The 55,992-nt window shown below is 69.9% G+C and carries 49 protein-coding genes and 6 pseudogenes (2 of these 55 running past the window's edge); 28 read left to right on the forward strand and 27 right to left on the reverse strand.

Features of this window, described 5'->3' with window-relative positions:
- On the reverse strand, window positions 1-624 hold the 5' portion of the coding sequence (locus ACH4ZA_RS24795) for a superoxide dismutase (protein WP_057617076.1). 18 nt of this gene lie to the left of the window's left edge; 624 of the gene's 642 nt are visible here — the first part of the coding sequence; it begins with the start codon at window positions 622-624; the stop codon falls past the left edge of the window.
- 179 nt (window positions 625-803) lie between these two features.
- Between ACH4ZA_RS24795 and ACH4ZA_RS24800 the strand changes: the two are divergent.
- Window positions 804-1,139, forward strand: a pseudogene (locus ACH4ZA_RS24800) (Fur family transcriptional regulator); the annotation flags it as partial.
- 174 nt (window positions 1,140-1,313) lie between these two features.
- Here the strand turns inward: ACH4ZA_RS24800 and urtE are convergent.
- From urtE to urtA, 5 genes are all read right to left on the reverse strand, one after another.
- Complete coding sequence (gene urtE, locus ACH4ZA_RS24805; RefSeq protein ID WP_398431670.1) at window positions 1,314-2,006, reverse strand: urea ABC transporter ATP-binding subunit UrtE; 693 nt, start codon at window positions 2,004-2,006, stop codon at window positions 1,314-1,316.
- A 5-nt stretch (window positions 2,007-2,011) separates the two neighbouring features.
- On the reverse strand, window positions 2,012-2,809 hold the full coding sequence (gene urtD, locus ACH4ZA_RS24810) for an urea ABC transporter ATP-binding protein UrtD (protein WP_398431671.1): 798 nt from the start codon (window positions 2,807-2,809) through the stop codon (window positions 2,012-2,014).
- Window positions 2,806-3,933 carry an urea ABC transporter permease subunit UrtC gene (urtC, locus tag ACH4ZA_RS24815; RefSeq protein WP_398431672.1) on the reverse strand — a complete coding sequence of 376 codons (1,128 nt, stop codon included), beginning with the start codon at window positions 3,931-3,933 and terminating at the stop codon, window positions 2,806-2,808. Before urtC ends, urtD begins: the two co-directional genes overlap by 4 nt.
- Window positions 3,930-4,817, reverse strand: coding sequence for an urea ABC transporter permease subunit UrtB (urtB, locus tag ACH4ZA_RS24820; RefSeq protein ID WP_398431673.1), 888 nt, complete (start codon window positions 4,815-4,817; stop codon window positions 3,930-3,932). Before urtB ends, urtC begins: the two co-directional genes overlap by 4 nt.
- Before the next feature lie 92 nt (window positions 4,818-4,909).
- The gene (gene urtA, locus ACH4ZA_RS24825; RefSeq protein ID WP_319277276.1) at window positions 4,910-6,163 is read right to left on the reverse strand and encodes an urea ABC transporter substrate-binding protein; all 1,254 of its coding nucleotides are present in this window, start codon (window positions 6,161-6,163) and stop codon (window positions 4,910-4,912) included.
- 403 nt (window positions 6,164-6,566) lie between these two features.
- Here urtA and ACH4ZA_RS24830 point away from each other — a divergent pair, with 403 nt between their 5' ends.
- Window positions 6,567-7,049: a MarR family winged helix-turn-helix transcriptional regulator gene (locus tag ACH4ZA_RS24830; protein WP_398431674.1), complete on the forward strand. Its 483-nt coding sequence runs from the start codon at window positions 6,567-6,569 to the stop codon at window positions 7,047-7,049.
- Here ACH4ZA_RS24830 and ACH4ZA_RS24835 read toward each other — a convergent pair.
- Both ACH4ZA_RS24835 and ACH4ZA_RS24840 read right to left on the reverse strand, forming a co-directional pair.
- Window positions 7,006-8,124 (reverse strand): substrate-binding domain-containing protein, encoded by a 1,119-nt coding sequence (locus ACH4ZA_RS24835; RefSeq protein ID WP_319277278.1) that lies wholly within the window; start codon window positions 8,122-8,124, stop codon window positions 7,006-7,008. The two genes, ACH4ZA_RS24830 and ACH4ZA_RS24835, sit on opposite strands and share 44 nt — an antisense overlap.
- A gap of 234 nt (window positions 8,125-8,358) precedes the next feature.
- Window positions 8,359-9,754, reverse strand: a pseudogene (locus ACH4ZA_RS24840) (cobaltochelatase subunit CobN); the annotation flags it as partial.
- Between ACH4ZA_RS24840 and cobJ the strand changes: the two are divergent.
- Window positions 9,754-10,433, forward strand: a pseudogene (gene cobJ / locus ACH4ZA_RS24845) (precorrin-3B C(17)-methyltransferase); the annotation flags it as partial. The pseudogenes ACH4ZA_RS24840 and cobJ sit on opposite strands and share 1 nt — an antisense overlap.
- A 6-nt stretch (window positions 10,434-10,439) precedes the next feature.
- Here cobJ and ACH4ZA_RS24850 read toward each other — a convergent pair.
- The 5 genes and pseudogenes from ACH4ZA_RS24850 to ACH4ZA_RS24870 all read right to left on the reverse strand — a co-directional run bounded on the left by ACH4ZA_RS24850 (window position 10,440) and on the right by ACH4ZA_RS24870 (window position 16,810).
- Window positions 10,440-11,602, reverse strand: a pseudogene (locus ACH4ZA_RS24850) (HoxN/HupN/NixA family nickel/cobalt transporter).
- Between the two features lie 28 nt (window positions 11,603-11,630).
- The gene (locus tag ACH4ZA_RS24855; RefSeq protein ID WP_398431747.1) at window positions 11,631-12,212 is read right to left on the reverse strand and encodes a precorrin-6A/cobalt-precorrin-6A reductase; all 582 of its coding nucleotides are present in this window, start codon (window positions 12,210-12,212) and stop codon (window positions 11,631-11,633) included.
- Window positions 12,192-12,452: pseudogene (locus ACH4ZA_RS24860) on the reverse strand (cobalamin biosynthesis bifunctional protein CbiET); the annotation flags it as partial. The gene ACH4ZA_RS24855 and the pseudogene ACH4ZA_RS24860, both read right to left, overlap by 21 nt.
- A 219-nt stretch (window positions 12,453-12,671) precedes the next feature.
- Window positions 12,672-15,764, reverse strand: a complete 3,093-nt coding sequence (locus ACH4ZA_RS24865; protein ID WP_398431675.1) for a DUF1349 domain-containing protein — start codon at window positions 15,762-15,764, stop codon at window positions 12,672-12,674.
- A 278-nt stretch (window positions 15,765-16,042) separates the two neighbouring features.
- The gene (locus ACH4ZA_RS24870) at window positions 16,043-16,810 is read right to left on the reverse strand and encodes a FadR/GntR family transcriptional regulator (RefSeq protein ID WP_398431676.1); all 768 of its coding nucleotides are present in this window, start codon (window positions 16,808-16,810) and stop codon (window positions 16,043-16,045) included.
- 128 nt (window positions 16,811-16,938) lie between these two features.
- On the opposite strand from ACH4ZA_RS24870, the gene ACH4ZA_RS24875 reads away from it, so the two are divergent.
- From ACH4ZA_RS24875 to ACH4ZA_RS24930, 12 genes are all read left to right on the forward strand, one after another.
- On the forward strand, window positions 16,939-18,054 hold the full coding sequence (locus ACH4ZA_RS24875) for an enolase C-terminal domain-like protein (protein WP_398431677.1): 1,116 nt from the start codon (window positions 16,939-16,941) through the stop codon (window positions 18,052-18,054).
- A 91-nt stretch (window positions 18,055-18,145) separates the two neighbouring features.
- Window positions 18,146-19,510, forward strand: coding sequence for an ABC transporter substrate-binding protein (locus tag ACH4ZA_RS24880; RefSeq protein WP_398431678.1), 1,365 nt, complete (start codon window positions 18,146-18,148; stop codon window positions 19,508-19,510).
- A gap of 12 nt (window positions 19,511-19,522) precedes the next feature.
- The gene (locus tag ACH4ZA_RS24885; protein WP_398431679.1) at window positions 19,523-20,443 is read left to right on the forward strand and encodes a carbohydrate ABC transporter permease; all 921 of its coding nucleotides are present in this window, start codon (window positions 19,523-19,525) and stop codon (window positions 20,441-20,443) included.
- A 77-nt stretch (window positions 20,444-20,520) separates the two neighbouring features.
- Window positions 20,521-21,405, forward strand: a complete 885-nt coding sequence (locus ACH4ZA_RS24890; protein WP_398431748.1) for a carbohydrate ABC transporter permease — start codon at window positions 20,521-20,523, stop codon at window positions 21,403-21,405.
- 95 nt (window positions 21,406-21,500) lie between these two features.
- On the forward strand, window positions 21,501-21,839 hold the full coding sequence (locus ACH4ZA_RS24895; protein ID WP_398431680.1) for an L-rhamnose mutarotase: 339 nt from the start codon (window positions 21,501-21,503) through the stop codon (window positions 21,837-21,839).
- 69 nt (window positions 21,840-21,908) lie between these two features.
- Entirely contained in the window at window positions 21,909-22,760 is an 852-nt protein-coding gene (locus tag ACH4ZA_RS24900) for a fumarylacetoacetate hydrolase family protein (RefSeq protein WP_398431681.1), read from the forward strand.
- Between the two features lie 47 nt (window positions 22,761-22,807).
- A complete protein-coding gene (locus tag ACH4ZA_RS24905; RefSeq protein ID WP_398431682.1) occupies window positions 22,808-23,566 on the forward strand; it encodes an SDR family NAD(P)-dependent oxidoreductase in 759 nt (252 codons plus the stop codon).
- Window positions 23,563-24,630 (forward strand): aldo/keto reductase, encoded by a 1,068-nt coding sequence (locus tag ACH4ZA_RS24910; RefSeq protein WP_398431683.1) that lies wholly within the window; start codon window positions 23,563-23,565, stop codon window positions 24,628-24,630. Before ACH4ZA_RS24905 ends, ACH4ZA_RS24910 begins: the two co-directional genes overlap by 4 nt.
- Complete coding sequence (locus ACH4ZA_RS24915) at window positions 24,602-25,513, forward strand: amidohydrolase family protein (RefSeq protein ID WP_398431749.1); 912 nt, start codon at window positions 24,602-24,604, stop codon at window positions 25,511-25,513. Before ACH4ZA_RS24910 ends, ACH4ZA_RS24915 begins: the two co-directional genes overlap by 29 nt.
- Window positions 25,504-26,244, forward strand: coding sequence for a (Fe-S)-binding protein (locus ACH4ZA_RS24920; RefSeq protein ID WP_398431684.1), 741 nt, complete (start codon window positions 25,504-25,506; stop codon window positions 26,242-26,244). The genes ACH4ZA_RS24915 and ACH4ZA_RS24920 overlap by 10 nt, the downstream gene beginning before the upstream one ends.
- The gene (locus ACH4ZA_RS24925) at window positions 26,241-27,725 is read left to right on the forward strand and encodes a LutB/LldF family L-lactate oxidation iron-sulfur protein (protein WP_398431685.1); all 1,485 of its coding nucleotides are present in this window, start codon (window positions 26,241-26,243) and stop codon (window positions 27,723-27,725) included. The genes ACH4ZA_RS24920 and ACH4ZA_RS24925 overlap by 4 nt, the downstream gene beginning before the upstream one ends.
- A complete protein-coding gene (locus ACH4ZA_RS24930; RefSeq protein WP_398431686.1) occupies window positions 27,722-28,357 on the forward strand; it encodes a lactate utilization protein C in 636 nt (211 codons plus the stop codon). Before ACH4ZA_RS24925 ends, ACH4ZA_RS24930 begins: the two co-directional genes overlap by 4 nt.
- 1,187 nt (window positions 28,358-29,544) lie before the next feature.
- Here ACH4ZA_RS24930 and ACH4ZA_RS24935 read toward each other — a convergent pair.
- From ACH4ZA_RS24935 to ACH4ZA_RS24960, 6 genes are all read right to left on the reverse strand, one after another.
- A complete protein-coding gene (locus tag ACH4ZA_RS24935) occupies window positions 29,545-30,213 on the reverse strand; it encodes a response regulator transcription factor (protein ID WP_334478236.1) in 669 nt (222 codons plus the stop codon).
- Window positions 30,210-31,496: a sensor histidine kinase gene (locus ACH4ZA_RS24940; RefSeq protein WP_398431687.1), complete on the reverse strand. Its 1,287-nt coding sequence runs from the start codon at window positions 31,494-31,496 to the stop codon at window positions 30,210-30,212. The genes ACH4ZA_RS24935 and ACH4ZA_RS24940 overlap by 4 nt, the downstream gene beginning before the upstream one ends.
- 28 nt (window positions 31,497-31,524) lie before the next feature.
- On the reverse strand, window positions 31,525-32,364 hold the full coding sequence (locus tag ACH4ZA_RS24945; protein WP_398431688.1) for an ABC transporter permease: 840 nt from the start codon (window positions 32,362-32,364) through the stop codon (window positions 31,525-31,527).
- Complete coding sequence (locus ACH4ZA_RS24950) at window positions 32,361-33,308, reverse strand: ATP-binding cassette domain-containing protein (protein WP_398431689.1); 948 nt, start codon at window positions 33,306-33,308, stop codon at window positions 32,361-32,363. The genes ACH4ZA_RS24945 and ACH4ZA_RS24950 overlap by 4 nt, the downstream gene beginning before the upstream one ends.
- A 135-nt stretch (window positions 33,309-33,443) precedes the next feature.
- Window positions 33,444-34,502, reverse strand: coding sequence for a M56 family metallopeptidase (locus tag ACH4ZA_RS24955; RefSeq protein WP_398431690.1), 1,059 nt, complete (start codon window positions 34,500-34,502; stop codon window positions 33,444-33,446).
- Window positions 34,465-34,878 carry a BlaI/MecI/CopY family transcriptional regulator gene (locus tag ACH4ZA_RS24960; RefSeq protein WP_398431691.1) on the reverse strand — a complete coding sequence of 138 codons (414 nt, stop codon included), beginning with the start codon at window positions 34,876-34,878 and terminating at the stop codon, window positions 34,465-34,467. The genes ACH4ZA_RS24955 and ACH4ZA_RS24960 overlap by 38 nt, the downstream gene beginning before the upstream one ends.
- Window positions 34,879-35,055: 177 nt before the next feature.
- Between ACH4ZA_RS24960 and ACH4ZA_RS24965 the strand changes: the two genes are divergently transcribed.
- Both ACH4ZA_RS24965 and ACH4ZA_RS24970 read left to right on the forward strand, forming a co-directional pair.
- Window positions 35,056-36,453, forward strand: a complete 1,398-nt coding sequence (locus ACH4ZA_RS24965) for a glycosyltransferase (RefSeq protein WP_398431692.1) — start codon at window positions 35,056-35,058, stop codon at window positions 36,451-36,453.
- The gene (locus tag ACH4ZA_RS24970; protein WP_398431693.1) at window positions 36,450-37,172 is read left to right on the forward strand and encodes a polysaccharide deacetylase family protein; all 723 of its coding nucleotides are present in this window, start codon (window positions 36,450-36,452) and stop codon (window positions 37,170-37,172) included. The genes ACH4ZA_RS24965 and ACH4ZA_RS24970 overlap by 4 nt, the downstream gene beginning before the upstream one ends.
- A gap of 572 nt (window positions 37,173-37,744) precedes the next feature.
- Here the strand turns inward: ACH4ZA_RS24970 and ACH4ZA_RS24975 are convergent.
- Both ACH4ZA_RS24975 and ACH4ZA_RS24980 read right to left on the reverse strand, forming a co-directional pair.
- Window positions 37,745-38,677: a M48 family metalloprotease gene (locus ACH4ZA_RS24975; RefSeq protein WP_398431694.1), complete on the reverse strand. Its 933-nt coding sequence runs from the start codon at window positions 38,675-38,677 to the stop codon at window positions 37,745-37,747.
- Complete coding sequence (locus tag ACH4ZA_RS24980) at window positions 38,674-39,051, reverse strand: BlaI/MecI/CopY family transcriptional regulator (RefSeq protein WP_398431695.1); 378 nt, start codon at window positions 39,049-39,051, stop codon at window positions 38,674-38,676. The genes ACH4ZA_RS24975 and ACH4ZA_RS24980 overlap by 4 nt, the downstream gene beginning before the upstream one ends.
- 117 nt (window positions 39,052-39,168) lie before the next feature.
- On the opposite strand from ACH4ZA_RS24980, the gene ACH4ZA_RS24985 reads away from it, so the two are divergent.
- From ACH4ZA_RS24985 to ACH4ZA_RS25005, 5 genes are read left to right on the forward strand one after another with little or no spacing between them, the layout of a single operon-like run.
- A complete protein-coding gene (locus ACH4ZA_RS24985; RefSeq protein WP_398431696.1) occupies window positions 39,169-39,837 on the forward strand; it encodes a DedA family protein in 669 nt (222 codons plus the stop codon).
- Complete coding sequence (locus ACH4ZA_RS24990; protein ID WP_398431697.1) at window positions 39,834-40,439, forward strand: phosphatase PAP2 family protein; 606 nt, start codon at window positions 39,834-39,836, stop codon at window positions 40,437-40,439. The genes ACH4ZA_RS24985 and ACH4ZA_RS24990 overlap by 4 nt, the downstream gene beginning before the upstream one ends.
- The gene (locus tag ACH4ZA_RS24995; RefSeq protein WP_398431698.1) at window positions 40,436-41,164 is read left to right on the forward strand and encodes a phosphatase PAP2 family protein; all 729 of its coding nucleotides are present in this window, start codon (window positions 40,436-40,438) and stop codon (window positions 41,162-41,164) included. Before ACH4ZA_RS24990 ends, ACH4ZA_RS24995 begins: the two co-directional genes overlap by 4 nt.
- The gene (locus tag ACH4ZA_RS25000) at window positions 41,118-41,780 is read left to right on the forward strand and encodes a response regulator transcription factor (protein ID WP_398431699.1); all 663 of its coding nucleotides are present in this window, start codon (window positions 41,118-41,120) and stop codon (window positions 41,778-41,780) included. The genes ACH4ZA_RS24995 and ACH4ZA_RS25000 overlap by 47 nt, the downstream gene beginning before the upstream one ends.
- On the forward strand, window positions 41,777-43,153 hold the full coding sequence (locus tag ACH4ZA_RS25005) for a sensor histidine kinase (protein ID WP_398431700.1): 1,377 nt from the start codon (window positions 41,777-41,779) through the stop codon (window positions 43,151-43,153). Before ACH4ZA_RS25000 ends, ACH4ZA_RS25005 begins: the two co-directional genes overlap by 4 nt.
- 6 nt (window positions 43,154-43,159) lie before the next feature.
- Here the strand turns inward: ACH4ZA_RS25005 and ACH4ZA_RS25010 are convergent, their stop codons facing one another.
- Window positions 43,160-44,044: a hypothetical protein gene (locus ACH4ZA_RS25010; protein ID WP_398431701.1), complete on the reverse strand. Its 885-nt coding sequence runs from the start codon at window positions 44,042-44,044 to the stop codon at window positions 43,160-43,162.
- Between the two features lie 152 nt (window positions 44,045-44,196).
- A pseudogene (locus ACH4ZA_RS25015) lies at window positions 44,197-45,002 on the reverse strand (hypothetical protein).
- A 169-nt stretch (window positions 45,003-45,171) separates the two neighbouring features.
- Here ACH4ZA_RS25015 and ACH4ZA_RS25020 point away from each other — a divergent pair.
- Entirely contained in the window at window positions 45,172-46,248 is a 1,077-nt protein-coding gene (locus tag ACH4ZA_RS25020) for a sodium-dependent transporter (protein WP_398431702.1), read from the forward strand.
- Window positions 46,249-46,275: 27 nt separating this feature from the next.
- On the opposite strand, the gene ACH4ZA_RS25025 is transcribed toward ACH4ZA_RS25020, so the two are convergent.
- Window positions 46,276-46,965, reverse strand: a complete 690-nt coding sequence (locus ACH4ZA_RS25025; protein WP_398431703.1) for a response regulator — start codon at window positions 46,963-46,965, stop codon at window positions 46,276-46,278.
- A complete protein-coding gene (locus tag ACH4ZA_RS25030; RefSeq protein WP_398431704.1) occupies window positions 46,962-48,644 on the reverse strand; it encodes an ATP-binding protein in 1,683 nt (560 codons plus the stop codon). Before ACH4ZA_RS25030 ends, ACH4ZA_RS25025 begins: the two co-directional genes overlap by 4 nt.
- A 233-nt stretch (window positions 48,645-48,877) precedes the next feature.
- On the opposite strand from ACH4ZA_RS25030, the gene ACH4ZA_RS25035 reads away from it, so the two are divergent.
- The 3 genes from ACH4ZA_RS25035 to ACH4ZA_RS25045 are packed head-to-tail and all read left to right on the forward strand — an operon-like array spanning window position 48,878 to window position 51,756.
- Entirely contained in the window at window positions 48,878-49,738 is an 861-nt protein-coding gene (locus ACH4ZA_RS25035; protein WP_398431705.1) for an ABC transporter ATP-binding protein, read from the forward strand.
- Entirely contained in the window at window positions 49,735-50,616 is an 882-nt protein-coding gene (locus ACH4ZA_RS25040) for an ABC transporter permease (RefSeq protein ID WP_398431706.1), read from the forward strand. The genes ACH4ZA_RS25035 and ACH4ZA_RS25040 overlap by 4 nt, the downstream gene beginning before the upstream one ends.
- Before the next feature lie 51 nt (window positions 50,617-50,667).
- Window positions 50,668-51,756 (forward strand): ABC transporter substrate-binding protein, encoded by a 1,089-nt coding sequence (locus ACH4ZA_RS25045; protein WP_398431707.1) that lies wholly within the window; start codon window positions 50,668-50,670, stop codon window positions 51,754-51,756.
- Between the two features lie 95 nt (window positions 51,757-51,851).
- Here ACH4ZA_RS25045 and ACH4ZA_RS25050 read toward each other — a convergent pair whose 3' ends face one another.
- Both ACH4ZA_RS25050 and ACH4ZA_RS25055 read right to left on the reverse strand, forming a co-directional pair.
- Window positions 51,852-53,501, reverse strand: a complete 1,650-nt coding sequence (locus tag ACH4ZA_RS25050) for an alkaline phosphatase family protein (protein ID WP_398431708.1) — start codon at window positions 53,499-53,501, stop codon at window positions 51,852-51,854.
- Between the two features lie 222 nt (window positions 53,502-53,723).
- The gene (locus tag ACH4ZA_RS25055) at window positions 53,724-55,040 is read right to left on the reverse strand and encodes a HAMP domain-containing protein (RefSeq protein ID WP_398431709.1); all 1,317 of its coding nucleotides are present in this window, start codon (window positions 55,038-55,040) and stop codon (window positions 53,724-53,726) included.
- Window positions 55,041-55,195: 155 nt separating this feature from the next.
- On the opposite strand from ACH4ZA_RS25055, the gene ACH4ZA_RS25060 reads away from it, so the two are divergent.
- Window positions 55,196-55,831: a hypothetical protein gene (locus ACH4ZA_RS25060; RefSeq protein WP_398431710.1), complete on the forward strand. Its 636-nt coding sequence runs from the start codon at window positions 55,196-55,198 to the stop codon at window positions 55,829-55,831.
- A 5-nt stretch (window positions 55,832-55,836) separates the two neighbouring features.
- Window positions 55,837-55,992 carry the 5' end (the start) of an ABC transporter ATP-binding protein gene (locus ACH4ZA_RS25065; RefSeq protein WP_398431750.1) on the forward strand. 585 nt of this gene lie beyond the right edge of the window, so the window shows 156 of its 741 coding nt (coding positions 1-156); the start codon lies at window positions 55,837-55,839; the stop codon falls past the right edge of the window.

Genomic DNA, 55,992 nt, shown 5'->3' on the forward strand with positions numbered 1-55,992 from the left:
GCTGTCGCCGCGCTCCTTGGCGGCGGCGTAACGCCGGGCCACGTCCTGCCAGTTGACGACGGCCCACATGGCGTCGATGAAGTCGACCTTCTGGTTCTTGTACTGAAGGTAGAAGGCGTGCTCCCAGGCGTCGAAGACCAGGATCGGGGTCGAACCCTGGCCGACGTTGCCCTGGTGGTCGTAGACCTGCTCGACGATCAGACGGCCGCTGAGCGGCTCGTAGGCGAGCACGCCCCAGCCCGAGCCCTGAGTCGTCGCCGACGCCTTGGTCAGCTGCGCCTTGAAGCCCGCGAACGAGCCGAACGACTCGGCGATGGCGTCCGCCAGCTCGCCCACGCCGTCCTTCTCCAGCGGCTCACCGCCGCCGTCGCCGGTCATGTTGTGCCAGTAGATGCTGTGCAGGATGTGCCCGGAGAGGTGAAAGGCCAGGTTCTTCTCCAGGCCGTTGATCGCTCCCCACGCCTCCTTGTCCCGAGCCTCCGCGAGCTGCTCCAGAGTGTCGTTCGCGCCCTTCACGTACGCCGCGTGGTGCTTGTCATGGTGCAGCTCGACGATCTGCGGGTTGATGACCGGTTCGAGCGCCGCGTAGTCGTACGGGAGCTCCGGGAGCGTGTACACCGCCATGTCCAACATCCTCCGACATAATTGCCAGCTATGTGCAACTGCACGCTAACAGCAAGAGGGGTGCTCTGCCGATCAGGCGTTGGTCCTAGGACCATGAGCCGTGTCGCGGTGGGCGCAGGATTCGGCACTTCGAACGGGGCAGTGGGGTGAGCGGCGGCGCGCAGACGGCTCGTGACGGCATGACAGGGCTGCCGGAACCCCGTGATCTGCTGCGGCGGCACGGGCTGCGCTGCACGCCGGGGCGCCTGCAGATAGTGGCTCTGTTCTCCGCCTCTGCCTGTCACCTCTCCGTCGCGGAGGCGTGGGAGGAGCTGAGCCGGACGGGGCCTGCCGTCCACCCCACCACGGTCTACCGCACCCTGGAGACTCTCACTGCGGTCGGCCTGAGCCACGCCGTGCACGGCCCTGGCCCCACGCGCTACTGCGTCCGGGGAAACCCGCACCACCACGTCGTCTGTCAGGACTGCGGTCAGGTGGCGGCCCTCCCCCACGAGCGCCTGACGGAGGCGGTGGACAGCATCGAGGAGCTGACCGGGCTGCGGCCGGACGCCTCGGGGTCGCTGATGGTCTACGGCCGATGCGCCCCGTGCAGCCTCGTCCCCTGCCGTGCCCGCACGGCGAACGGGCCCCCGACGGAGACCGAAGTCTCGCCGTCGCAGGCCCGTTCCAGTGATCGGCTGGACCGGCTCTCACACGCTGAGCGCGGCCCTCACGGTCTGTTCGGCGCCCGTTCCGCCCTCGCCGGAGGACGTCACTCGGCCCGCTTCCAGCACGTAGTAGTGCTGGGCGGCGCGCATAGCGAAGCCGACGTGCTGTTCGACGAGGAGGACGGACAGTCCCCCGCGTCGGGTCAGGGCGAGGATCGTCTCCTCGATCTCGGCGACGACGGAGGGCTGGATGCCCTCGGTGGGTTCGTCGAGCAGGAGGAGCCTCGGGCGGGTGATCAGGGCGCGGGCGATGGCGAGTTGCTGGCGCTGGCCGCCGGAGAGCAGGCCCGCGCGGCGGCCGGACAGCTCGCGCAGGACCGGGAAGAGATCCAGTGCCTCGGCGATCGCCTCCTTGCCGTCCGCCCGGCCGTCGGCGACGAGCTGGAGGTTCTCGGCGGCGGTCAGGTGCGGGAAGGACTGCTGGCCCTGCGGGACGTACGCCATGCCGCGGGCGACCCGCTGGTGCGGGGCGAGACGGGTGATGTCCTCGCCGTCCAGCGAGATGGTGCCGCTCCTCGGCTTGATCAGGCCCATGGCGGCGCGCAGCAGAGTGCTCTTGCCGGCGCCGTTGTGGCCCAGGACGGTGGCGACGCCGTCCTTCGGGACCGAGACCGTGGCGCCGTGCAGCACCGTGGTGCGATCGTATCCGGCCTGGACGTTGCTCAGTTCCAGCATGGGTCTCACGCCTCCTCGGCGACGGCCACAGCAGTGGCGGGGGCGGATTCGGGTGCTGGGGATTCCGGTTCGGAGGCACGTCCGAGGTAGACCTCCTGCACGCGGGGGTCGGCCTGGACCTCGGCGACCGAGCCCTCGCTGAGGACCTTGCCCGCGTGCAAGACGCTGACGCTGCGGGCGAAGGAGCGCATGAAGTCCATGTCGTGCTCGATGACGACGACCGTGTGGTCCTCGCTCACCCGTTGCAACAGCTCGCCGGTGGCCTCGCGTTCGTCGTGGCTCATGCCGGCGACGGGCTCGTCGAGGAGGAGGAGCTTCACGTCCTGGACGAGCAGCATGCCGATCTCCAGCCACTGCTTCTGCCCGTGGGCCAGCACCCCGGCGGGGCGGTCGCGCAGCTCGGTGAGTCCGGTGGTCTCCAGGGCCTTCGCGACCGGCTCGGGGATGTCCTTGCGGCGCCGCAGCATCGTCCACACGCCCCGGTCGGCGCCAGCGGCGATGTCGAGGTTCTGCAGGACAGTCAGTTCCTCGAAGACGGTGGCCGTCTGGAACGTACGGCCGATGCCCAGCCGTGCGATCCTCTGCACGGGCTTGCCCAACAGGTCCTGGTCTCCGAAACGGACCGAGCCGGTGGCCTTGGCCAGGCCGGTGATCGCGTCGACCAGAGTGGTCTTGCCGGCGCCGTTCGGGCCGATGAGGAAGCGCAGGTCGCCGGGACGGATGTCCAGGTCGACGCCGTCGACCGCGGTGAACCCGTCGAAGGTGACCCGCAGGTCGCGGACGGTCAGTCCCTCGCCGCTCATGCCGTCTCTCCAGTCGTACGAGTACCGGTACCGGTGCGGCGGCGCCTGCGCAGGACGACACCGAGGGAGGCCAGGCCGCCGGGCAGGAAGCCGACCGCCACGACGAACAGCAGGCCCTGCAGGTACGTCCACGCGGCGGGAAATTCGTCCGAGAGCGTGCTCTGCGCCCAGGCCACGGCGATCGCACCGAGCACCGCCCCCACCAGCGAGGCCCGCCCGCCGACCGCCGCGCCGATGACGAAACCGATGGACGGCACGATCCCGATCAGCGCCGGGGAGATGATGCCCACCACCGGGACGAACAAGGCCCCCGCCAGGCCCGCCATGCCGGCCGCGACGACGTACGCGACGAGCTTGACGTTGGCCGGGTTGTAGCCGAGGAAGCGCACCCGCTCCTCGGAGTCCCGTACGGCGATGAGGAGTTCGCCGTAGCGGCTGACGAACAGCTGGCGGGCCAGCGCCATCAGCAGGAGCAGGACGGCGGCGATGACGAAGTACACCATCCGCTGGTTGACCGGGTCGTCCAGCGAGTAGCCGAAGAAGCCCTGGATGTCGGTGAGGCCGTTGGTGCCGCCGGTGGTCGCCTGCTGGCCGATCAGCCAGATGGACAGGGCGGCGGCCAGGGCCTGGCTGAGGATCGCGAAGTACGCGCCCTTCACGCGGCGTTGGAAGACGAAGAAGCCGAGCACCGCGGCGACGGCCATGGGCAGCAGGACCGTCATAGCCAGCGCGAAGGCAGGGTTGGCGAAGGGCTTCCACCACCAGGGCAGGGCGTCGCCGGTGCCGTAGAGCTGCATGAAGTCGGGGAGGGTGTCGCCGGTGGCGGCGGCGTCGGTGAGCTTGAGGTGCATGGCCATGGCGTAGCCGCCGAGGCCGAAGAAGACACCCTGGCCGAGCACCATGAGTCCGCCCCGGCCCCAGGCGAGGCTGACGCCGACGGCCACGATCGCGTAGCACAGGTACTTCGCGAGGAGCGAGAGCCGAAAGTCGGAGAGGGCGACCGGCGCGACGCCGAGGAGCAGCACGGCGCCCAGGACGAAGCCGCCGGGCACGCGGAGGCGTTCCAGCAGGGGCAGTGAGGGCGTCGTGACGGTGGTCTTCGTGGTCGTCGTGGTCGTCGTCATGCCAGGCTCCGGGTGCGCAGTGTGTACAGGCCCTGGGGTCGCCACTGGAGGAAGGCGACGATCGCCACGAGCACGATGACCTTCGCGACGCTGACCGTCGTCGAGTACTCCAGCACCGACTGGAGGACGCCGAGCGCGAAGGCGGTGATCACGCTGCCCTTGAGCTGCCCGATGCCGCCCACGACGACGACCAGGAAGGCGTCGACGATGTAGTTGGTCCCCATCGTCGGGCCGATCGGGCCGACCAGGGTGAGCGCGACGCCGGCCACGCCCGCGAGTCCCGAGCCGATGAAGAAGGTGATCCGGTCGACCTGGCCGGTGGCGATGCCGGACACCTCCGCGAGGTCCCGGTTCTGGACAACCGCCCGGATGCGACGGCCCAGCGGGGTGAACCGGAGGATCAGCGTGAGAGCGAGGACGCTCAGCAGGGCGAGGCCGAGGATGAACAGCCTGCTGTTGGCGAAGGTGATGCCCCCGCCCAGCGAGATGTTGCCGGTGAGCAGGTCGGGGGCCGCGGTCTGCACGTTGGGGGCGCCGAAGACGTCCCGGGCGAGCTGCTGGAGCATCAGCGAGACGCCCCAGGTGACCAGCAGCGTGTCCAGCGGCCGGACGTAGAGGCGCCGGATGAGCAGCCACTCCAGCAGCACGCCCATGGCTCCGGCGACGAGGAAGGCGACCGGCAGGGCGACGAGCAGAGAGACGCCCGCGCTGCTGATGGACTTCTGGAGGACGTACGTGGTGTAGGCGCCGGCCATGATGAACTCGCCGTGCGCCATGTTGATCACGCCCATCTGACCGAAGGTCAGGGTCAGGCCGAGCGCGATGAGCAGGAGGACGGCACCGATGCTGATGCCGGTGAAGGACTGGTTGAGGATGACCGTCATGAAGCGGCTCCGGGTCGGGGACGGGAGTGCGGGCTTGCCATGGGCGTGACCCGGCCCCGTGACGGGGCCGGGTCCACCGGTGTGGGTGTGGCTCAGGAGAGGCCGGAGGCCCAGGAGTAGCCCTTGAGGTACGGGTCCGGCTTGATCGGCTTGCCGGAGTTCCACACCTCGGTGATGAGGCCGTCGGAGCCGACCTTGCCGATCCTTGCGGTCTTGTAGACGTGCTGGGTGGCGCCGTCGACGGTGACCTTGCCCTCGGGGGCGTCGAGTTCGATGCCGTCCGAGGCGGCCTTCACCTTCGCCACGTCGAAGGAGCCCGCCTTCTCGACCATCGCCTTCCACAGGTAGACGGAGATGTAGGCGGCCTCCATCGGGTCGGAGGTCGGCTTGTCCTTGCCGTACGCAGCCTGGTACGCCGCCACGAACTTGGTGTTCGCGGCGCCCGGGGTGGTCTCGTAGTAGTTCCAGGCGGTCAGCTGGTCTTCCAGGTACTGGGTGCCGATGCTCTTGACCTCCTCCTCCGCGATGGAGACGGAGAGGACCGGCAGGCTCTTCGCGGTCAGGCCCGCGGACTTGTACTCCTTGAAGAAGGCCACGTTGCTGTCGCCGTTGAGGGTGTTGAACACCGCGTCCGCGCCGGCGTCCTTGACCTTGTTGGTGATGGTGCCGAATTCCGTGGAGCCGAGCGGCGCGTAGTCCTCGCCGACGACCTCCATGCCGTTGGCCTTCGCGTACGCCTTGATGATCTTGTTGGCGGTGCGTGGGAAGACGTAGTCGCTGCCGACCAGGTAGAGCTTGGTCAGGCCCTGCTTCTTGAGGTAGTCGAGGGCCGGGACGATCTGCTGGTTGGTGGTCGCGCCGATGTAGAAGATGTACGGCGACTGCTCCAGGCCCTCGTACTGCACGGGGTAGAAGAGCAGCGACTTGTACCGCTCGAAGACCGGCTTGACGGCCTTGCGGCTGGCGGAGGTCCAGCAGCCGAAGGTGGCCACGACCTTGTCGTCGGTGATCAGAGCTTCGGCCTTCTCGGCGAAGGTGGGCCAGTCGGAGGCGCCGTCCTGGCTGATGGGCTTCAGCTTCTTGCCCAGCACACCGCCGGCGGCGTTGATCTCCTTGACCGCGAGCAACAGTGCGTTGTGGACGGTCACTTCACTGATCGCCATCGTGCCCGAGAGCGAGTTCAGCAGACCGACCTTGACCGTGTCGCCGGACGTGTCGGCCTTGGCGCCGGAACCGGTGGACGTGCTGTCGCCCGTCTTGGCGCCGCAGGCGCTGAGGGCGGCGGAAGCGCCGACGGCCGAAATACCGGCCAGGAGACCGCGTCTGCTGATGCTGAGCCCGGACATACAAAACCTCCTTGCCCCGAAGGGCGATGTGAAAGAGCGGAAGAACTCCGACGAGGAGCATCGGGAGGGAATGGATGTGACGCGCTTCAGGGCGGCGGCGTTGACGCACGGGTCCTCAGCCGTTCCGGGGTGACGTCCGGGCTGTTCGCTGAAGTGCGTCCACAGCCTGCGAGGAAACTGTTTCAACCGCGTTTCGGAGCAATTGAGGGATAGTTTCCAGCGGAAGCAAAATAGCGAGTAAAACAAAAGAAGCCGCTACTGGAGACGCCTGCTTGGCGGCGTCTCGGCAACGGCAATTAATGCTTCCTATGGAAAGGATCAGTTTTCCCGGTTCCCCTTGTCAAGCTCCCGGTGATCGACGGTAGGCTCGGGCCCAGCCGACGAGCACGAGTGGAGGAGCACGATGGCGAAACGGCCCCAGGAACTGCTCTACCTGCTGACACGGGCCGAACGCCTCTCCGTGCGCCGAGTGCAGTCCGTACTGGACGAGTTCGACTGCTCGGTGGAGGCGTGGCGGGTCCTCGACCTGCTCTCCGACGGGCAGGGCCACAACATGACGGCCCTCGCCGACCACGCCTTCCTGCCGGCGCCGAGCCTCACCAAGCTGATCGACCAACTCGTCGACCAGAACCTGCTCTACCGCCGCGTCGACCCCACCGACCGGCGTCGCGTCCTGGCCCACCTCACCCCACGGGGCGTGCAGCGTTGGCAGGTGCTGGTCCGTGAAGTGCGGGCAGACTGGGTGGACTTGGAGCAGTCGCTCCCGGACGGGGAGCTGAACGGCCTGCTCGTACGGCTGGCCGAGGCTCTGGAGGGTCGGGACACGACGGGTCCTGCCAAGATCACGACAGGTCGTGGGGAGCGCGCAGTTGGGCGAGCACGTTGAAGTCGAGGCCGTCCGCCTCCGCGAGGTAGATGCGCTGGCGGACGTGACGGTCGTGGAGGTGCAGGAGACCGCGCGGCCCTTCGTAGGAGACGGTCTCGGCGGTGGCCGAGATCGCTGAGACGTCCAGGGTCCGGGCCCGTTCAATGAGCGAGGCGAGCAGCAGCATGCCCTCGTAGCAGGATTCGCCGAGGCTGCCGGGGGCTGGAGCGTCGACGCCGAAGCGGTCGGCGTACTGGCCGTGGAAGTCCAGGGTGTCCTGGTTGGCCAGTGAGGCGAAGAAGCCGGCCGTGCTGAACAGGTCGACGGTCGCCTCCTGGCCGCTGGCCATCAGCATGTTCTCGTCCATCAGGGTGCTCAGCCTGAGGCACCGCTGGTCGAGGCCGGAGGCGGCGAAGGCGCGGTTGAAGCGGACCGCGTCGCTGCCGACCAGGAGCATCAGCACACCGTCCGCGTCCGCGTGCTCGATGCGCCGTAGCACGTCACCGAAGTCCTCGGCGCCCAGCGGCAGGTACGCCTCGCCGCAGACCCTGCCGCCCGGGAACGCACGGGCGTAGCGGCGGGCAGCCCGGGCGGTGCGCCGGGGCCAGACATAGTTGTTGCCGACGACGAACCAGCGCCGCACCCGACGCGACTCGGCGAGCAGCCGCATGGCGGGCAGCAGCTGCCAGTCGGGCGTCTCGCTGGTCATGAAGACGCCGTCGGTCCGCTCCCCGCCCTCATAGAGAGCGGTGTAGACGTACGGCACCAGGTGAGCGATGCGCGGCGCCACCGCCTGCCGGACCGAGGAGATGTGCCAGCCGGTGACACCGTGCACCGCGCCGGCCGCCACCAGGGCCTCGACCTCCTCGGCGACCTTGTGCGGCTCGGCGCCGCCGTCGACCTCCAGCAGCTTCAGCTCCTTGCCCAGTACCCCACCGGCCTTGTTGATCTCCTCGGCGGCCAGCCGCGCGCACGCCTCACAGGCGGGACCGAAGATCCCGGCAGGCCCCTGCATCGGGTACACGAGCGCGACGTTCAGGGTCGAATCGTCGGCCGTGAACCACTCGGGGATGTGGAGGCTGAGCGGCCGGCGCATGGCCACATGATTGCCCGAAGGCGATCCGCACCCAAGCACCGGCAGGGATCGAGACCGATTTGTAGGGATGAGGGGGCGGGCCCGCAACTCGGCAGGGGCGCGGGGCGGCATCCGCGGATTCGGACGTGTCAGGCAAGACGGGCCCCGCGCCCGCGTCCCAGTTTCACCCAGCACCCATCTTTCTGCAAGAGCTCTGCTATTGCGAACTACATGCAATAAGGCTGGGGGGCCTCCTCACTCGCCGCCCTTCAGGTCGCCCTCCGTCTCCAGGTACACCTGCCGCAGCTCCTCCAGCACCGCAGGATCGGGCTTGGCCCCACATCCCCCGCGACTCCGCCTCCAGCAGCCGCTCGGCGATGCCGTGCAGGGCCCAGGGGTTGGCCTGCTGGAGGAACTCCCGGTTGGTCGGGTCCAGGACATAGGTCTCCGTGAGCTTGTCGTACATCCAGTCGGCGATCACGCCCGTCGTGGCGTCGTAGCCGAACAGGTAGTCCACCGTCGCCGCGACTTCGAAGGCGCCCTTGTAGCCGTGGCGGCGCATCGCCTCGATCCACCTGGGGTTCACGACGCGGGCACGGAAGACGCGGGAGGTCTCCTCGACGAGGGTGCGGGTGCGGACCGTCTCGGGGCGGGTGGAGTCGCCGATGTACGCCTCGGGAACGGTGCCGCGCAGCGCGCGGACGGTGGCGACCATGCCGCCGTGGTACTGGAAGTAGTCGTCCGAGTCGGCGATGTCGTGCTCACGGGTGTCGGTGTTCTTCGCGGCGATCGCGATCCGCTTGTACGCCGTCTCCATCTCGCCTCGCACCGGGCGGCCGTCGAGTTCGCGACCGTAGGCGTAGCCGCCCCAGACCGTGTAGACCTCGCCGAGGTCGGCGTCCGTGCGCCAGTCTCGGGAGTCGATGAGCTGGAGGAGACCCGCGCCGTAGGTGCCGGGGCGGGAGCCGAAGATTCGGGTCGTGGCGCGGCGTTCGTCGCCGGGGTCCGCGAGGTCGGCCCGGACGTGGGCCCTGACGTGGTTGGCCTCGGCGGGTTCGTCCAGCGACGCCGCGAGCCGTACGGCGTCGTCGAGGAGGCCGATGGTGTGCGGGAAGGCGTCGCGGAAGAAGCCGGAGATGCGCAGGGTGACGTCGATGCGGGGGCGGCCCAGTTCCTCGTGCGGAACGGCCTCGATGCCCGTGACCCGGCGGGAGGCGTCGTCCCAGACGGGGCGGACGCCCAGCAGGGCCAGGGCCTCGGCCACGTCGTCGCCCGCGGTGCGTATCGCGCTGGTGCCCCAGAGGGAGAGGCCGACCGAGGTGGGCCAGTCGCCGTTGTCCGTGCGGTACCGCGCCAACAGGGAGTCGGCGAGAGCCTGTCCGGTCTCCCAGGCGAGGCGGGAGGGGACGGCCTTGGGGTCGACGGAGTAGAAGTTGCGGCCGGTCGGCAGGACGTTGACCAGACCGCGCAGCGGCGAGCCGGAAGGCCCGGCGGGAACGAAGCCGCCGTTCAGGGCGTGCAGGACGTGGGCGATCTCCGCGGTGGTGGCCGCCAGGCGCGGGACGACCTCGCGGGCGGCGAACTCCAGGATCGCGGCGACCTGTTCGCCGTGCTCGGTGGGGACGGCGGCCGGGTCCCAGCCGGCGTCCTCGGGGCGCGCTCGCCGCAGCCGACGACCTCGTCGGCTACACGACCTACCTCGACCGGGTGCCGCAGCGGGCCGGTCAGTCCCGGCACGGATCGGACAACCGGGTCGAGGCCGAGCGCGCCGAGTTCGCGCTCCAGCCGGCCCGGCGGGGACGGCGGGTGGCCGTCGTCTCCGGCGGCGACCCGGGGGTGTTCGCGAGGGCGACGGCCGTCCTGGAGGTCGCCTCGCAGAAGGAGTACGCGGACGTGCCGGTGCGGGTGCTGCCGGGGGTGACCGCCGCCAACGCGGCCGCCGCCCGCGCGGGCGCACCGCTCGGCCACGATTACGCCACCATCTCCCTCTCCGACCGGCTCAAGCCGTGGGAGGTGATCGTCGATCGGCTGCGCGCCGCCGCCTCGGCGGACCTGATGCTGGCCCTGTACAACCCGGGCTCGCACAGCCGCACCTGGCAGGTCGGCAAGGCCCGCGAGCTGCTCCTGGGGCACCGGACACGCCGGTCGTGGTCGCGCGGGATGTGGGCGGCTCCGGCGAGCGGGTCCGGATCGTGCGGCTGGCGGACCTGGACCCGGACGAGGTCGACATGCGCACGATCCTGCTCGTCGGATCGTCACAGACCCACGTCGTACGGCGGGGGAACGGCGAGAAGCTCGTCTGGACGCCTCGCCGCTATCCCGACGTGTGAGGCGCCCTACTCGACTCCCGTGTCGGCGGGGACCGGCCCCTGTGCCAGGCCCGCCGTCCACTTCTCCTCGATACGGCCGACCTTCCACACCAGCAGGGCCACCGCCCAGGTCGCGAAGAACAGCCCGACGATGACGTACCCGATGATGTTCAGGTCCAGCCCGGACACCCAGTCCCAGAAAGCGCCGTGCAGCCCCGCCTTCTCCGCGATCAGACCCAGCAGTTCCACCGTGCCGATGATGAGCGCGACGGCGACGGACAGGCCGGTGATGGTGAGGTTGTAGTAGACCTTGCGGACCGGCTTGGAGAAGGCCCAGCCGTAGGCGAAGTCATGAACGAGCCGTCGATGGTGTCGAGCAGCGACATGCCGGCGGCGAACAGGATCGGCAGGCAGAGGATCGCGTACCAGGGCAGGCCGGAGGCCGCGCCCGAGCCGGCGAGTACCAGGAGCGCGATCTCGGTCGCGGTGTCGAAGCCGAGGCCGAAGAGCAGGCCCAGGGGATACATCTGCCACGGCTTGGTGATCGACTTCATCAGGCGGCCCAGCAGCCGGTTCATGAAGCCGCGGTTGTTGAGCTGCTCCTCCAGGGCGGCCTCGTCGAAGTGGCCGGAGCGCATCTGCCGGAAGACCTTCCAGATCCCGACCATGATCACAAGGTTGATGATCGCGATGACGTAGAGGAACGTTCCGGAGACGGTCGTACCGACCCAGCCGGTGACGCTGTGCAGGGTGGAGTCGTCGTTCTCCACCGGGCCCGCCAGCGTCTTCACGCCGAGGGAGAGCAGGAAGGCCAGCGCGAAGACGATCGAGGAGTGGCCGAGGGAGAACCAGAAGCCGACGGACAGTGGCCGTTGCCCCTCGTTCATGAGCTTGCGGGTGGTGTTGTCGATGGCGGCGATGTGGTCGGCGTCGAAGGCGTGCCGCATGCCGAGCGTGTAGGCGGTCACCCCGATGCCGATGCCGAAGGTCTTGGTGCCCAGGCTGTAGTGCTCGGGCGCGACGATCGCCACCAGGGTGAACCAGCCGATGACGTGCAGCGCCAGGATGAACGCGGCCATCCCGCCGACGCTCGCCCATTCCTTGCGGGTCATCGACGTGCTTATGCGATGCCATCTCGGAGATTGATTGTTTTCAGCCACACTCCTGAGCTTGCTGCAAAGAGGTTGCAAGTAAAACTGAAGTGCGGCAAAGCCCGGGTCAGGTTTCAGCCAGCACCCGGAAAAGCGTGCTGGTCGCGCGCGGTCTGATCCATCGCAGTGCCTGCTCCGGTTCGCCCAGCACCTGCACGCCCTCGGGAACCGACGGTCTGCGCACCACGACCACCGGCAGGCCGGCCTCTCGGGCGGCGGTCAGCTTGGGGGCGGTGGCCGCTCCCCCGCTGTCCTTGGTGACGACGACGTCGATCCGGTGGCGGCGCGGCAGCTCTCGCTCCCCGTCGAGCGTGAAAGGCCCGCGATCGAGCAGCACCTCCATGCGGGACGGGGCCTGCGCCTCGGGCGCGTCGACGGACCGGACGAGGAACCACAGATCGTCCAGGGCGGCGAAAGCGGCCAGCCCCATGCGCCCGGTGGTGAGGAACATCCGCCGACCGAGCAAGGGCAGCAGGACGGCGGCCTCCTCCAGGCAACCGGCCTCGTGCCAGACGTCGCCCGCCTCCGGGACCCAGCGGGGGCGGCGCAGCGCGAGCAGGGGAACACGGGCAGTGGCGGCGGCCTTCGCCACGTTGAAGCCGATGGTCCCGGCGAAAGGGTGGGTGGCGTCGATGAGGGCGCGTCCGATGCCGTAGAACATGGGGTCGCCGCTGGCCAGTACGGCGATCCGGCGGCCGGCATGCGCGGCCGGGAGTCCGGGGACCGCGGGCCGCAGCGGCGAGGGCCAGGGGATCCGCTGCCCCGCACACTACGGCGGCAGCAGGTCCAGTTGGCGCGGGCCGCCGATGAGGACCTCGGCGTCGAGCAGGACGGCACGGGAGGCGTTCGGGACACCTTCCCAGTCGGCTCCGATCCCGACGACGGTCACAGCGGTGCTCCCCGCAACGGGTCCAATGACGCCCTGCGGCAGAGGTTGGCCGGCTCGGCGTGAGCGCGTCGCAGCGGCGGCAGCGTTCGGGCGACGGAGCGCCAACCAGGTACCCAACTGGCCACCCTTCATGTGGACATGACGAACCTCCGTGTGCCGGTGAGAAGGCCGCACCGGCACACAGAGCTCGTTTCGGAGATCGTGACCCGGACCGCTTCGTCAGCTGACGGAGAACTGGCTGAAGTTGGTGGTGCCGATGGTTCCGGCGTGGGCCGTGGAGAACATGCCCGCGTCCTCGGTGCTGTTCGCCCCGGTCAGTGTCGCAGTGCCGACAGTGGTCCAGGTGGTGCCGTCGGCGGAGTAGGAGCCCGTGACCGACGTGCCGCTCCTGACCAGGCGGAGCCAGACAGGCGCGACGGTGGCGCTTCCGGTCTTGATGGTGTTGGCGTCGAGGTAGCCGTCACCGTTGGAGTCCGACGACAGGGCGATTCCGTTGCCGGGGGTTGTGGCGAGGACGAGGTACCCGGCGGACGAGCCGGCGGAGGCGATGTTGTTGCGCAGCATCAGGCCGGCTTTGGCCCAGCTGTTGGTCTTGTCCTGACTGGCGACGCGGACGGTGACGGTCGAGGATGTTCCGGCGGACCCCGTCTGGTAGGCGGCCGAATACTCGTCGTCGTATGCCGTGCCGGAGCGCCATACGTCGATGCCCGCGCTGGTCAGGGAGGTCACTCCGCCGCTTTGGCTGACGGCGGCCGGAGTCGAACTGTAAGCCCCGAAGGGAGAGGTGACGATCTGCAGGTTGCTGAATGTCGCGCTGCCGGCGGTGGTGCTGTGGGCCGTGTGGATGACACCGGCGTCCTGGGTGGTCGCCATGGACGGCAGGGTCACCGTCGAGCCGACCTGGGTGAAGGTGGATCCGTCGGTGGAGTAGTAGGCGGACACCGTGGTGGCGGTGCGGGTGAGCCGCACCCAGACCGGCGCTTTGACGGCGGAAGCCGTGGAGGTGAGCTGGTCGAGGTAGCCGTCGGCGTTGGAGTCCCACTGGAAGTTGACGCCGTTGCTCGGGGTCGCCGTGACGACCGTGTATCCGGCGGAAGAGCCTTTGCCCGTGAGGTCGTTGCGCAGGACGACGCCGGCTTTGGCCCAGCCGTTGCTGTTGTCCAGGTTGTCGACCCGGGCGGTCACCGAGGTCCCGTTGGCGGCCGCCCCGTTTCGGAAGACGGTGCCATAGGCGTCGTCGTGCTGTCCGCCGGCGCCCCAGATGTCCGCGCCCGCGTCGGTGATGGTGAAGCGGCCGCTGCTCTGGCCGGTGTTGGCCGGAGTGGAGGAGTAGGCGCTGTAGGGCGAGTTGACGGGGTCGGTGGTCAGCGGACGGTACACCGGCTGGATGCCGGCGCTGTCCATGACCGTCTTGGCACCTGACGGCCAGTTGCCGTTGCTGACGACGACGGTGCCGCTCACCACGTCACCGCGGCCGTTGGTGTTGGTGATGTTCGCGGAACTGTTGTTCGTCCAGTTGTCGGTGAGGGTCAGGGCGCCGGTGTTGTTGGTCGAGCTGGCGTTCTCGTGGCCCCAGCTGCCGGTGTTGCGGAAGACGTTGTTGGTGTCCGTGAAGTTCCGGGAGCCCTCGTCGTGGTAGAAGCCGAAGTAGCCGTTGTTGCTGTGGCAGTAGTTGCGTTCGAAGGTGCTGCCCGGTGACGCCGACAGGGTGTACATGCAGCCGCCGTCGGTCATCTGCTGCATGATGTCGTGGATGTAGTTGTCGGTGACGTGATTGTTGGCGGCGGTGGTCGCCGTCGTGTAGGTGGGCTGGTAGTTGTACAGGCCCCGGTTGACGTAGTCCTGGCTGCCGCCGATGTCGTTGACGCCCCAGCCGTAGCCGATGGTGAGGCCGGAGTAGGGCAGGTTGTACACCTCGTTGTGCGCGACGGTCGCGCCGTTCACGTAGGTGACGAGGATGGCCGACATGTCGCGGTATTCCAGCGCGACGTCGTGGATGAGGTTGTTGCTCAGCGTGATGTTCCGGTTGGTCATCCGGCTGTCACCGGGGTGGTGCGCGTCCGCCTGAAGACCGCCGACGACGATGCCGCCGCCCGCGTCCTGGGTGAAGACGTTGCCGGTCGCGGTGACGGTGTCGGCGCCGAGACCCACGCCGGTGGTGTGGGCGTTGGCGTCGTTGCCGATACCGAGGCCGCTCTGCCCGAGCTGGGTGAACCGGTTACCGGTGAACGTGATGTGGTCGGCGGCCGAGACCTGCACGGCGGAGGGCATCTGCTCCCAGTGAGGACGTGTTGCTTCGAAGAGCTGGCAGCCGCTCTGGCAGGAGGTCAGTGCGTCCGACGGGCGGTCCCAGGTGCCGGTGAGGTAGGCGCCGGTCTGCTGGCTGGCGTAGCCGTGGGTGGTGGGGTCCAGCCAGCTGGTGCCCGAGAACTGAAGCCCTGAGAAGGCGATGTGGGTGGCGGGTGAGGAGTAGGTCCCCCCGACGTTGATGATCGACTGCAGCTTCGGCACCTCGACGTCGGCCGTGCTCATGTCCTGCCCGGAGAGCGGCTTGTAGTACAGGGTGCCGGTGGTGGTGTCGAGGTACCACTCGCCAGCCGCGTCGAGGAGCTCGTAGGCGTTCTCGATGTAGAGAGGGCCGGACCGGAAGGGACTCGTGAGCGTGTCGTAGCCGAACGTGTTGTTGTTCCACGAAGGCTGGGCCATCGTGATGGTGCCGCTGCTGATGCCGGTCACCGGCGCATAGCGGTCGGTGAAGGATCCGATGCCGTGGATCTCGGCCCGGCCGGGCTGGGCAAGGCTGTTGAGGTAGCTCAGCGAGCTGTTGGTGAACGTGTAGCCGCTGTTGGTCGCGGTCAAGTAGGAGCGGGTGAGCGCGGTGCGGGCCCGGGTGGCCAGGACGCCGTCTACGGACAGATGGCGCGTGTCGAAGCCGGTGCCGACGTTGGTCTTCCAGATGTTCTTGGCCGAGTCCTGCACGGTCCAGCCGGTGGCCTTCTGCGCTCCGGTGATGACGGGATGGGCGCCCAGCGCGGCCTTCCAGTTCACCGTGTAGCCGCCGGTGCCGGAGTCCGCCGAGGTGAAGGTGAGCGGCGCGGAGAGCCGGTAGGTGCCGTCGGCGAGCTCGACGGTGATGTCGGCCGTCATGGAGCCGTTGATCGCCCGCACGTTGGTCTTGGCCTGGGTGATGGAGCAGGGCTGGCTCGCGGAGCAGGCGGTGCCGGAGCCGCTCGGCGCGGCGTAGAGCGTCGTGCCGGCCGCGAAGGCCGGTCCGGCCTGGACGAGGACCGCGGCGGTTGAGGCGGTGAGCACGGCGGCTGTGGCCAGCCATGATCTGAGCCGGTTGGGAACCGAGGGACGAATGCGGGTTGTTCGCACGTGACACCTTCCGGGTGGTTCAGGGAGCCTGTGGTGCCCAACGCGGGGCGGGGAGAGCCCAGAGGCACAGGAGGGGAAGGGAAATAGGGCTGTAACATTAGACGTCATATGAATTTCGTCAAGAGATCGCGCACAGAGATGGCCGGAGTCCGGGCCCGGGCATGCGAACGCCCCCGGCCAGTGGGCGCGGGGGCGAGACGGGCGGAGTGCCCTCAGGAGACGGGGGAACTCACATTCGGCAAGCGGCGGCGGCTCCACGCGGTCTGGATGTGTGCCGTCATGGCCTGCGCGGCCCCCTCGGAGTCCCGGGCCAGCAGCCGCTCGGCGACCGCGCGGTGCTCCGCATTGGCCCGCTCGCACGCGGTCGCGTCCGGAGTGCCGTTGTAGAGGTACGTCGTGCGCGCCTGGGCGTGCAGGATCCGGATGATGGAACGCCCGAGCCTGTTGCGGGATGCCTGCATGATCCGGTCGTGGAAGACCACATCGGTCTCGATGAAGCGTGCCGGGACGGTGGCCTCCTCGTCGAGCTGGGCGAGCAGCCGCTCGATGGCGCGCAGGTCGTCGTCGGTGGCCAGCTCCGCGGCCTGTGCTGTCATCTGGGCTTCCAGCGTCGAGCGGATGTCGACCAGCTGGTCGAGGACGACGAGCTGGTCGTCGTGCTGGACGGTGGCGGCGAGCACGACGGGGTCGAGGAGGTTCCATTCCTCGGGCGGGGTCACGGTGGTGCCGGAACCCTGCCGTGCGAGGACAAGCCCTTTGGCCTCCAGGGACTTGACCGCCTCGCGGATGGTGATGCGGCTGACGCCGAACGTCTCGCAGAGCTCGGGTTCGACCGGCAGGGTCGATCCGGGAGGAATGGCGCCCGACACGATCGCGTCGGTAAGGCTTTCCATGACGGCCTGAGCCAACCGGGCCGGGCGCTTGGGCCAGGGCTTGAGAACGGCCGGCTTCTCTGCTCTGCCGACGTTGTCCTTGGCCATGCGGACCCCCTTGCTGCTGCGGATGACGGCGAGTCTACTGGGCGGAACTTCTTGACAGCATTCGTATGACGACTTACGTTACACGAAAATTTCGCAGCAGTACTTCCCGCTCCCAAGGAGTGCAAGCCGTGCACATCACCGCAGTCGAATGCCACCCGGTCCGGGTGCCGGGAGCCAGCCCGTCCTTCGTCTGGCGGGACGGACTCCTGGGCAGCCCGGCCGACGGTGAGGCCGCTGTGCTGCGCATCCGCACGGACGACGGGGCCGAGGGGGTGGCAATGGCCCCCCGGCGGGGCAGCGGGGTCATCCTGGCGGACCTGCTGAACCGGGTGCTCCGCAATGAGCTGGTGGGGCAGGATCCCCTGCAACGGGAATGGCTCTGGCACCGCATGTGGGAGCTGGACCGCACGGAGGAGCTACCGCTCTACCTGCTGGGACTGGTCGACACGGCGCTGTGGGACCTGGCCGGACGGCTCGCCGACCGGCCCACGTGGCAGATGCTCGGCGGCTACCGCACCTCCATACCGGCGTACGCCTCCACCGTCACGTACTCCTCGGTCGAGGAGTACCTGGACATCGCCGACCAGGCCCTGGAGCTCGGCTACCCCGCCATCAAGCTCCATGCCTGGGGTGATGCCCGCCGCGACGCCCGCCTGTCGGTGGCACTGCGCGAGCATGTGGGCGACGACGTCCCGCTGATGTTCGACGGGTCTGCGGGTTTCGACCTCCCCGACGCCATTCATCTCGGGCACGCCCTCTCGGACGCCGGCTACCTCTGGTACGAGGAGCCGATGAGGGAGTTCAGCGTCACCGCGTACAAGCGCCTCGCCGACGCCGTGGCCGTTCCCCTCCTCGTGGCCGAGACCTCCGACGGGGCGCACATGAACTCGGCCGACTTCATCCAGGCCGGCGCCGCCACCTTCGGAGTCCGCGCCTCCACCCAGCTGCGCGGCGGCTTCACCGGCGCCATGCGCACCGCCCACCTCGCCGACGCCTACCGGCTGCGCGCCGAGGTGCACGGGCCGGAGATCCCCAACCGGCACCTGTGCATGGCCATCTCGAACACCACCTACTACGAGTCACTGGTCATGGGCAATCCCATCAGCCGTGAAAGCGGCATCGACGCCCATGGCCTCGTTCACGCTCCCACCGGTCCGGGCGTCGCCCTCCCGGCGGGGTTGGATTACCCTCCCGCCCTCCAGTCATTTGTCGACAAGGAGACCGTCACCCCACCCCGGGCATGACGACCGGAACCCCAGACCCGACCGCCCGTCCCCAACCGAACGCGGCGCCCCTCACCGCAGTGCGCCACTTTTCCAAGATCCGAGGTCAGTCATGAACAACGACGTTCCGGTTTCCTCCCGCCGACCGCTCAGACACACCGCCGTCGCCGCCCTGGGCGCCGTCTCCCTGCTCGCGCTCGCTGCCTGCGGCAGCGCGGACCCCACCCCCACGACGGCTCCTTCCCCGGCGGCCTTCAAGCCCGTCGCCCAGGAGAAGGGCAGTGAGATCACGGTCTGGGCCGACGCCACCCGCGTGCCGGGCGTGCAGGCGTACCAGAAGACGCACCCGGACGTGAAGCTGAAGATCGTCACGTACAGCGGGGACGCCAACGGCGCCAACGACCTGCAGACCAAGGTCCAGCTGTTCGACCGCTCCGGCAGCGGGTGGCCCGACGTCGCCTTCAGCGCCAACGTCAACGACGGCACCTGGGCATCCCAGGGCAAGACCCCTTATGCCGCTCCCGTCGACAAGGGCCTGGTCCCGCTGTCGACCCTGAACGGCTTCGCGCACGGCGCGCTGAACCCGTGCAAGGCCAACGGCAGCACCTACTGTCTGCGCAACGACCTGGCGCAGAACGTGCTCTGGTACAACAAGGAGCTCATGGGCAAGTGGGGCTACTCCGTCCCGACCACCTGGGAGGACTACCAGGCTCTCGGTGAGCGGGTCGCCAAGGAACACCCCGGATACCTGGTCGGAACCGCCGGGGACGCCTGGACGCCCGAGGTCTACTTCTGGGCGAGCCAGTGCACCGCCAGCACCACGACCGGCGCCAAGAAGGTCACCGTGGACCTGCACGACTCCAAGTGCACCCGGATGGCCAAGCTGCTCGACAGCCTGATCGCCAAGGGATCGGTCGCCAAGGACACCGTCTTCAGCGCCGGCTTCATCAAGAACCAGGCGAGCAAGGTCCTCATGCTCCCCGGCCCGTCCTGGTTCGGCCAGGTGCTCTTCAACTCCACGTTCAAGATCCCCGCGGGCAAGATCGCCGCTGCTTCGCCGCTGAAGTTCGAGGGTGACGCCAAGAACTACACCGGCAACGTCGGCGGCGGCCTGTGGTTCGTCTCCTCGCACAGCAAGAACCTCAAGGCCGCTTCCGACCTGGCGACCTGGATGACGACCTCCGACGACTACCAGGCAACCGCCGGCACGTATCCCGCGTACAAGCCGGCGGCCACCACATGGCTCGTCAACCAGCGCAGCACCGGCTACTTCGCCAACGACATCAGCCCCGTCTTCGAGGAAGCCGCGGAACTGATCTGGCCCGGCTGGTCCGCCACCCAGTACAGCCAGGAGGCGATCTACTCCTCCACCGTGATCCCGGCCCTGAACTCCGGCAAGACCCTCACCGACACCTTGGACACGTGGCAGACGGCCATCACCGACAAGGCCAAGTCCCTCGGATACACCGTCAACTAGCGAAGCGGACCGATGACCACCCACCCCGCAACGGAGCGGAGCGGCCGCCGCGGCGGCCGCTCGGCCCGCAACCCGGTCGGACGCGCCGGATACGCCTTCGTCTCCGGCTACGTCCTTCTCCTCCTCGCCTTCGGCGTCCTGCCCACCGGTTACGCGGTATGGCTGGCGCTGTCCAACTCCCGCAACCAACTCGTCGGAATCGGCAACTTCACCCGGACGTTCGCCGACTACCGCTTCGGACCGGCCTTCCTCCACATCGGCCTGTACCTGGTGGTGTGGCTGGCCAGCCTGATGATCCTGGTGGTGCTGCTCTCGCTGATGCTGCACGGCCGCATGCGCAGGACCTCCACCAGCCTGCGGTTCCTGTTCTACCTGCCGGGCGCCCTCGCCGGAGTGGCGAGCGTACTGCTCTTCCTGATCCTCCTCGACCCGGCCGCCAGTCCCGTCGGCTGGCTGCTGAAGAGCTTCGGCTGGAACAGCCTCGCCCAGGTCAACGCCCCAGGTCACCTGCCGGTGCTCTTCACCGTCATTGCCTTCTGGACCGGGGCCGGCGGCTGGATCGTGGTCATGTACGGCGCGCTCAACAGCATCCCCGACGAAATCCTCGAGGCCGCTCGCATCGACGGCGCCAGCACGCTCCAGATCGCCCTTCGCATCCAGATCCCCATGATCACCAAGTGGATCGCCTACATGCTGATCCTGGCCTTCGCGGCCGGCACCCAGCTCTTCGTCGAGCCGCAACTGGTCTCCCTCGCCAGCTGGGGCATGATCCCCGACAGCTGGTCACCGAACCAGCTCTCCTACCAGTACGCCTTCCAGGCAGGCGACTTCAACGGCGCGGCGGCGCTCTCCGTCGACCTCCTCATCCTGGGCCTCGCCTGCGCGGTGCTCGTCGTCTTCCGCACCGGCCTGTTCGACAGGGACACAGGATGACCACAGCTCCCACCACCACAGCCCGCCGAACCCCGCCGGGCCACCGGGCCGACGACCGCACCAGCCCGAGGAAACCCATGCGCCGGACGCGCCGCCCACGCTCACTGGCCGCTCGGCTGACCTGGCTCATCGTCATGGGCCTGTTCACACTGTTTTTCTGCGTACCGGTGGCGTGGCTCCTGCTGGCCACGACCAAGACCGACAGCCAGATCGTGCGGGACAACCCGTTCTCGTTCGGCTCGCTCGGCAAAGTCGCCGACGCCTGGCACCACCTGTACGCATTCCAGGACGGCGCCATCCTCACCTGGCTGCAGAACTCGGCGCTCTACACATTCGGCGCACTGGCCATCACCCTGGTGACGTCGATCCCCGCCGGGTACGCGCTGGCCCTCACCCAGTTCATCGGGCGCCGGATGCTGCTGACCATCACCATGCTCGTGATGCTCATGCCGACGGCCGCGATGGTGCTGCCCCTGTACCTGGGGATGAACGCCGTGCACCTGGACGGCACGATCTGGTCGGTGATCCTGCCCTTCTCCTTCTTCCCGTTCGGGGTCTACCTCACCTACATCTACTTCTCCTCCAACGTCCCATCCGACCTGCTGTCCGCCGCACGGATCGACGGCTGCTCGGAATGGCAGGTCTTCCGTCTCATCGCGATGCCGCTCGCCAAGCCCGTGATCGCCCTGGTCGGCTTCTTCAACTTCGTCGGCAACTGGAACAACTTCTTCCTGCCGTTCGTGATGCTGCCCGACAGCTCCCAGTATCCGGCGCAGGTGGGGCTGAACAACCTGCTCGCCGCCTCCCCGCTGTTCAACACCTCCAGCGGCACGGGAAACCAGATCATGCGGCCCGAACTGGCCCTCGCCACCCTCGTGACCATCGTGCCGGTCCTGATCGTCTTCCTCTTCTCCCAGCGAGCCCTGGTGGCCGGCATGCTCGCCGGCGCGACAAAGGAGTGAGGCGGCGGCCACTCCCCTGGCGCCGCCCCGTATCCAACCGGCGTTCCGCAGCGGGCTGCCCGGCAACGCCGACCATCCTTACCGGAAGGAACCTGATGAAGCGGGTTGCCCAGACGGTCCGCCTGCGGCCCGAGCACCGTGAGGAGTATCTACGCCTGCACTCCGCGGTCTGGCCGGGCGTCGAGGCCGCGCTGCGGGCCGCGAACATCCGCAACTACAGCATCTTCCTGCGCGAGGACACTCTGTTCGCCTACTTCGAGTACCACGGCGACGACTTCGAGGCCGACATGGCCACCATCGCCGCCGACCCCACCACCCAGGCCTGGTGGAAGCTCACCGACCCCTGCCAGGAGTCCTGGGCCGACACCGGCACCGGGGGCACATGGTCGGACCTGAACGAGATCTGGCATCTGAGTGAGTCCGGCACACCGTGACGGTCTGCCCCTGACCCCCGTCCCTCGCCCGAGCCACCTGAACACCCACCCACGGCAAGGAACCACCCAGTGAAACTTCAACGAGTCGGTGCGCCCGGCGAGGAGCGGCCCACCGTCCGCACCGCGGAGGGCCGGCTGCTCGATCTGTCCTCCGTCACCTCCGACATCGACGGCGCCTTCCTCGCCTCGGACGGTCTCGAGCGGGCCCGGGCGGCGGTCGCGGCGGGAAGTCTGTCCGAGCTGGACACGGACGGTGTACGGGTCGGAGCACCCGTGGCCCGCCCCGGCAAGATCGTCTGCATCGGTCTGAACTACCGCGACCACGCCGCCGAGACCGGCGCCGCGATCCCCCCACGGCCGGTGGTGTTCATGAAGGACCCGGGCACGGTGGTCGGGCCGTACGACGAGGTGCGGATCCCCCGCGGCTCCGTGAAGACCGACTGGGAGGTCGAGCTGGCGATCGTCATCGGACAGCGGGCCCGCTACCTCGACGGTCCTGAAGCGGCGCGGTCCGTGATCGCGGGGTACACGATCAGCCACGACGTCTCCGAACGCGAGTTCCAACTGGAGTACTCCTCGCAGTGGGACCTGGGCAAGTCCTGCGAGACCTTCAACCCGCTCGGCCCGTGGCTGGTCACCGCCGACGAGGTCGGCGACCCGCAGGACCTCGGACTGCACCTGAGCGTCAACGGGGTGAAGCGGCAGGACGGCCGCACCCGCGACATGATCTTCCCGGTCGAGCACCTCGTGTCGTACCTGAGCCAGTACATGGTCCTGGAGCCGGGCGACGTGATCAACACCGGGACGCCCGCAGGCGTGGCCCTCGGCCTCCCCGGCACTCCCTACCTCCGCCCCGGTGACACCGTCGAGCTCTCCGTCGACGGCCTCGGCGCCCAGCGCCAGACCTTCGGCCAAGGGTGAAAGGCCCACCCGTGAGCAACTCGAGCAGCGTGAGCGGTGCGAGCGGCATGAGCGGCTTGTCAGGGCTCAAGGCCGTCGTCACCGGCGGCGCGTCCGGTATCGGGCTGGCCACGGCCCGGATGCTGGCCGAGCAGGGCGCGACAGTGGCCGTCATCGACCTCGCCCCCTCCGGCGTCCCCGAGCCGCTGATCGCCGTCCAGGCCGACCTTCGCGACGACGCCTCGGTGCGCGCCGCCGTGGAGGCCGCTGCCGGGCAACTCGGTGGCCTGGACATCCTGGTGAACAACGCGGGCATCGGCGCCGTCGGTACCGTCGAGGACAACCCCGACGAGGAGTGGCACCGCGTCCTGGACGTCAACGTCCTGGGAACGGTGCGCACCACGCGCGCCGCCCTGCCGTACCTACGGCGTTCTTCACACGCAGCGGTCGTCAACACATGCTCCATCGCGGCCACCGCGGGCCTCCCCCAGCGCGCCCTGTACTCGGCCAGCAAGGGCGCCGTGCTGTCGTTGACCCTGGCGATGGCCGCGGACCACGTCCGTGAGGGCATCCGCGTCAACTGCGTCAACCCCGGCACCGCCGACACGCCCTGGGTGACCCGGCTCCTGGACGCCGCCGACGACCCGGAGGCGGAACGCGCCGCCCTCGACGCACGCCAGCCTCTGGGCCGCCTGGTGACCGCGGACGAGGTGGCGGCGGCCGTGGTCTACCTGGCGAGCCCGGCGGCTGGGTCCGTCACCGGCATCGCCCTGGCCGTCGACGGTGGCATGCAGGGACTCCGGCTGCGCCCGGCGGCCGGCGCATGAGAGAGACGACGCTGGGCAGCACGGGTGTCAAGGTCACCGAGCTGTCGTTCGGGGCCGCCGGCATCGGCAACCTCTTCCGCCCGGTCACCGACGAGGCCGCATTCGCCACGGTCGAGGCGGCCTGGGACGCGGGTGTACGCACCTTCGACACCGCCCCCCACTACGGACTCGGGCTGTCCGAGCAGCGCCTGGGTGCCGCGCTGCGCGGACGCGACCGCGACGCGTACACCGTCTCCACCAAGGTCGGACGGCTGCTCGAACCCCACCCCGAAGGCGGTCGCGGCGACGATCTCGCCCATGGCTTCGCCGTGCCCGACGCCCACCGGCGGGTCTGGGACTTCAGCCGCGACGGAGTCCTGCGCTCCCTGGAGGCGAGCCTGGACCGGCTCGGCCTGGACCGGGTGGACATCGCCCTGCTGCATGACCCGGACCACCACGCCGAGCAGGCGCTCACAGAGGGGTACCCCGCGCTGGAACGGCTGCGCGGTGAAGGCGTCGTCAAGGCGATCGGCATCGGCGTGAACCAGTGCCCACTTCCCGCCCGTTTCCTGCGTGAGACCGACATCGACGTGGTCCTGCTCGCCGGCCGTTACACCCTGCTGGAGCAGGAGGGGCTGGTGGAAGTGCTGCCGCAGGCCGCTGCCGGGGGAAAAAAGGTCATCGTCGGCGGGGTGTTCAATTCGGGCCTGCTCACCGACCCGAAACCCGGGTCCATGTACGACTATGCGCCCGCCCCCCAGCAGGTACTGGACCGGGCTCTGCGCATGAAGGCGGTCACCGAACGCCATGGCGTACCGCTGCGCGCAGCCGCTCTGCGCTTCCCGCTCGGCCATCCCGCGGTCGCGAGCGTACTGTCCGGCGCGCGTTCCGCCGAGGAGGTCCGGGACACGGTGGACCAGATGCGGCGACCGGTACCGGCCGTGCTCTGGGACGGACTGAGCGCCGAGCGACTGCTGCCGCCGCACGTCCCCGTCCCCGTATCCACACCGGTCGGCGAAGCCGGTCGCCCGGCGCAGGAGTCGAGCAGTCGTGGAGGTGACCGCTGTGGAGGAGACCATCGCTGAGGGTGTCATCGACGCGCACCACCACGTGTGGGACCTCTCCGTCCGGGACCAGGGCTGGATCACCGGACCGGAACTCGCCCCGCTGCGCCGCGACTTCCTGCTCGCCGACCTGGAGCCCGAGACCCGGGCGGCCGGCGTCACCGCGACGGTCCTGGTCCAGACGATCGACGTGCCGGAGGAAACGCCCGAGTTCCTGACGTTGGCGAAGAACAGCGACCTGGTGGCCGGCGTCGTGGGCTGGACCGACCTGACCTCACCGGATGTCGCCCGCGCGCTCGTGGCACTGCGGGAGGGGTCGGGTGGCGAGCACCTGGTGGGCATCCGCCACCAGGTGCAGGGCGAATCCGATCCACGCTGGCTCCTGCGGCCGGACGTACTGCGCGGGCTCGCTGCGGTGGCCGAAGCGGGTCTCGTGTACGACCTGGTCGTCAGGCCTCATCAGCTCGCGGCCGCGCTTGATGCCGCCCGGCTGCTTCCCGGCCTCACCTTCGTACTCGATCACGCGGGCAAGCCCCCCATCACCTCGGGCGAGCTGCGGCCATGGGCGGACCCGCTGCGCCTGCTGGCCTCGCTGCCCAACACCGTCTGCAAGCTCTCCGGCCTGGTGACCGAGGCCGACCCGGACCGGTGGAGCGTCCAGGACCTCCGGCCGTACGCCGACACGATCCTCGACGCCTTCGGACCGCGGCGGCTGATGTTCGGCTCCGACTGGCCGGTTTGCCGACTGGCCGCCACCTACGCCGAGGTCATCGCCGCGGCAGAGGAGTTGACAGCCTCCCTCGCCCCCTCTGAACGACACGAGGTCTTCACCGGAACCGCCCTGCGGACCTACGGCCTGACCGTCACCGGCCCCCCGGCCACCCAGGAAGCACCATGCGCATAGCTCTCTTCATCACCTGCTTCAACGACATGATGTTTCCCCGCACCGGCCAGGCGGTGACCGAACTGCTGGAACGGCTCGGCCACACCGTGGAGTTCCCGCAGGGCCAGACCTGCTGCGGCCAGATGCACTTCAACACCGGCTACCGCCCCGAGACCCTGCCCATGGTGCGCCGATTCGCGGAGGTCTTCGCGGGTTACGACGCCGTGGTCGCCCCTTCCGGGTCCTGCGCGGGCATGGTGCGCGACCACCATCGGGTGGTGGCCGCCCAGTTCGGGGACCGCGAACTCGTCGGCGTGGTCGAGCAGGTGGCGCCGACGGTGTACGAGCTGTCGGAACTCCTCGTGGACGTCCTCGGCGTCACCGACGTGGGCGCCCGCTTCCCCCACCGGGTCACCTACCACCCGACCTGCCACTCCCTGCGCATGCTCCGCGTCGGCGACCGACCGCTCAGGCTGCTGCGCGCGGTGAAGGACATCGACCTCGTCGAACTGCCCGCCGCGGAGTCCTGCTGCGGCTTCGGCGGCACCTTCGCGCTGAAGAACGCGGACGTGTCCAACGCCATGCTGGCCGACAAGATGCGTCATGTGCAGGAGACCGGCGCGGAGTTCCTGTGCGCGGGCGACAACTCCTGTCTGACGCACATCGGCGGCGGCCTGTCCCGCCTGCGTACCGGCGTCGCCACTCTGCACCTGGCCGAGATCCTGGCCTCCACGGAAGGAGACGGACGATGAGCGGCGCGGACAACGTCGTATGGCTGGGTACCCCAGCCTTCCCCGAGGCGGCACGCACCGCGCTCGCCGACACGCGGCTGCGGGCGAACCTGCGCAGGGCCACCGGCACCATCCGGGACAAGAGGCTGGCGGCCACCGCCGAGCTCGACGACTGGGAGGACCTGCGGGAGACGGCGGCAGCCCTCAAACGCCGCACCCTGCGTCACCTCGACCAGCATCTGCTTCGGCTGGAGGAGACGGTGACCGCCGCCGGCGGCACGGTCCACTGGGCGTCGAACGCGGCCGAGGCGAACGCCATCGTGACACGGCTGGTTCAGGCGACCGGCGAGAGCGAGGTCGTCAAGGTCAAGTCGATGGCCACACAGGAGATCGGCCTCAACGAGGCGCTCGCCGAAGCGGGCGTCCGCGCCTACGAGACCGATCTCGCCGAACTCATCGTGCAGCTGGGCGGCGACCGGCCCTCGCACATCCTGGTACCGGCCATCCACCGCAGCCGCTCCGAGATCCGCGAGATCTTCCAGCGGCAGATGGGGAAATGGGGCCGGCCCGCCCCCGAAGGACTCACCGACGACCCACGCGACCTGGCCGAAGCGGCCCGGCTCCATCTGCGGGAGAAGTTCCTGCGGGCCAAGGTGGCCGTTTCCGGGGCCAACTTCGCTGTCGCCGACACCGGAACGGTGATGGTCGTGGAGTCGGAGGGCAACGGGCGGATGTGCCTGACCCTGCCGCAGACCCTGATCACCGTCATGGGCATCGAGAAGGTCCTGCCCTCCTTCGCGGACCTGGACGTCTTCCTTCAACTGCTGCCCCGCTCGTCCACCGGCGAACGGATGAACCCGTACACCTCGCTGTGGACCGGCGTCACCGACGGGGACGGGCCCCAGGACTTCCATCTGGTCCTCCTCGACAACGGCCGTACCGCGACCCTGGCCGACGAGGTGGGCAGGCAGGCACTGTCCTGCATCCGCTGCTCGGCCTGCCTGAACGTGTGCCCGGTGTACGAGCGCACGGGCGGCCACGCCTACGGCTCCGTCTACCCCGGCCCGATCGGCGCCGTACTCACCCCGCAGCTCGTCGGCGTGGAGAACGCGGCCTCGCTGCCCTTCGCCTCCACTCTGTGCGGGGCGTGCTACGACGCCTGCCCGGTCAAGATCGACATTCCGGAGGTGCTGGTCCACCTGCGGGCGAAGGCCGTGGAGGCCAAGCGGCGGGACCGGCTGCTACCCACCTCCGAGGCTCTCGCCATGAAGGCCGCGGGCGCGGTGCTGTCCTCCCCCAGGCTGCTGGCGGCCCTCGAGCGACTCGCCGCCTCGGGTGCCCGGCTGGTAGCCCGCGACGGTCGGATCGGAGTGCTGCCCGGCCCGTTCGCCCGCTGGTCCGGCACCCGCGACACCCCCGCACCGGCCCGCGAGCCCCTGCGCGCCTGGTGGCGACGGACCAGAGGAGAAGGCCGTACGACGACGGAAGGGACGGGTCGATGAGCGGCCGAGACACCGTACTGCGCGACATCCGGAACGCGCTCGCCGACGTACCGGATTCCGAGGCCGCCGCCGAAGTCCCCGTCCTCCACAATCCACGCTCCCACCAGGCAGGACCGGACATCGTCGAGCTGTTCGTCGAACGCGCCACCGACTACCGCGCCACCGTCATCCGTGTTCCGGCGTCCGACGCCGTGGCCGCCGTGGCCCGCGCGCTGACGCGCACCGGAGCGAAATCCCTCGTGGTGCCCCCGGGATACCCCGCAGACCTGGTGCCCGAAGGACCCTGGTCCCGGCTGCAGGACGCTCCACCACTGACAGTCGGACAGCTGGACGCGACGGACGCCGTACTCACCACCGTCACCGCAGCGATCGCCCTCACTGGCACGGTCGTCCTCGACAGCGGCCCCGGGCAGGGCCGACGCGCACTCACCCTGCTCCCGGACCAGCATGTCTGCGTGGTCAGGGCCGGCCAGATCACCGCTGATGCGCCCGAGGCGATGAGCCTGCTCCACCCCCGCCGGCCCCTGACCCTGATCTCCGGCCCCTCGGCCACCAGCGACATCGAACTCGCCCGCGTGGAGGGCGTGCACGGGCCCCGGACGCTCGACATCATCGTGATCGCAGACAAGTAGGCCCCGCCCCACCCTGCAGGACGCTGTGATGCGGTCCCCCAGAACATGGCGCGCCGACGCGTGGACAGCGCCCTGTGCGCGGCGGGGCCTTCACCCGGCACACGGGCACGCCTTTCATGGGCGGCAGCGATGGCGGCCGCCGGTCGAGCCGCTCATCGGAACACCTGGGCCGTTTCAGTTCGGGCAGTTTCCGTCCGCGCGCCAGCCCCTCAGATCCTGGTGCCGGTGCGATCAGGCTCCTCGAAGCTGTGGTCGAATCCGGTGGGCAGTCCCGGCCGGAGGCCTTCCGGACGCCGGACGAAGAGCCTGCGGACGGGGGCCGACGGACCCCACTGAATCCCCGCGTCCCCAACACGTCCCCACGATCATGAAAGTAAGGTCGAGGAGATGTTGCCGGCTTGTCGGCTCAAGCTCCGCTCGTCAGCATTCCCGCAGGTCAGCACGACGTCTGCCCAGCGAGGGAGCAAGATCCTCGCCGCGCTCCGAACTCGCGAGCAGCGGATTCAGTCCGTTCAGCGAAAGTTGACGCTCCGACACCTAACGAGGAACGTTTCCGCAGGTCAGAAGCCTGCGAAGGTGGGGCGGGTGGGACTCGAACCCACGGCCGACGGATTATGAGTCCTTTGAGGATCTTGGCGGCCCTTGCTCGTCCACGCTCATTCATGACGTTTTTGCAGGTAAGAAGGGGCGGGCCGTGTCGACACCCCTTCGACTTTGTCAGTCTGTTCCTGTCCTTGTGTCCCGACTGCGTCCCGACACCGCCCAGATTGGGCGACGCCACCGGCCTGACGGGCACGTAGCGCCAGCTCGGCCAGATGACTCGAACCCTGCCGCAGCGGATTTCCTTTCCACTGCCACAGGTCAAACGTCCACACAGAGCGAAGCCGAGTTCTGGTGTGGCCAACCGTTAGGCCACCCGCTTCAGCCCTTGAATGCCGGAGAGAAAGTCAGTGCTGATCTGCCGTCAGAGGGTCCACCCATCGAAGCGCCGCCGACACCCGTTCCAGGGTGTCGCGCTGGTCGGCGTACTCGGACGGCCCCATGGCCGGTCCACGCTGGTGGCTCGCGTAGGCCTCCGAGGCTTCGACCCACCCCGAAAAAACCTGGCCCGTCACCACTCTGCGAGGGCACGGCTATCGTCTGGGACTCTGGAACGCGGCCCGACCGGCCGATCACTGTTCCCCGGTTCAGTCCACGCTGGGCCGGGCGAGGCCGTGGTCGTAAGCGAAGATCACGGCCTGGATGCGGTCGCGGGCTCCGATCTTGGCCAGGACGCGGCCGACGTGGGTCTTGATGGTGGACTCGGACAGGACGAACCGGATGGCGATCTCGCCGTTGGTCCACCCCTTGCCGACCGCGACGAGGATCTCGCGCTCGCGGTCGGTGAGGGAACTCAGCCGCGGATCTTCGGCTGAGTCACTTACGTGGGCGGGGACGTACTGGGCGTACTCGTCGAGGAGGCGGCGGGTGAGCGCGGGTGCGATGACCGCGTCGCCGTCGGCGACGGCGCGGATGCCGGCGAGGAGTTCCTCGGGGCGCGCGTCCTTGAGGAGAAAGCCGCTGGCGCCGGCGCGGAGAGCGGCGTGGACGTATTCGTCGAGGTCGAAGGTGGTGAGTACCAGGACGCGCGAGCGGCCGCCGGCGGCGGCGATGCGGCGGGTGGCCTCGATGCCGTCCATGCCGGGCATGCGGACGTCCATCAGGACGACGTCCGGGCGCAGTTCGGCTGCCTTGCGGACGGCCTCGGCACCGTGGGCGGCCTCACCGACGACGTCGGTCTCGGGGACGGAGTCCAGGAGCAGGTGGAAGCCGTAGCGTTGCAGCGGTTGGTCGTCCACGATGAGGACGGTGGTCACCGGGCACCACCTTGGGGTGTGAGGTCGAGGACGGCTTCGACGCTCCAGCCTCCGCCGCCCGTCGGCCCCGCGCTGACGGTTCCGCCGTACAGAGCCGCTCTCTCCCGCATGCCCACCAGTCCGTGTCCTTCCTCGTTCGGTGGTCCGGACGGTGTGGCCGGGCCGGTGTCCTGGACCCGGATGGTCAGCCGACTGTCCTCGACGAGGATCGCCAGGTGCACCCGGGTGTCGGTGTCGGCGTGCTTCAGTGTGTTGGTGAGGGCTTCCTGGACGATGCGGTACACCGTCAGCTGGACTCCGCCGTCCAGGGTGTCCGCGTCGCCGGAGGTCCGGTAGACGACCTCCAGTCCGGCGGCGCGCACCGTGGCGCACAGGGCACCGAGGTCCAGGATGCCGGGCTGCGGGCTGAGCTCGGGACCGCCCGGGGGACCCTCCGCGGTCTCGCGCAGCACGCCGAGCACGCGCCGTAGCTCGCCGAGGGCCTGTCGCCCGGTGTCGCCGATGAGCTGAAGAGCTTCCTTGCCCCGTTCGGGGGCGATGTCGGTGGCATACGCGCCGGCGTCGGCGAGCGTGATGATGACGGACAGGTTGTGGCCGACGATGTCGTGCATCTCGCGGGCGACCCGGGTGCGTTCGGTGGCCGTGGCCAGCCTGTTGCGCTGGTCGCGCTCGATCTCCAGCCGGGCGGCCCGTTCCCGCAGCCCGGCGAGCTGGGCCCGGCGGATCCTTACCATCAGGCCGAGCGCGACGGCCGCGGTCGCCGTGCTCAGCAGGAAGAACAGCGCGTCCCCGACGGACACCGCCGACGACACGCGGACCGCGACCAGCCCCATGGAGCCCGCCATGGCGGCGCAGGCCCACGGCAGCTGCCGCAGTCTCCCGTGCAGGGCCAGGCTGTACAGGGCGACGAAGAGGGCGACGTCCGCGCGCAGTCCGGCGCCCAGGGACCACTGGAGGACGAAGACCGCCGTGATGGCGGCGAAGGCCGCCGCGGGTCTGCGCCGCCGCCACAGCAGGGGCAGCACCAGGCCGGCCTGTACCGCCAGCATGCCCGCTACGGGCAGCTCGGTGAAGGCGAGCCGCAACCTGCGCGGACCGTCACCGTCACCATCGCCCGCAACGTCGTGGAACAGGTCGGGCACGCAGAACATCAGGAAGACCAGGACCACGACCGCGGTGTCCAGCACCCACGGATGTGTCCGGTCGGCCTGCCGCAACCGCTGGCCGCCCCGCGTCAGACGGGCGACCAGCGGTCCCATCCCGCTGATGTCATCGGTGGTCACGGATGTCACGCTGCCATGGTGCGGCCGGTCAGACGTCGCTGCGCGCGAGCCGGTAGGCCGCGCCCGTCAGCGCCAGTGCCGTCCAGCCGAGGAAGACCAGCAGCCCGGCCGTGGGGGACAGGGCGGTGCTGTCGTGGGTCAGGGCGAACAGCGACTCGCCCGCGTTACTCGGCAGGTAGGGGCTGATGTCGTTCTGCCAGGAGCTCGGCAGCAGGGAGATGAGCCCTGGGATGAGCATGAACGTGGCGACCAGCACGGAGATGCCGCCGGCCACCGACCGCAGCAGCGCGCCCAGCGCGGCCCCGATCACGCCGACCAGGCCCAGGTAGAGTCCGGCGCCCAGCAGGCTGCGCAGCACTCCCGCGTGCGACAGGCTCATCGCGGCCGGCGTGCCGGAGACGATGCCGCTGCCGAACCCGAAGGCGACGAACGCGCCGAGGGTGCCGACCACCAGCGCGACCAGTCCGAACACGGCCGCCTTGGACCACAGCACGGGCAGCCGGCGCGGTACGGCCGCGAGCGTGGAGCGGATCATGCCGGTCGAGTACTCCCCCGCCGTGACCAGCACGCCGAGCACGCCGAGGGCGAGTTGGGCGAAGTTCGTGCCGAAGAGGGACAGGCTGACGGCCGTCGAGGCGGCGAAGTCCGGGTCCATGTGGCTGGAGCCGATCTGCGACTTGTAGCGACTCGCGGCGATCAGCCCGAAGGCCACCAGGAACAGCAGACCGAGGCCCAGGGTGATCCAGGTCGAGCGCAGGGACCACAGCTTGGCCCATTCGGAGGCGAGCACGCGCCGTCCGGTCACCCGGTAGACGGGGCGGGCGGGGGTGGTGCGGGGTTCCTCGGCGGTTGCGGTGAGGGTGCTCATGCGGGCCTCCCGGCGGCCTCGAGGGTCTCGATCCCGGTCGTGGTGCCGTGGTACTCCACGGCATCCCTGGTCAGGTCCATGAACGCCTCCTCTAGCGACACCGTCCGCGCGCTCAGCTCGAACAGCGCGATCCCGTGTTCGGCGGCCTTCAGTCCGATCTCGCGGGCGGTCAGCCCGGTCACCTGGAGCTCCTCGGAGCCGATCCGGCCGGTGACGTCGACGCCCGGCCCGGCCAGCACGTCCCGCAGCCGCGCCGGGTCCTGCGTCGCCACCTTCACCGTGTCGCCGCCCGCCTCGCGGATCAGGTCCGCCACGGTCGTGTCGGCCAGCAGCCGCCCGCGCCCCACGATGATCAGGTGGTCCGCGACCAGGGCCATCTCGCTCATCAGATGCGAGGACACGAACACCGTCCGGCCCTCGTCGGCGAGCCCCTTGAGCAGATTGCGGATCCAGAGCACGCCCTCCGGGTCCAGCCCGTTGACCGGCTCGTCCAGCATCACCGTCTGCGGGTCGCCCAGCAGCGCCGCCGCGATGCCCAGCCGCTGGCCCATGCCGAGGGAGAAGGCCCCGGCCCGCTTCTTGGCCACGCTGCCGAGGCCGGCGAGGCCGATGACCTCGTCGACCCGGCTGCCCGGAATGCCGTGGGTCAGCGCGAGGGCCCGCAGGTGCTGGTAGGCCGAGCGGCCCGGGTGGATCGACTTCGCCTCCAGGAGGGCGCCGACCTCCTGAAGCGGCGCCCGGTGGCGGGCGTAGGGGTGGCCGTTCACGGTGACGGAGCCGCTCGTCGGGGCGTCCAGGCCGACGATCATGCGCATGGTCGTGGACTTGCCCGCGCCGTTGGGCCCCAGGAAGCCCGTCACCGTGCCGGGCTTCACCACGAAGTCCAGCCCGTCGACGGCCGTCTTCTCGCCGTACCTCTTGGTCAACCGCCGTGCGTCGATCATTCACGTTCTCCCTGTCGGGGTGCGGCGTCCACACCTTCGACGCCTCACCCGCAACGCTAAGCGCCGGTTCACCCCGATCCGGTGGTACCGGGAGGCTCAACCGCGCCGTGCGCGTAGTACCGCGGTACTACGCGTCTACCTGCGGTGACTCCGGTGTTCGCCGGCTCCGCCATGGTGGCAGCAGGCGTCCGGCCGCCGCGGAGGGTGGGCCGCCCTCGCCGCGCCCGGCACCTCGGCGTCCGCGGCGCACTGGGCCCGTTCTGCGCTCTCGACCAGGCTCTCGCTGTCCGATGCAGCGTGGGCCAGGCTGGCGCAGCACAGGGTGAGCAGGAGGGCGCCCGCCGCGAAGGGCAGGGTGCGGCGCGGGGGTGGCGGGGCCAGCAGGGCCTGCACTCGCTGGGGCACGGCCCCGCCGGTCGCGGCCAGAGTGGCGGTGCGTGGCAGGCCGGCAGAGGCGAGAGCCGCCCGACCGACGGCGCGGGCGACGACGGTACGGCTGCCGATCCGGGCTGCGGCCTCCTCGTCGGCCCATCGCTCCAGGACAAAGCCACCGGCCTCCGCCAGCGGTCGCAGCAGCGGGTTGACGGCCGCCGTGAGTCGCCACACAGTCTGGAAGTGGTGGTGGCGGCCTCGGAGATGGGCCCGTTCGTGCGCCAGGAGGGCCTCGCGCTCCGCGTCGCCGAGGCAGCGCAGCATCCCCCGGGACACCACGATCCGTCCGGGAGCGCCGGGCAGCGCGAACGCCTGTGGGGCCTCGTCGTCGAGCACCACCAGTTCGGTGGCTCTGGGAGTCCGGCCGCATTCCCGCCGGGCCCACAGGACGTGGCGCCCCTGCCGTGCGGCGGCCACCCCCAGGGACACGAGTCCCGCCGCCAGGCTCAGGGCGCTGAGAGCTGCGACGGCCAGAGAGACGGGGTCCTGCGTACGCAGGACGGTCACCGACCAGTGGCCCTCCTCCGCGACCTCGGGGATCTGCGCGAACCCGGTGAACGCCAGCAGGGCCAGTGAACCGAGCCAGCCGGCCGCCGTCACGAGCGCGGCACACGCCAGGGACCAGGCCGCGGGCCGCGGTGCCGGCCGGCGGGCCGCCCGGGGGGCGAGCACCGCGAGGACCACGGTGATTATGAGGGGGATGTAGACGCTGATCGTCACCGGCTCACGGCCCGTCGTCGCCGCGCCCGGCGTCCTGCTCACCCAGCAGACGGTGCAGCAACTGCTCCTCCTGCGGGGACAGTTCGGACACGAATCGAGTGAGCACCGCTTCCGGGTCCGAGCCGCGCTCCAGCAGGCTGTGCATCCGGACGGCAGTGTCGGACGCCTCGTCCCGGACCGGCGCGTAGGCGTATCCGCGGCCAGCGGGGTGCCGTACGAGCATGCCCTTGTCGTGCAGGCGCGACAGGATCGTCAACACCGTCGTGTAGGCGAGGTCCCCGGGCAGCCGCCCCCGGACCTGCCGCGCGGTCATCGGCTCGTCCACCGCCCAGAGCGCGGCGAGGACGCCGCTCTCCAGCTCACCGCGTGCTCTCCTGCCGGTCGCCCCGCCGCTTTCGTCGCTCTTACGGTCGCGCACCGTTCACCAACCTTCCCGCTCGGCATGCCAGCCTACCGGCGGATCTACTACAGCTCGTAGAACGCCGACTGGATCGCCGCCACAGGAGCCCTGAGGGATCTACTACATCTCGTACGAGGTTACCTACTACATGTTGTAGAGTTCGGCCGCCACGCCACCTGCGGAGGAACGAGCCCCATGCCCTACCTCGGAAGTCCGGTGCATCTGCGCGCCCTGGCGGCCGCCGCCCTGCGCCCTGAGCCGGTGCCGGCCTCGGCCCGGGCCGAGCGCGTCGCGATCGTCTCGGCGAGCATCGGCGCCGGCCACGACGGCACCGCCGCCGAACTGGCCCGTCGGCTCACGGCCCACGGTCTCGTCGTCGACCGGTTCGACCTGCTGGACCTGTTGCCCGCCCGGATCGGACGACTGGTCCGGGACGGCTACCACCGGATGCTCGTCCGGGCACCCTGGGCCTACCAGCGGATCTACCGCAGCACCGAACGCGCCGGTGGTGGCGGGCCGTTGGCGAGGGCGCTGTTGCGGACCGCCGAGGAGCGCATGCTGCGTGCGCTGCACCCCGGCACCGGCGTGGTCGTCTCCACCTACCCGGGAGCCAGCCGTGTCCTGGGCAGTCTGCGGCTCCGCGGGCGGCTGGCCGTCCCCGTCCTGACCTATCTCACCGACTTCTCCGTGCACCCGCTGTGGGTGGCCGACGGCGTCGACGTCCACCTCGCCGCACACGCCGTACCCGCGGCCCAGGCCCGGGCCGCCGGGGCGCGGGACATCCGGGTGTGCGGGCCGGTGGTCGATCCGCGGTTCCGTCCCGGCAGCGCGCGGGAGCGCAGCGCGGCCCGGGCCCGCTTCGGGCTGCCGGAGAACGCCCCTCTGGCGCTGCTGGTCGCCGGTTCCTGGGGGGTCGGACCGGTCCGGGAGGTCGCCCTGGAGCTGCGCGACTGCGGTGTGGCCGTCCCCGTGGTCGTGTGCGGCCGCAACGAGGCGCTGGCTGAGCAGTTGCGCGCGGACGGCATCGAGCACGCCTACGGCTGGGTCGACGACATGCCCGCTCTGATGCACGCCGCCGACGTCCTGGTCCAGAACGCGGGCGGGCTCAGCTCCCTGGAGGCGTTCGCCGTCGGCCTGCCCGTGGCGAGCTACCGGTGCATACCGGGCCACGGTCTGACCAACGCTTCCGCTCTGGAGGAGGCCGGTGCGGCGGTCTGGATCCGTGACCCCGCCCGTCTCAAGGCCGTGCTGTGCGACCTGATCGACGGCCCGCTCGGACTGCGCCAACGCGCCACCGGCCGCGCACTCTTCGCTACCGAGCCCGACGACGGACCCGCCGCGGAGACAGTGCGCGTCCACCGCGCGGGACTGCCGCCGTTGCCTCCCCAGCCCGCCGCCCGACGACTCCGTCCGGCGGCACGCCGGCTCGTCGCCACCACCGCCGCGGCATGCGCGGTGTGGGCCTGCGCCGTCGGCACGGGAATCGCCACCACATACGACAGTCCGGGCCTCATTCACACCATCGGGCACAGCCTCGACCTGGACGACTCCCTCCCGGGCCACGCCCCCCGCCCGGAAGGCCACCACTCGTGACCGCCGCCCGGCTGGTCCGCACCGCCGCTCTCGCCGCCCTGCCCGCCCTCGTAGCCGCCCATGCCGCACCCGCCGTCTCGACCTTCGGGCCACTACGCAACCGCGTCATGCCCCGCCTTTCTGGCCGGGGCCGCCCGGACCACATCGCGCTCACCTTCGACGACGGACCCGACCCGCTGTCCACCCCGCACTTCCTGCGCCTCCTCGCCGAACGCCAGCTACGGGCAACCTTCTTCCTGCTCGGGCGCGAGGCGCACCACTCGCCCGGCCTGGTCCGCGAGATCGCCGCGGCGGGACACGAAATCGGCGTCCACGGCTGGCTGCACCGCGCACTGCTGCTGCGCGGCCCGCGCGCGACGTACGACGACTTCGCCCGCGCCCGCGACACCATCGCCGACATCACAGGACGTCGACCCACGCTCTTGCGGCCCCCGTACGGCGTCATGTCGACCGCTGCCCATCTGGCTGCCCACCGGCTCGGGCTCACTCCGGTGCTGTGGACCTGCTGGGGCGAGGACTGGACCGCCCGCGCCACACCCGAGTCCGTCCACCGCACCGTTACCTCGGACCTGGATGCAGGCGGGACGATCCTGCTCCACGACTCCGACTGCACCTCGGCTCCAGGTGCGTGGCGCTCGGCTCTTGGCGCCCTTCCCCTTGTCCTCGACTCATGCGAGAGAGGCGGCTACAAGGTCGGCCCGCTGCGCGACCACGGATGACCTCCCACCTCATGGCGCGCCGAGGCCGCTGATGCCGTGTCTGCCGGTTGCCCCATCCCGACTGCGGGGCATCGGCCCCGCAGTCGGGATCCCCGTACCCCGTCGGCAGCCGATCGGATCCCCAGCGCCGGTCACGGCCAGAGTGTTCGGGCGGGCACCGCCTTGGTAGCTGACGAGACCGAACGCTCCTGCCGACGAAGGTGGCCGCGGCCGGCGCCGGGGTACCGATGCCCGCATGGTGTGCGCGCCGTGGAAAGACACCTTGCCCGCGCTGCTCGCCTGCGCCGCGACCGTACCGCTCTGGCTCAGCGTGTGTGCCGGGGCCAGGCCTTCGATCTAGCCGTAGACCGCGTTGGTGGCCGGGTCGACGAGTCAGACCTCGGAGGTGTTGTGCGTCTGGAAGGTCAGCCGGTTCGGTCTGGCGTGGGGTCAGGTTGTTGCCGCACTCCGTTTAGGAGAGGACGACCGCCTGGGCGTCGGCGGGCTCGGAGTCGCCGAAGGCGACCCCGAAATGCGGCGAGGACCGCGGGTGGGGCGGCCAAGACCGCGCGGCAGCCGGGTACGGCAAGCGATCAGCGGGATTCTTCACCCTGAGCGACCTCGACGTCATGGTGGAAGGTGAGGGTGCCGGTCGTCGCGGCGGTGGCTGACAGGACCGCACAGGCGGCGAGGAGGAGGGCGGCCCAGCACACCGACCGCCGAGCGTGTCCCGCGGGAGCGGCGAGGAGCGCCGCGACGCGCCGGGGAACGGGACCGGTGGTCGCGGCGGGGGCGAAGTCCGGGCGGCTGGAGCGCGCGGTCCGGCCGGCGAGGGCGGCGCGGGCGATGGCGCGGGCCAGCAGGCGGCGATCACCCACGGCGGTGGCGGCGGCTTCGTCGGCGGCGCGTTCCGCGGCCAGCCTGATGGCGGCGCGTGCCGGACGCAGTGCGGGGTGGCAGTGGGCGGCGAGTTCGGCGGCGGCCAGGAAGTAGTGGTGGCCGCCCTGGTTGTGGGCTCGCTCGTGGGCGAAGAGGGCCTCGCGCTCGTCCGGACCGAGGCTGCGCAGCATGGCGGTGGTGACGACGATGCGGTGCGGGCGGCCGGGCAGGGCGTACGCGTCCGGCTCGGGCGAGTCGACCACGCACAGGTCGCCCGCGGCGGGCCGCCGGCCGGCCTCGGCACGGGCGATGCGGAAGGCGCGCGTCTGGCGCAGGGCCGAGCGGGCGAGGGTCCAGATGCCCATGGTGAGCAGGCCGGTGGCGATCGCGGCCACGGGCAGGACCAGGTGGTCCGACGGCGTGCGCAGGGGGTGGACGAGTTCGCCGAGCGCCGCGAACGCCGGCAGCTTGAGCAGTCCGGTCAGGACGAGGGAGCCCAGGGCGGCCACACAGGCACCCGCCAGCACCAGGGCAGCGGCGGTGAGCGCCCACAGAGCGGTGACGGGGGCCAGCCGGTCGAGGGCTCGCCCGGCGAGCAGCGGCATCACGAAGGGCAGCAGGAGCGGGATCAGCAGCAGGGTCGTCATCGATCCTCGGCCTCCAGCAGTTGGCGCAGCAACTGTTCGTCGTCCGGATTGAGCTGGGCGACGAAGCGGGCCAGGACGGTCTCGCGGTCGCTGGCGCGGTCGCGGTCGAGTTCGGTGTGCATGCGCCGGGCGGTGAGGCCTGGGGCGTCCTGCACGGGGTGGTAGGCATAGCCGCGCCCCCGCTGACGGCGGTCGACGACGCCCTTGTCGTACAGCCGGGACAGGATCGTCGTCACCGTCGTGCGGGCCAGGTCGGAGGCGAGTTCGGCCTGCACCTCACCTGGAGTGAGAGCCGCGTCGGCGGCCCACAGGGCCGCCATGACGGCGGCCTCCAGTTCTCCGGCCGGTCGGCGTTCGTCCTTCGCGTCGGTCATGGGAACGACCCTCACCCCATCTTCGTCTACAGTTCAGTAGACCGTCTACAGAATTGTAGTCACGCGGGTGGCGTCTTCGCGTGCCCCCGCACATCCAGTATGGGAGGGCCCGCGTTCATGACCGCGCACTTGTTCGCAGCCTCACAGCTCGCGGTGAATGTCCTGAGCGCGCAGTCCCTGCTGGCCGCCTTTGGTGTGCTGGGAGTCGGCGCGGTGATGTTCGCGGAAACCGGGCTGCTGATCGGTTTCTTCCTTCCCGGCGACTCGCTGCTGTTCACCGCGGGGCTGCTGTGCACGGGGAGCGGCCAGCACGGGGTGAAACTGTCGCTCGCCCCGCTGCTCGTGGCCGCGGCCGTGGGCGCCCTTGCGGGTGCGCAGTGCGGCTATCTGCTCGGCCGGAAAGCGGGAGGGGCTCTCCTCTCACGCAGCCGCTCGCCGCGCCTGCATGACGGTGCGCACCGGGCCGAGGAGTTGTTGGAGCGGTACGGGCATGCGAGAGCGATCGTGCTCGCGCGGTTCGTGCCAGTGGTACGCACGGTCCTGAATCCGATGGCGGGTGCGCTGGGTGTTCCGGCGCGGACCTTCACCGTGTGGCAGGTCGTCGGCGGTCTCGTGTGGAGTCTGGGGCTGACGCTGGGCGGATACGCGCTGGGCTCCTCCGTCCCGAATGTGGATCGCTATCTGCTGCCCATGGTCGCCGTGATCGTGGCCGTGTCCTTGATTCCGCTTGCCTCCGAGCTGTACCGCTCCCGCCGCGCGGCCAGAGCGAAAGGGGCACGCGGATGATCCTCGCCTTCGACGGCGCGCCGATCGACGGCTCCGCCTACACCGACGTAGTGGACCTCGCTCACCGCTCCCCGGGCTGGCTGGACGACGTCGTGGCGGCCTGGTCGACGTACGGACTGGCGGTGTTCGCAGCACTGATGGCCATGGCCTGGTGGCGGGCTCGGCGAGTGAGCGCCACGGCCGCGCTCCTCGCACTGGCCGTTCCCGTGGTCGTCGTCGCCGCGTACGGGGTGGACGCGGTCCTGAAACTGCTGGTGCGCGAGGAGCGGCCCTGTCAGAGCCTGCGCGTGGCCACCCTGGAAGCGTGTCCGGCACCAGGTGACTGGTCCTTCCCCAGCAACCACGCGGCCATCGCCGCCGCAGCCGCGGTGGCCCTGTGGTTCGTCTCGCGTCGGCTCGGTGCCGTCGCGGCCGTGGCCGCCTGCGCGATGGCGGTTTCGCGGGTGTGGGTCGGCGCGCACTATCCGCACGACGTCGCGGCCGGAGTTGTCGTGGGAGCCCTCTTCGCGGCGCTCGCGATGACCGCGGTGCGCCGCCGTCCGGATCCCCTGGTCCGGCGGATCACCGGCTCACGGCTGCGTCCGCTGGTACTGGCGTCATGAAGCGCGGCGACCTCCGCGAGCTGGCCGGCAGCGTCGGCCTGGGCGCGTGGACGGCGTTCGGCGTACTGACCATGACCGTGATCGGCGACGGCCGGCCACTGTACGGGGACGAGGACCTGCTCTCCTGGTGCGTCGGCCACCGCCCGGACGTGGCGGTGGCGCTGGCCCGCGGGCTGACCGCCACCGGAACCGGCGCCATCCCCTACGTCCTCTGCGTGCTGGCGGGGATCATCGCCGGGCGCACCGTGCGTCGACGGGCCGTCGCCGCCGCGCTCTGCCTCGTCTGCCTCGGCGCCGGGCAGGCGGCGCGGTACGGCGTGATGGCGCTCGTCGCCCGGCCCCGTCCCGCCCACGTGGAGTGGGCCACGCACGCCTCAGGGTGGGCGTTCCCCTCCGGCCACACCACCACGGCCGCCCTCACCGCAGGACTGCTCGTCATCGCCGTGCACATCCGCGCCCTGCGCGGCGGGATCCTGCTCGCTCTCGTCTTCGGCTGCTGGGGCGCGATGGTCGGGCTCACCCGTGTCTACCTCGGGGTGCACTGGTTCACCGACGTCGTCGGCGGCTGGCTCTTCGCCATCGGCTGGCTGGGACTGTGCCTGAGGGCCGCCGCCCGGTGGCTGCCCGAGGGGTTCATTCCACGTACGAGGGACACAGACCACGAGGCTACGGAGGGCCATGCGCCACAAGATCCTGGTCGTCGAGGACGATCACGGCCTGCGTGACGTGCTGCGTCGCGGCCTGCTCGACGAGGACTTCGACCCCGTGCCCGCTGCCGCCGGCGCCACCGCCCTGCGGCTCGCCACCGCCGACATCGCCGCGGTCGTCCTGGACGTCGGGCTGCCCGACGCGGACGGCCGGGACGTGTGCCAGGCGCTGCGTGCGGGCGGGTTCGCCGCCCCGATCATCTTCCTGACGGCCCGCCATCACCTCACGGACCGGCTGTCCGGGTTCTCCGCCGGAGCCGACGACTACCTGTCCAAGCCGTTCCATCTCGCCGAACTCGTCGCCCGGCTGAGGGCCGCGATCAAACGGGCCGCGCCCGCGGCCTTGGCCACCGCCGGAGACCTGGTCCTGGACGCGACCCGGCACAGCGCGCACGTCGGCGACGTCGACATCGACCTGTCTCCCACGGAGTTCCGTCTGCTGGCCACGCTCATGGCCGCAGGCGGGACCCTCGTGTCCCGCCGCGACCTGGTCAGGGCCGCCTGGCCGGACGGGGCGCAGGTCAGCGAGAACACCCTCGACCAGTATCTGAGCCGACTGCGCCGCAAGCTGCGCGAAGCGGGCAGCGGCCTCGGCCTCACCACGACACGCGGGATCGGACACCGGCTGTCATGAACCGGATCGCGCGCCGTCTGGCGCCCCGCACGTTGCGCGGTCGGCTCTCGCTCGTGGCGCTGACCACCGCCGCGCTCCTGATGACCGTGCTGACCGTCGTGTTCAACACCGCGATGGACCGGCACCTCCAGCACCAGGCTGACGACGAACTACGCAACCGCGCCGCCGCCGTCGCCACCACCGTCGACACCAGCGGGCCCCGAGTGCGGGTCCTGGAGACGGTCAACGACAGCCTGCTCGACGCGAACGTGTGGATCTACACCGGGACACGGCTGCTGGAGAAACCACCGTCCGCCGCGGCCGACAGTGCGCTGACCCGGGTTGCCGACCGGCTCGCCGCGCGGGGCCGGCCGGTCTGCGCGACCGTGCAGACCGGCAACCCCCGTTTCGTCCGCCTGTGCTCCCGACCCGTGTCCGGCCTTCGCAGCAGCGCCACCGTCGTCACGGCCGTGGATCTCGCCCCCTTCCGCAGCTCCGCCGGCACCCTGCTGTCGGGCTCGCTGATCCTGGACGCTGTCATGCTCGCGTGCACCTACGCGCTGACGCGGCTGGCCGTCGGGCGGGCGCTGCGCCCCGTGCGCACCATGACCGACCAGGCCACCCAGTGGAGCGCCGTCGGTTCCGGCCAGCGTTTCGGCGTCGAGGACCAGCCGGCCGAACTGGCCCGCCTGGGCACCTCGTTGGACGCACTGCTGGACCGCATCCGCACCGTGCTGCGTCACGAGCAGCAGCTGACCGGGGAGTTGTCCCACGAACTGCGCACCCCGCTCACCCGGATCGTCGTCGAGCTCGACTGGTGGCGGGCCCGCCCTCGCTCGGCGGCCGAGACCGAAGCCACCCACGAGGTGATCGCGGAGGCCGCCCAGTTTATACGCACCATCTGCGACACGCTGTTGAACGACGCCCGCGAAGGCGGGCAGACCACCAGCACGGCCGTGGGTGCCGCCGCTGTCGCTCCCGTGCTACGGCGGCTGGTCGAGGACCTCGACGCACGGAAGCAGCTGAAGACCGTCGTCGACGTGCCGGACCAGGAGCTTGAGGCGGGCGTCGCTTCCGCTCTTCTCGAACGCATCGTCAGCCCGCTGCTGGCCAATGCCGTTCGCTATGCCGACTCCACGGTGACCGTGTCCGCACGGCAGTTGCCCAGCGGCGTCCGCATCGACGTCACAGACGACGGTCCTGGCGTACCGGAGGAGTTCCTCGACCATCTCTTCCAGCCCGGCCGGCGCGCGGACTCCGGCGACGGGCACGACGGGGCGGGCCTGGGACTACCGCTCGCGCGGCGCCTGGCCCGCGCCGTCGGCGGCGAGGTCTCCCACGACCCCGAGCACACACCCGGGGCACGTTTCCTGGTCGACCTGCCCGCCGGATGACGTGATTCAGTCGGCCCGCCGGGAGACCGGCTCCCACTCCGTCATCCGCGGTGTTCTGCGCTCCTGCACCTGCGCGTACGCCATCAGCCCGACCAGAACGGCCAGCAGCACGGCGGAAGATCCCGCAGTACCGAGGTCCAGGCCGCCCTTGGCGACCGGCTTGGTCAGAAAGTCCCCGGCGGTCGCACCGAGTGGCCGGGTGAACACGAAGGCGATCCAGAACAGCAGCACGTTCGGCACGACCGGCACCTTCATCAGCAGGACGAGGACGGCCAGTGCGCCCGTCACGAGCAGCGCGCCACCGGCGTAACCGAGGCCGGAGCTGTCGGAGAGGAAGTCGCCCATGGAGGTGCCGAGGGTGTTGGAGACGAGGATCGCCGACCAGAACAGGGCCTCGCCGCGGAAGGTGACGATGTCGCGGATCTGGAAGGTCATCCCGGTCGCCTTCCAGACGGCGAAGACGACCAGCAGGATCGAGACGAGGATCGCCGCCCCGGTGGGGTAACCGAGGCCGAGACCCTGCGGGCCCCAGCCGAGCGACGTGACTCCGCCGGAGAGGAACTTGGTGCTGGCGTCGCGGTTCATGAAGTCGGACATCGTGGTGCCGGCCATGCTGGTCGACAGGATCACGGTCCAGTAGAAGAACGGGTTGTAGTGGCCGGCCCTGAGCTGTACGACCAGGGTCACCACGAAGACCATGAACAGGGCGGTCGTCGTGAGGAAGTAGCCGAGTTTCAGGGTCTGCGCGAAGAGGTCGCCGGCCGTCTCGCCGAGGGTGGTCGCGGCGATCTTCATGATCCAGAACGCCAGGGTGACCTCGGGGAGTTTCTTCATGGCCGACTTCGTCGTGCTCGCCACGTCGAGGTCGGTGAGCATTTCCGGTTTCTGCAAGGTGGGGGGCTCCCATGCGGTCGAACAGCAGGGCGCCCGCCCGCGACGCGAGCAAGCACCCTGCGCGATCGAATGACTCCGAAGAGTGATCGCCGGAGTCGACCTTGGCAGCGTCACCCTGAACGCTTCCTGAACGCCTGCCGCGTGCCTGCTCAGGTCGCCTGTCGGGCGGCATGCTGCGGCTGTGCCACGTCCTTTCGGGTCACCGAGAGGTAGATGACCAGGCCGAGAATGACCGCGAGGAAGAGCGCGCTGGTGATGACCGTGCCCAGGCCCAGGCCGCCGTCTCCGCCGGGCTGAGGGAGGTAGTCGCCGATGGACGCGCCGAGCGGACGGGTGCGGATGTAGGCGATCCAGAAGCTCCACACCGCGTCCAGGCCGAGCTTGAAGTGCGCGAGGGCGACTGCGGCGATGGCCAGGCCGAACAGGACCGCGGAGAGCCAGTAGCCCAGGTCCATGCGCTCCGAGACCAGGTCACCGGCCGCGGTGCCGAGGGCGAAGGTGAACAGCACGGCGAGCCAGTAGTAGGACTCGCGGCTCGTGGTGTCGATGTGGTGGATGGACAGGGCCTGCTCACGCCGGTACCAGACCACGAAGACGATCGCCAGGACGACCGCGAAGACGGTGGTGCTGGTATCCAGCGGTACGCCCATGTTGTCCGTGAGGTTGTCGCTGATCAGCGTGCCGACGACGCTGATCAGGGCGACGGCGGGCAAGTACACCCCCGCGCGGTAGGCGCCGGTGCGGAACTGCACCACCAGGACGACCGCCAGCAGTGACCGGCCTTCTCGTTGAGCAGGTCGGCCGCGGTCTCGCCGACCGTCGTGCACAGCACCTTGATGACCCAGAAGTAGACGGTGACTTCGGGCACCTTGTTCCGGCCCAGTCGGCGACCGGACGGTGACACCTGGGAGTCGGCCGCCGAGAGCCCGGGCGTCTGTGCGGTCTCGTATGGCATGAGGCCCGACCGTGCCACGGGATACCTGAACGCATCCTGACTGCCGTGCGTCACCGGCTGCCCCATCCGCCTCACCCGAGCACCATGAGTGCCATGACGACTCGTGATCACGGCGCCTGCATAGCGGCGTTCCGCCCCGTCCCCTCCGCCGCCATGGAAGAAGGCCGCCTTGAACCGTCCGCCAGCCTCCCCACCGCCTGCCGACCGGGTGACGGCCTGGCTGCGCCACCGGCTCGGCCGGGCCGTAGTGCTCTCCTACGTCGCCGCCCTCTTCCTTCCCGGCCCCGGCCTGTGGCTGCGCAGCGACCACACCGTGCCGATCGGCACCGTGACCGGCCTGCCCCTGAGCACCGCCCCGCTGCTGCTGTCCCTGGTGCTCTTCTCCGCCGGACTCCAGGTACCGGTCCGCGAACTGGGCCGCCTGCTCCGCAAGCCGATCGCCCTGCTGGCCGGGATGGTCCTCCACCTCGTGATCCCGCTTCTGGTCATCCCCGTCGTCGCGTTCGGACTGCACCGCACCCCTGACAGCGACGGCGGCAGCGGACTGATCACCGCGATGATCCTGATCGTGGCGATGCCTGTGGCCGCCGGAGCCACCGTCTGGACCGGCAAGGGTGACGGTGACCAACCCACCATGGTGGGACTCGTCCTCGCCTCCACCCTCCTCAGCCCGCTCACCATCCCGCTGGTCATCACCACTTTGGTGCCACTCCTGGACGAGAGCTACGCGGACACGCTGGCAACGACCGGCCGCACGGCCAACGGCGGCTTCGCCCTCGTCACCGTGGTCCTCCCCTGTGCCGTCGGCATCCTGCTCCGACTCGCGCTGCCGACGACGTGGCTCAACCGGGCCCTGCGCGTGATCGTGCCCGTGACGCTGGCCGGATCGCTCGTCCTGACCTACGTCAACGCCAGTGGCGCCCTGGGCTCCTTCCTCGCCCACCCACGCCCCCTCCTGTTCGCCGCCGCACTGACCGTGGCTGCGCTCGTCTGCCTGCTGTCCTTCGCGTTGGGCCGGACCGCCGCGCGGCTCCTGCATCTGGACGGCCCCGTCTCCTCCTCGCTGACGCTCGCCTGTGGCATGAACAACAGCAGCGCGAGCGCGGTGCTGATCACCACCACGCTGCCCGACAAACCACACCTGCTCCTGCCAGTGCTCGCCTACGGGCTGCTGCAGAAGACAGCCGCGAGCCGGGTCGTGCGGACAGCGGGTCGTCGGCACCCGCCCTGCCCCGCGTCACCGTGAACGGGCTCGATGAACAACAACGTCCGCTCAGTGCGTGATGCGGTAGAGGTGCTCGGGGCGGCCGGTGGTCCCGTAGCGAAGTTCGAGCCGGACCATGCCCTCCCTGACCAGGTAGGAGAGGTAACGCTGGGCCGTGGCGCGGGAGACGCCGGTGCGTTCGGCGGCCTCCGCAGCCGACAGAGCGTCGTGCGCGCCGCGCAGGGTCTGGTGCAGCAGGGCAAGCGTCGGCGCGGAGTGCCCCTTCGCCGGGACGCGGGGCACGGCCGGCGGCCGGGCGGCGCTGAACAGAGCGTCCACGTCAGCCTGGTCGGTCTCGGGGACCGTCTCCAGGGCGTCCATACGGTGCTGGAGCTCCCGGTAGGCGGTGAGCCGCTCGGCGAGGTCGGGCGCGCCGAAGGGCTTGACCAGGTATCCGACGGCGCCGAGCTTCATCGCGATCCGTACCGAGGTGATGTCCCGGTCGGCGGTGATCATGATGGCGTCGGGGCGGTCGCCGCCCTCGTCGCCGCTGAGCCGGCGCAGCACGTCCAGTCCGCTGCCGTCCGGCAGGAAGATGTCGAGCAGCAGCAGGTCGGGGTGGAGGTCGCGCACCGCGGCCAGTGCCTCGGCCACGGTCGCTGCCTGGCCGACCACCTCGAAGCCCCGGACGCGGGACACGTAGTCGCAGTGGATGCGGCTCACTCGGAAGTCGTCGTCCACCACCAGGGTCCGGATCACCAGCGATCACCTCCTGCCACGCCGTCCAGTACCGGTGAAGCGGTCGTGAAGAGCGCGCCCCGTGGGCCGGGCGCGGTATCGGGCACCGGCAGCATCACGGTGAAGACTGCGCCGGGCCCTTCACTGACGGCAATCGTGCCGCCGTGCCGCTGCACCAGCCGGTGGACGAGCGCCAGGCCGAGGCCGCGCCGGGCGGTGCCGCGGTCCGGACGGGTCGACCAGCCGTCCTCGAAGATGGACTCGGCGGTGTCCGGCGGGATGCCGGGGCCGGTATCGGCCACCTCCACCCGCACCGCGTCGACGGCCTCGATCAGCGACAGACAGACCTCGGCACCGCCCGAGGGCGCCGGTCCGGTCGCGGACGCGTCGATCGCGTTGTCCAGCAGGTTGCCGATGATGGTCAGCAGCCGAGGCAGATGCGGCGGGTCCTCGCCGAGGGCGGAGTCCTCGCTGAGGACGATCCGCACCCCGCGTTCCGCGGCCACCGTGGTCTTGGCGACGATCAGTCCCACGAGCAGCGGGTTGCCGATCCGTTCCCGTACGGATTCGGTCAGCGCCTGCTCGGCGCCGGCCGTGTCGACGGCGAACTCGTAGGCGGCGTCGTGGTCGCCGATGTCCAGCAGCCCGGCCACGGTGTGCATTCGGTTGGTGAACTCGTGCTGCTGGGCGCGCAGCGCGTCCGTCAGCCCGCGCACCGAGTCCAGCTCGCGCAAGAGCCCGATCATCTCGGTGCGGTCGCGCACGGTGACCACGGCGCCCAGTTCCCGTCCGTGGAGGGCGACCGGCATCCGGTTGACGACCAGGCAGTGGTCGTCGGTGAGCACGCTGATGTCGCTGCCCACCAGGGTGCCGTCCAGGGCGCGGCGCAGCCGCCCGTCGGGCAGGACTTCCGCCAGCGTGCTGCCGAGCGCGGTGCCCAGTCCGAGCAGGTCGCGTGCCTCGTCGTTGACCAGCGTGATCCGGCCGTCCGGGTCGAAGGCGACGACTCCCTCACGGATTCCGTGCAGCATCGCCTCCCGGTCCTGCAACAGCCCGGCGATCTCCTCCAGCTCCAGCCCGAACGTCGTCCGCTTGAGCCGTCTGGCCAGCAGGAACGCGGCCGTCGAGCCGAGCGCGACGGCGATGGCGCTGTACAGGCCGAAGGTGGGCAGCTCACGCCACAGCTCACCCAGCACATAGTGCTCGGGGATCCCTGCGGACACCTCGGCGACCAGCTTGCCGGTGGGCCCGTACAGCGGGGCCTTGCCGTTGGCGGAACGCCCCGTCGCGCCCTGGTCGGTGCCGACATGCGTCCTGCCGTCCAGCACCACGATCCGATCCCCCGTCGGTTCACCGACCAGTGCCGGGTCGGGGTGCGAGTGGCGGACACCGCGCAGGTCGAGCACGACCACGTACGACGCGCCCGACGCCTTGCGGATCCTCTCGGCCACCGTCTGTACGACGTCGCCACCGCCCCCGTACTGCATGGCGCGGCGGATCTGTGGTTCCGCGGCCGTGGTCTCGGCGATGGCCAGGGCTCGCTTCTCGTAGGCACGGTCGATCTCGCCGCGCTGCGCGAAGGCGAACAGCACGAAACCGATCAGCCCGGTCAGCGCCAGGATGGCCAGCTGGTTGGCCAGAATTCGCGCGGAGAGCCGCCCCTTCCCACCGCGGCCGATCGGGATACGGATGCGTCTCACGGGTGTCTCTGCCTGTCGTACGGGGCCCGGGCGCGGCCCCTGCGCCGTACCCGTGGTGGCGTGATTGTGCTCCCGGCACCGGCCTTCTGCCCACCCCAGGCCGCTGAGCAGAACGAGCAAAAGCATGGCTAACACGACTAACGCGGGATACGGATGAAACAGCGACGTAACACCCGCCGGCCCCTAGCGTCTGCCTTCCTCGACCTCCGAGGTCAGGAAGGAGACAGCCTCAGATGGCTTCGCGAAACGATGCGGCGATGAGCCCGGTCGCCGAGAAATCCGGCCAGGACAGCGCGCGAGTCGAGATTTCCGGACTCACCAAACGATTTCTGACTCCCGCGGGTGAGGTGTTCACGGCGCTGCAGGACGTTTCGTTCACCGTGGAGCCCGGCCAGTTCTGCGCGGTGGTGGGCCCGACCGGCTGCGGGAAGTCCACGACGCTCGGCATGGTGTCCGGGCTCGACCGGCCCAGTGAGGGATCGGTCAAGGTCGGCGGCCGTGAGGTGAGCGGCGTCACCGACGGCGTCAGCTTCATGTTCCAGGCCGACGCCCTGCTGCCCTGGAAGACCGTCCTGGGCAATGTGCTGATGGGCCCGGTCTTCCGCAGGGTGCCCAAGCAGCAGGCCCAGGCCTCGGCGCGCGACTGGCTGCGCCGGGTGGGTCTGTCAGGGTTCGAGGACCGCTACCCGCACCAGCTCTCCGGCGGCATGCGCAAGCGCGTGGCGATGGCCGCGGCGCTGATCAACGAACCCCGGATCCTGATCATGGACGAGCCGTTCGGCGCCCTGGACGTGCAGACCAAGGCCATCATGTCGACCGAACTGCTCGGTCTGTGGGAGCAGATCCGCCCGTCGGTCATCTTCATCACCCACGACCTCGACGAGGCGGTGGCGCTCGCCGACCGGGTCGTCGTCATGACGTCCAGCCCCGGCTCGGTCAAGGCGGTCTTCGACATCGACCTGCCCCGTCCACGCGGCTCGGTCCAGGAGATCCGTTTCCAGCCGCGGTTCATCGAACTCCAGCACCAGATCTGGGACTCGCTGCGCGAGGAGGTGGAGCGCGCCTACGCACGCACCGCAGGAGGTACCGCATGAGCACGACGTCCGCTGTTTCGCCCGCTCCCGTCAAGGTCGGCGCGCCAGGCTCGGGCGCGTTGGCCGCCAAGCGCGCTCTGCGGCGCCGCGTCGCCCTGGTGTGGGCGGGCCGTATCGGCCTCGCGGTCCTCGTCGTCGGCGGCTGGCAGGCCTTCACGACCTGGGGGATCGTCGACCCGTTCTTCTTCGGGCAGCCCTCCGGCATCGCCAAACGGCTGGTCGACCTCTTCCAGCAGGGCACCGAGTTCGGGTCCTTCTACGCCAATATCTGGACGACGATCCAGGAGGCGCTCGCCGGCTTCGCCCTCGGAGCCGTCACCGGAGTGGTCTTCGGTGTCGCCCTCGGTCAGAGCCGCTACCTCTCCGACGTCCTCGGCCCCTACATCAAAATGGTCAACGCGATCCCGCGCATCGTCCTCGGCTCGATCTTCATCGTCGCGTTCGGCATCGGCGTGCTGCCCAAGATCCTGCTCGCCGCGGTACTGGTCTTCTTCATCGTCTTCTTCAACGCCTTCCAGGGCGTGCGTGAGGTGGACCGCAACATCCTGGCCAATGCCAAGGTGCTCGGCGCCTCGCAGATGCAGATCATCCGGCACGTCATCGTGCCGTCCGCGCTGACCTGGATCATCGCCAGCCTGCACAGCGCCTTCGGTTTCGCCATCGTCGGCGCGCTGGTCGGCGAGGTGCTCGGCGCGCAGAGCGGCCTTGGCCTGGTCATCAAGACCGCGCAGAACAACTTCGACCCCAACGGCGTGTTCGCCACGATGCTCGTCATCTCGGTCATCGTGCTCGGCGCCGAGTGGCTGATCGGCAAGCTCGAACACCGGCTGCTGTCCTGGCGGCCGCCGGCCCCCTCCGAGGCCTCGAACGCCCTCTGACCCCCTGTCTCCCCTCCTCTGTTCCACCTAGCAAAAGGAATGTGGCCAGCCATGCCCAGACGACCCGTCGCCGTCGCCGCGTCTCTCCTCACCGTCCTCGCCCTCGGCGGAGTCAGCGCCTGTTCCGGCAACTCCTCGGCCTCAACCAGCAGTTCGGGCTCCACGCCGACCGTCAAGCTCATGGCCGGCGGCCTCGACAAGCAGATCTACCTGCCGTACCAGCTCGCCCAGCAGCTGGGCTTCTACAAGAAGTACGGCGTCGACGTCCAGCTCAGCACCGAGCAGGACGGCGGCGTCGGCGCTGAGGAGGCCATGGCCTCGGGGCAGGTCGACATGGCCGGCGCCTGGTACAACCACACCATCGAGTTCCAGGCCAAGGGCAAGGCGGTCGAGGACGTCGTCCAGCTCTCCGGCGCGCCGGGCGAGCGCGAGATGTGCACCAAGAAGTCGGGCGTCACTTCGGGCGCCGACTTCAAGGGCAAGACCCTCGGCGTCACCGACCTGGGCTCGGGAACCGACACCCTCACCCAGTTCCTGGCCGCGAAGAAGGGTGTCAAGACCGGCCAGTTCCACCGGATCGGGGTCGGCGCGGGCTCCACGGCCATCGCCGCGCTGCAGAACGGCAAGGTCGACTGCGTCATGACGACACAGCCGACGGTCGCCGCGATCGAGAAGAAAGGCGTGGGGACGTCCGCGATCGACCTGGCCACCACGCAGGGCGCGACAGCGGCGATGGGCGGCGCCTATCCCGCGGCCGGCGTGCTCGCCCGCACCGACTGGGTGAACTCGCACAAGGACACCGTGCAGAAGGTCGTCGACGCGCTCGTCGCCACCATGCACTGGATCAACACCCACAGCGCGGCCGACATAGCGAACAAGCTGCCGACATCATTCGTGTCGAACCAACTGGTCAGCAAGGCCGACTACATCACGGCCCTGACCCAGGACAAGGGGCAGTTCCTCCCGGACGGCATCATGCCGGCCGGCGGCCCGAAGACCTCCCTGGCGACGGAACAGTTGGTCGGCAACGTGAAGGGCTCGGTGGATCTCAGCAAGACGTTCACCAACAAGTTCGCCCTCCAGGCCAACAAGACCGAGGGCTTCAAGACCACCACGACCCCGGCAGGACCGACCGGCTGATTCTCCTACCCGGCACGATGCCGCCCAGGTGACTTCCACCTGGGCGGCGAGCTGTCGTCATCCCGAAGTTCCGTAGCCCCGAACGAGCGAGGTCGTCAGCGGACCGGCAGCACCCTGGTGTGCTCCTCGCGCACAGCCTGCAGAGAGCGGGGGTTCAGACCGAGCAGGCTCAGGATCGTCGGTGCGATCTGCTTGGTCTGCACGCTCGCGGAGTCGCGCACGCCGTCCGGAACCGAGGCGCCCGACACCACCAGCGGAACGTCGAGGTCGTCAGCGTGGGCGCCGCCGTGCTCGGCGATCTTCTTGGTGCCGCCGGTGTAGACGACGCCGTACTGCGCGAGGCCGAAGATGTCCGGGACACGGGTGTCGCCGGCTTCGACGTGGAAGTAGTGGGCCGCGGCCTTCCCTGCGTAGACCTTGCTGAGCCCGCTGCGGGTGAAGGTCCTGGGCGCGGCGTTGATGTCGGTGCCGGTGCCGCTCTGCGCCAGCAGGTACCTCTTTGCGAACTCGGTGGCGGCTTGCGAGCGGTCGGTCAGCCAGAGCAGCATCGCGTCCTCGTCCACGGAGTGCGCGACCAGATCACCGGCGGCGGGATGGAGTTGCTTCCAGGCGGCGTTGAGTCCGTCCAGCAGCGGGCCGTCGTCGATCCGGGTGAGCGCGGTGGGGTCGGTGGGCGACTGACCGTGCTTGGCGGACAGGATGACCGTGGTGCTGCCGGCCAGGTGCCGCTTGGCGATCTCAGAAGTCAGGGCACCGATCTGCGCGTTGACGAAGTCCAGGTTCTTCGCCAGCAGCGGTCCGGGCACGTTCTTGGCGGTATAGCCGCCCTTGAGGCCGTCGGAGGCGGGCAGCTTCTGCGCGGTGGACACCGACTGGAAGTTGAGGCCGAAGATCGCCGGGGTGCCGACCCTGTGGGTACGGCTGTGGTCGTAGCCGTCGATCTCGTTGAGGACGGCCTTCACCTTGTAGCCGTCGTACTGTTCCGTGGCCTGGTTGTCCTTGGTCCAGTCGTCGCCGGCCGGGTAGCCCAGGGCGTCGCTGTTGATCTCGGGCGTGAACAGGTCCTGGACGCCGGTGCCCGAGGGCCCGTTGAGGATTTCGTACGCCGCGTGCTTGTCCGACCACGCGGTGCGCAGGCCCGCGCTGCGGGCCACCTCGAAGACGGTGTTCACCTTGAGGTAGGAGTGCGGGTAGACCGGTTTGCAGGTCTTGGGGTCGACCGGCAGCTTGGAGGCGTTGATCAGGCTCGCCGGGTTGCCCGTCATCGACAGGATACTGTCCGGCAGGCCGGTGAGGCCCTGACCGGCGTCGATGGATGCCTGGTTCTTGTCCAGGTCCTCCGTGAGGTCCACCTCGACACCGGGCTTGACGGCCTTGCAGCTGGTGGTCCCGGCGGGCAGGAGCGCCGCGTTGTAGGTGTCGTCGTAGTAGACGCCGGTGGTGCCGGGGCCGCCACCGGTCGCCTGGGCGACCATGCCGGGGAAGGAGTCGGACGGCGTGGTGGTCCTGGCGTGGGTGTACTCCACGCCGCCGCCGACCAGCCGCGCCAGTGCCGAGTTCGGGTGCCGGGAGACGTACCAGGCCAGGTCCGACTGGTGCAGTCCGTCGACCGAGATCAGCAGGACGTGCTTGGCAGGGGCCTGGTGGTGGGAGGCGGCGAACGCCGAGGGCTGGACGGCGGTCACGCCGGTCAGGGCTCCGGCGGCAGCGAGAACGGCTGCGAGTCTGACATGACTTCTGGACATGTGTACATCTCCCGGCTCTTTGGGGCGATTTGCGAGGCGGGCCCATCAGAGTCGCGTCTTGCGTACCGGAAACGGCACATGTGTGAACGCACACGGAAGAAGCGGTCGTGTCTTCATCAAGCAGGTCTGTTTTTCTTCAAGACCGACGGACGGCCACAGACCTGTCGAGCAGCCCGGTCCGTGAGAGAGCCACGACCGGGAGGGCGGCGCAGGACGGTCCTCTCACCCAGACGACTCCTGTGCCTCGTCCCGGTCGACGGGAATGAGCAAAGTGAAGGTGGCAGGGCGAGCACTGGCCAGGGAGATCCTGCCGCCGAGCGAGACGGCCAGGTCCCGGGCGAGAGCCAGGCCGATACCCGCTCCCGGTCCGCCCCCGGTGTGGCCCCGGTCGAACAGCCGGGCCGGCTCGCCCGCCACGGCACCCTCGTCGCTCACGTCGATGGCGAGGGCGTCCTCCAGGTCCCGCACGGTGACCCGGACGGTGCCGCGCCCATGCACGCGGGCGTTGTCCAGCAGGATGCCGAGCACCTCCGACACGGGCGCGCCTGGGACCAGGACATCGGTCGGTGTGTCCCGTGCGGCGCACTCCAGGCGTCTGCCGTCCCTGGCGAACAGGCCGTGCCAGCGTGCCTCGGCGTCCCGCAGCAGTTGCCCCACCGCGATCTTCCCGGCGGCGGAGGGGGACACCTTGCTGGCACCCGACAGACGCAGCACCTCCTCCACCGTGTGGTGCAGTCGGTGGGTGGTGGCCAGTGCTTCGGTCAGGACGGGTCGCAGCCCGGCGTCGTCGTCCTCGGCGAGGCCCGCCTCCAGGGCGAGTTGCAGACCGGTGAGGGGGGTGCGCAGCTGGTGGGAGGCGTTGGCGGTGAAGTCGCGTTCGTGACGGAGGAGTTCGGAGAGGCTGTGCAGCATCTCGTTGTGGGTGCGGGCGACCTGGTCGATCTCGCCGATGCTGCTGGGGGCGGCACGGGCGTTCAGGTCGCCCTCGGTCACGGCCCGGCAGTGGCGGGACAGATCCTCCAACGGGGCTGCTAGGGCCCGTGCCTGACGGCGGGCCACGACCACCGCGACGGCCAGCGCCAACACCGCCACCCCCAGCAGCACCGCCCACGCGACGAGGACGCGGTCGCGCACGGAGGCTGCAGGGGACGAGACCCGCACGACGCCGATCACCTGCTCGGCGTGGGAGACGGGCACGGTGACCACCAGGTCGCCGCCCGAGTGGCCCCGTACGGCCTCACCGCCCAAGGCTCGACGGACCGGGGCGTCGCCCGAACGGGGGCCGCTGCCCGCCCGCAGCCGCGACTGCGGGTCGTACAGACCGAGGTGGCCGCCTGCCGGGGGGCTCGGCAGTTCCGCCGGGTCGCCGGTCGCGTAGTCCGGGCTCACGCGTACGGCCGCGGCCAGGGCGGACCGCTCCAGGGTGTCGCGCTGGTCGGCGTACAGGGACGACCTGATGGCCAGGGCGAGCGGGACGGCGAGGAGGACGACGGCGACCAGAGCGGCGGTCAGGGCGACTCGCACCACACGCTGTCTCATGACCCCATCATGCGGGCCGTTCACCTGGGCGGACGTGCTGCGCCACACGGTTTTGCCGTCCTCTAACCCGCGGCGAGCAAGGCGTTAACCGGCCTCTCCCTAGCGTCGGTGCTGTGGATCTACTGGTCCGAGGACTCCCCTGGAGGGCAGTGGTCATGGCAGCACGCACACGGACGTACGCGGTCGTCGGACTGGCCTTGGTGGCAGCGGTCACCGCGGGGTGTTCCGGGACGGGTTCGGGCTCCGGTTCGACGACGTCCCCGGCCGGTTCCTCCTCCGGAGGCGGCGGGCAGAACAACGCGGCGCCCACCGAGTCCAACCCTCCCGGGGACATCCCCGACAACCAGGCCTTCGTCGCCTACCGGCCGAGCGGCGGTTCCTTCACCGGCTTCACGGTCAAGGTGCCCGAGGGCTGGGCCCGCACCGGCCAGGGCGGCACCACCGTGTTCACGGACAAGCTCAACACGGTCAAGATCACGGCGGTTTCCGCCGCCGCGCCGACCACCGGCTCGGTCACCAGCAAGGTGATACCGCAACTGCGTTCCCAGGTACCGAAGTTCGCCGCTCCCAAGGTGTCTGAGGTGACGCGACACGCCGGCCGTGTGGTCCTGCTGACCTACCAGGGCGACTCGGCGAAGGACCCGGTGACCGGCAAGGTCGTGCGGGACGCGTTCGAACGGTATGCCTTCTATCGCGCGGGACACGAGGTCGACCTGACCCTGTCCGGCCCGGTCAATGCGGACAACGTCGATCCATGGCGCATCGTCAGCGACTCCTTCGCGTGGCGGTGAGCGCGATGCCGGTCGACTCGTACGACTCCCGCGGCCCGGCCGACGATGTGTTGACCGCCCGAGAGCTGTACCGCTTCTATCGGGCCGGCGAGGAGGAGACGCTCGCGCTGCGCGGGGTGTCGCTGACGGTGCGACGCGGTGAGACCGTCGCGGTGGTGGGA

The sequence above is a fragment of the Streptomyces sp. NPDC020597 genome (assembly GCF_044335095.1).
Lineage (GTDB): Bacteria > Actinomycetota > Actinomycetes > Streptomycetales > Streptomycetaceae > Streptomyces.

Coding starts and splice junctions, on each gene's coding strand:
- urtC (WP_398431672.1), bottom strand. CDS start 3,933: ATGACGACGACCACGACGACCACGAAGACCACCGTCACGACGCCCTCA.
- ACH4ZA_RS24830 (WP_398431674.1), top strand. CDS start 6,567: ATGGCGAAACGGCCCCAGGAACTGCTCTACCTGCTGACACGGGCCGAA.
- ACH4ZA_RS24925 (WP_398431685.1), top strand. CDS start 26,241: ATGAGCGGCGCGGACAACGTCGTATGGCTGGGTACCCCAGCCTTCCCC.
- ACH4ZA_RS24930 (WP_398431686.1), top strand. CDS start 27,722: ATGAGCGGCCGAGACACCGTACTGCGCGACATCCGGAACGCGCTCGCC.
- ACH4ZA_RS24985 (WP_398431696.1), top strand. CDS start 39,169: ATGACCGCGCACTTGTTCGCAGCCTCACAGCTCGCGGTGAATGTCCTG.
- ACH4ZA_RS24835 (WP_319277278.1), bottom strand. CDS start 8,124: ATGCGCCGGCCGCTCAGCCTCCACATCCCCGAGTGGTTCACGGCCGAC.
- urtB (WP_398431673.1), bottom strand. CDS start 4,817: ATGACGGTCATCCTCAACCAGTCCTTCACCGGCATCAGCATCGGTGCC.
- ACH4ZA_RS25050 (WP_398431708.1), bottom strand. CDS start 53,501: ATGTCCAGAAGTCATGTCAGACTCGCAGCCGTTCTCGCTGCCGCCGGA.
- ACH4ZA_RS25000 (WP_398431699.1), top strand. CDS start 41,118: ATGCGCCACAAGATCCTGGTCGTCGAGGACGATCACGGCCTGCGTGAC.
- ACH4ZA_RS24980 (WP_398431695.1), bottom strand. CDS start 39,051: ATGACCGACGCGAAGGACGAACGCCGACCGGCCGGAGAACTGGAGGCC.
- ACH4ZA_RS24885 (WP_398431679.1), top strand. CDS start 19,523: ATGACCACCCACCCCGCAACGGAGCGGAGCGGCCGCCGCGGCGGCCGC.
- ACH4ZA_RS24965 (WP_398431692.1), top strand. CDS start 35,056: ATGCCCTACCTCGGAAGTCCGGTGCATCTGCGCGCCCTGGCGGCCGCC.
- ACH4ZA_RS24905 (WP_398431682.1), top strand. CDS start 22,808: ATGAGCGGCTTGTCAGGGCTCAAGGCCGTCGTCACCGGCGGCGCGTCC.
- ACH4ZA_RS24870 (WP_398431676.1), bottom strand. CDS start 16,810: ATGGCCAAGGACAACGTCGGCAGAGCAGAGAAGCCGGCCGTTCTCAAG.
- ACH4ZA_RS24880 (WP_398431678.1), top strand. CDS start 18,146: ATGAACAACGACGTTCCGGTTTCCTCCCGCCGACCGCTCAGACACACC.
- ACH4ZA_RS25060 (WP_398431710.1), top strand. CDS start 55,196: ATGGCAGCACGCACACGGACGTACGCGGTCGTCGGACTGGCCTTGGTG.
- ACH4ZA_RS24910 (WP_398431683.1), top strand. CDS start 23,563: ATGAGAGAGACGACGCTGGGCAGCACGGGTGTCAAGGTCACCGAGCTG.
- ACH4ZA_RS25055 (WP_398431709.1), bottom strand. CDS start 55,040: ATGAGACAGCGTGTGGTGCGAGTCGCCCTGACCGCCGCTCTGGTCGCC.
- ACH4ZA_RS24975 (WP_398431694.1), bottom strand. CDS start 38,677: ATGACGACCCTGCTGCTGATCCCGCTCCTGCTGCCCTTCGTGATGCCG.
- ACH4ZA_RS24995 (WP_398431698.1), top strand. CDS start 40,436: ATGAAGCGCGGCGACCTCCGCGAGCTGGCCGGCAGCGTCGGCCTGGGC.
- ACH4ZA_RS24950 (WP_398431689.1), bottom strand. CDS start 33,308: ATGATCGACGCACGGCGGTTGACCAAGAGGTACGGCGAGAAGACGGCC.
- ACH4ZA_RS25045 (WP_398431707.1), top strand. CDS start 50,668: ATGCCCAGACGACCCGTCGCCGTCGCCGCGTCTCTCCTCACCGTCCTC.
- ACH4ZA_RS24920 (WP_398431684.1), top strand. CDS start 25,504: ATGCGCATAGCTCTCTTCATCACCTGCTTCAACGACATGATGTTTCCC.
- urtD (WP_398431671.1), bottom strand. CDS start 2,809: ATGAGCGGCGAGGGACTGACCGTCCGCGACCTGCGGGTCACCTTCGAC.
- urtA (WP_319277276.1), bottom strand. CDS start 6,163: ATGTCCGGGCTCAGCATCAGCAGACGCGGTCTCCTGGCCGGTATTTCG.
- ACH4ZA_RS24945 (WP_398431688.1), bottom strand. CDS start 32,364: ATGAGCACCCTCACCGCAACCGCCGAGGAACCCCGCACCACCCCCGCC.
- ACH4ZA_RS24890 (WP_398431748.1), top strand. CDS start 20,521: ATGCGCCGGACGCGCCGCCCACGCTCACTGGCCGCTCGGCTGACCTGG.
- ACH4ZA_RS24895 (WP_398431680.1), top strand. CDS start 21,501: ATGAAGCGGGTTGCCCAGACGGTCCGCCTGCGGCCCGAGCACCGTGAG.
- ACH4ZA_RS25005 (WP_398431700.1), top strand. CDS start 41,777: ATGAACCGGATCGCGCGCCGTCTGGCGCCCCGCACGTTGCGCGGTCGG.
- ACH4ZA_RS25035 (WP_398431705.1), top strand. CDS start 48,878: ATGGCTTCGCGAAACGATGCGGCGATGAGCCCGGTCGCCGAGAAATCC.
- ACH4ZA_RS24990 (WP_398431697.1), top strand. CDS start 39,834: ATGATCCTCGCCTTCGACGGCGCGCCGATCGACGGCTCCGCCTACACC.
- ACH4ZA_RS25040 (WP_398431706.1), top strand. CDS start 49,735: ATGAGCACGACGTCCGCTGTTTCGCCCGCTCCCGTCAAGGTCGGCGCG.
- urtE (WP_398431670.1), bottom strand. CDS start 2,006: ATGCTGGAACTGAGCAACGTCCAGGCCGGATACGATCGCACCACGGTG.